The organism is Tumebacillus avium (assembly GCF_002162355.1).
In the GTDB taxonomy this organism is placed as follows: Bacteria; Bacillota; Bacilli; order Tumebacillales; family Tumebacillaceae; genus Tumebacillus_A; species Tumebacillus_A avium.
Window position 1 is genome coordinate 2,532,082 of sequence record NZ_CP021434.1, and the last position, 57,671, is coordinate 2,589,752.

General features: G+C 52.1%; 52 protein-coding genes and 1 pseudogene (2 of these 53 only partly in view). 38 read left to right on the forward strand and 15 right to left on the reverse strand.

Translation table 11 applies throughout. The features are described 5' to 3' along the window. Positions 1 to 628: the 3' portion of an ExeA family protein gene (locus tag CBW65_RS12105; RefSeq protein WP_087455883.1), read on the forward strand. It extends 173 nt beyond the left edge of the window; the window shows 628 of its 801 coding nt (coding positions 174-801); its start codon lies off the left edge, out of view; it ends in the stop codon at positions 626 to 628. 92 nt (positions 629 to 720) lie between these two features. Here the strand turns inward: CBW65_RS12105 and CBW65_RS12110 are convergent. Beyond that, positions 721 to 1,881, reverse strand: a pseudogene (locus CBW65_RS12110) (IS1182 family transposase); the annotation flags it as partial. 480 nt (positions 1,882 to 2,361) lie between these two features. Here CBW65_RS12110 and CBW65_RS12115 point away from each other — a divergent pair. The 3 genes from CBW65_RS12115 to CBW65_RS12120 all read left to right on the forward strand — a co-directional run bounded on the left by CBW65_RS12115 (position 2,362) and on the right by CBW65_RS12120 (position 4,649). Next, entirely contained in the window at positions 2,362 to 3,675 is a 1,314-nt protein-coding gene (locus CBW65_RS12115; protein WP_087457050.1) for a helix-turn-helix transcriptional regulator, read from the forward strand. A gap of 5 nt (positions 3,676 to 3,680) precedes the next feature. After that, entirely contained in the window at positions 3,681 to 3,839 is a 159-nt protein-coding gene (locus CBW65_RS24235) for a hypothetical protein (protein WP_157721911.1), read from the forward strand. A gap of 231 nt (positions 3,840 to 4,070) precedes the next feature. Beyond that, positions 4,071 to 4,649 (forward strand): hypothetical protein, encoded by a 579-nt coding sequence (locus tag CBW65_RS12120; RefSeq protein ID WP_087457051.1) that lies wholly within the window; start codon positions 4,071 to 4,073, stop codon positions 4,647 to 4,649. An 8-nt stretch (positions 4,650 to 4,657) separates the two neighbouring features. Here CBW65_RS12120 and CBW65_RS12125 read toward each other — a convergent pair whose 3' ends face one another. Next, complete coding sequence (locus CBW65_RS12125) at positions 4,658 to 4,936, reverse strand: AtpZ/AtpI family protein (RefSeq protein WP_232463491.1); 279 nt, start codon at positions 4,934 to 4,936, stop codon at positions 4,658 to 4,660. A gap of 210 nt (positions 4,937 to 5,146) precedes the next feature. Between CBW65_RS12125 and CBW65_RS12130 the strand changes: the two genes are divergently transcribed. The 7 genes from CBW65_RS12130 (at position 5,147) to CBW65_RS12160 (ending at position 16,586) form a co-directional block, all read left to right on the forward strand. Then, the gene (locus CBW65_RS12130) at positions 5,147 to 5,590 is read left to right on the forward strand and encodes an SH3 domain-containing protein (protein WP_087457052.1); all 444 of its coding nucleotides are present in this window, start codon (positions 5,147 to 5,149) and stop codon (positions 5,588 to 5,590) included. 1,921 nt (positions 5,591 to 7,511) lie between these two features. Next, the gene (locus CBW65_RS24240; protein ID WP_157721912.1) at positions 7,512 to 8,963 is read left to right on the forward strand and encodes a leucyl aminopeptidase; all 1,452 of its coding nucleotides are present in this window, start codon (positions 7,512 to 7,514) and stop codon (positions 8,961 to 8,963) included. Between the two features lie 34 nt (positions 8,964 to 8,997). Beyond that, positions 8,998 to 9,369, forward strand: a complete 372-nt coding sequence (locus CBW65_RS12140; protein ID WP_087457054.1) for an amphi-Trp domain-containing protein — start codon at positions 8,998 to 9,000, stop codon at positions 9,367 to 9,369. Positions 9,370 to 9,647: 278 nt separating this feature from the next. Then, the gene (locus tag CBW65_RS12145) at positions 9,648 to 10,517 is read left to right on the forward strand and encodes a hypothetical protein (protein WP_087457055.1); all 870 of its coding nucleotides are present in this window, start codon (positions 9,648 to 9,650) and stop codon (positions 10,515 to 10,517) included. A gap of 121 nt (positions 10,518 to 10,638) precedes the next feature. Then, entirely contained in the window at positions 10,639 to 12,162 is a 1,524-nt protein-coding gene (locus CBW65_RS12150) for a class I SAM-dependent DNA methyltransferase (protein ID WP_087457056.1), read from the forward strand. Continuing rightward, entirely contained in the window at positions 12,152 to 13,435 is a 1,284-nt protein-coding gene (locus CBW65_RS12155; RefSeq protein WP_087457057.1) for a restriction endonuclease subunit S, read from the forward strand. Before CBW65_RS12150 ends, CBW65_RS12155 begins: the two co-directional genes overlap by 11 nt. Before the next feature lie 16 nt (positions 13,436 to 13,451). Then, positions 13,452 to 16,586, forward strand: a complete 3,135-nt coding sequence (locus CBW65_RS12160; protein WP_087457058.1) for a type I restriction endonuclease subunit R — start codon at positions 13,452 to 13,454, stop codon at positions 16,584 to 16,586. Positions 16,587 to 16,775: 189 nt separating this feature from the next. Here the strand turns inward: CBW65_RS12160 and CBW65_RS12165 are convergent, their stop codons facing one another. Next, the gene (locus CBW65_RS12165) at positions 16,776 to 17,624 is read right to left on the reverse strand and encodes a tetratricopeptide repeat protein (RefSeq protein ID WP_157721913.1); all 849 of its coding nucleotides are present in this window, start codon (positions 17,622 to 17,624) and stop codon (positions 16,776 to 16,778) included. A 126-nt stretch (positions 17,625 to 17,750) separates the two neighbouring features. Between CBW65_RS12165 and tnpA the strand changes: the two genes are divergently transcribed. Genes tnpA through tnpC form a run of 3 tightly spaced genes read left to right on the forward strand, consistent with a single transcriptional unit; the run spans position 17,751 to position 20,069 of the window. Continuing rightward, positions 17,751 to 18,062 carry an IS66 family insertion sequence element accessory protein TnpA gene (gene tnpA / locus CBW65_RS12170; protein WP_087456258.1) on the forward strand — a complete coding sequence of 104 codons (312 nt, stop codon included), beginning with the start codon at positions 17,751 to 17,753 and terminating at the stop codon, positions 18,060 to 18,062. Then, positions 18,056 to 18,412, forward strand: coding sequence for an IS66 family insertion sequence element accessory protein TnpB (tnpB, locus tag CBW65_RS25365; RefSeq protein ID WP_087456259.1), 357 nt, complete (start codon positions 18,056 to 18,058; stop codon positions 18,410 to 18,412). The genes tnpA and tnpB overlap by 7 nt, the downstream gene beginning before the upstream one ends. A gap of 58 nt (positions 18,413 to 18,470) precedes the next feature. Beyond that, the gene (tnpC, locus tag CBW65_RS12180; RefSeq protein ID WP_087456260.1) at positions 18,471 to 20,069 is read left to right on the forward strand and encodes an IS66 family transposase; all 1,599 of its coding nucleotides are present in this window, start codon (positions 18,471 to 18,473) and stop codon (positions 20,067 to 20,069) included. A 91-nt stretch (positions 20,070 to 20,160) separates the two neighbouring features. Here tnpC and CBW65_RS12185 read toward each other — a convergent pair whose 3' ends face one another. Then, positions 20,161 to 20,601, reverse strand: coding sequence for a helix-turn-helix domain-containing protein (locus CBW65_RS12185; RefSeq protein ID WP_087457060.1), 441 nt, complete (start codon positions 20,599 to 20,601; stop codon positions 20,161 to 20,163). 179 nt (positions 20,602 to 20,780) lie between these two features. On the opposite strand from CBW65_RS12185, the gene CBW65_RS12190 reads away from it, so the two are divergent. The 8 genes from CBW65_RS12190 to CBW65_RS12220 all read left to right on the forward strand — a co-directional run bounded on the left by CBW65_RS12190 (position 20,781) and on the right by CBW65_RS12220 (position 27,560). Further along, the gene (locus CBW65_RS12190) at positions 20,781 to 22,067 is read left to right on the forward strand and encodes a helix-turn-helix domain-containing protein (RefSeq protein WP_087457061.1); all 1,287 of its coding nucleotides are present in this window, start codon (positions 20,781 to 20,783) and stop codon (positions 22,065 to 22,067) included. A 121-nt stretch (positions 22,068 to 22,188) separates the two neighbouring features. Then, positions 22,189 to 22,686, forward strand: a complete 498-nt coding sequence (locus CBW65_RS12195) for an RNA polymerase sigma factor (protein ID WP_157721914.1) — start codon at positions 22,189 to 22,191, stop codon at positions 22,684 to 22,686. Between the two features lie 28 nt (positions 22,687 to 22,714). Then, positions 22,715 to 24,031: a DUF4830 domain-containing protein gene (locus CBW65_RS12200; protein WP_087457063.1), complete on the forward strand. Its 1,317-nt coding sequence runs from the start codon at positions 22,715 to 22,717 to the stop codon at positions 24,029 to 24,031. Between the two features lie 165 nt (positions 24,032 to 24,196). Continuing rightward, positions 24,197 to 25,243, forward strand: coding sequence for a M42 family metallopeptidase (locus CBW65_RS12205; protein WP_087457064.1), 1,047 nt, complete (start codon positions 24,197 to 24,199; stop codon positions 25,241 to 25,243). Positions 25,244 to 25,320: 77 nt separating this feature from the next. Continuing rightward, entirely contained in the window at positions 25,321 to 25,773 is a 453-nt protein-coding gene (locus CBW65_RS25090) for an amino acid permease (protein WP_198299821.1), read from the forward strand. Continuing rightward, complete coding sequence (locus CBW65_RS12210; RefSeq protein WP_198299822.1) at positions 25,749 to 26,570, forward strand: APC family permease; 822 nt, start codon at positions 25,749 to 25,751, stop codon at positions 26,568 to 26,570. The genes CBW65_RS25090 and CBW65_RS12210 overlap by 25 nt, the downstream gene beginning before the upstream one ends. Positions 26,571 to 26,589: 19 nt before the next feature. Beyond that, entirely contained in the window at positions 26,590 to 27,057 is a 468-nt protein-coding gene (locus tag CBW65_RS12215; protein WP_232463492.1) for a CBO0543 family protein, read from the forward strand. 5 nt (positions 27,058 to 27,062) lie between these two features. After that, the gene (locus CBW65_RS12220; protein WP_087457066.1) at positions 27,063 to 27,560 is read left to right on the forward strand and encodes a CBO0543 family protein; all 498 of its coding nucleotides are present in this window, start codon (positions 27,063 to 27,065) and stop codon (positions 27,558 to 27,560) included. Here the strand turns inward: CBW65_RS12220 and CBW65_RS12225 are convergent. Beyond that, entirely contained in the window at positions 27,487 to 29,034 is a 1,548-nt protein-coding gene (locus CBW65_RS12225; RefSeq protein WP_087457067.1) for an oligosaccharide flippase family protein, read from the reverse strand. The genes CBW65_RS12220 and CBW65_RS12225 overlap by 74 nt on opposite strands. Positions 29,035 to 29,126: 92 nt before the next feature. Here CBW65_RS12225 and CBW65_RS12230 point away from each other — a divergent pair, with 92 nt between their 5' ends. Beyond that, the gene (locus tag CBW65_RS12230; RefSeq protein WP_087457068.1) at positions 29,127 to 29,306 is read left to right on the forward strand and encodes a hypothetical protein; all 180 of its coding nucleotides are present in this window, start codon (positions 29,127 to 29,129) and stop codon (positions 29,304 to 29,306) included. Between the two features lie 45 nt (positions 29,307 to 29,351). Continuing rightward, positions 29,352 to 29,621, forward strand: a complete 270-nt coding sequence (locus tag CBW65_RS12235) for a hypothetical protein (protein WP_087457069.1) — start codon at positions 29,352 to 29,354, stop codon at positions 29,619 to 29,621. Positions 29,622 to 29,669: 48 nt separating this feature from the next. On the opposite strand, the gene CBW65_RS12240 is transcribed toward CBW65_RS12235, so the two are convergent. Continuing rightward, positions 29,670 to 30,632 (reverse strand): MBL fold metallo-hydrolase, encoded by a 963-nt coding sequence (locus CBW65_RS12240; protein ID WP_087457070.1) that lies wholly within the window; start codon positions 30,630 to 30,632, stop codon positions 29,670 to 29,672. An 86-nt stretch (positions 30,633 to 30,718) separates the two neighbouring features. Next, positions 30,719 to 31,891 (reverse strand): serine-rich family protein, encoded by a 1,173-nt coding sequence (locus CBW65_RS12245; protein WP_087457071.1) that lies wholly within the window; start codon positions 31,889 to 31,891, stop codon positions 30,719 to 30,721. Between the two features lie 143 nt (positions 31,892 to 32,034). Between CBW65_RS12245 and CBW65_RS12250 the strand changes: the two genes are divergently transcribed. The 3 genes from CBW65_RS12250 to CBW65_RS12260 all read left to right on the forward strand — a co-directional run bounded on the left by CBW65_RS12250 (position 32,035) and on the right by CBW65_RS12260 (position 35,327). Further along, positions 32,035 to 32,967, forward strand: coding sequence for a hypothetical protein (locus CBW65_RS12250; RefSeq protein WP_157721915.1), 933 nt, complete (start codon positions 32,035 to 32,037; stop codon positions 32,965 to 32,967). A 119-nt stretch (positions 32,968 to 33,086) separates the two neighbouring features. After that, positions 33,087 to 33,461: a preQ(1) synthase gene (gene queF, locus CBW65_RS12255; RefSeq protein ID WP_087457073.1), complete on the forward strand. Its 375-nt coding sequence runs from the start codon at positions 33,087 to 33,089 to the stop codon at positions 33,459 to 33,461. A gap of 243 nt (positions 33,462 to 33,704) precedes the next feature. Further along, a complete protein-coding gene (locus tag CBW65_RS12260; RefSeq protein WP_087457074.1) occupies positions 33,705 to 35,327 on the forward strand; it encodes a peptide ABC transporter substrate-binding protein in 1,623 nt (540 codons plus the stop codon). A gap of 458 nt (positions 35,328 to 35,785) precedes the next feature. On the opposite strand, the gene CBW65_RS12265 is transcribed toward CBW65_RS12260, so the two are convergent. The 4 genes from CBW65_RS12265 to CBW65_RS12280 all read right to left on the reverse strand — a co-directional run bounded on the left by CBW65_RS12265 (position 35,786) and on the right by CBW65_RS12280 (position 42,429). After that, on the reverse strand, positions 35,786 to 37,450 hold the full coding sequence (locus CBW65_RS12265) for an S-layer homology domain-containing protein (protein ID WP_087457075.1): 1,665 nt from the start codon (positions 37,448 to 37,450) through the stop codon (positions 35,786 to 35,788). 16 nt (positions 37,451 to 37,466) lie between these two features. Then, positions 37,467 to 41,126: a fibronectin type III domain-containing protein gene (locus CBW65_RS12270; RefSeq protein WP_087457076.1), complete on the reverse strand. Its 3,660-nt coding sequence runs from the start codon at positions 41,124 to 41,126 to the stop codon at positions 37,467 to 37,469. Positions 41,127 to 41,213: 87 nt separating this feature from the next. After that, positions 41,214 to 42,113, reverse strand: a complete 900-nt coding sequence (locus CBW65_RS12275) for an ATP-binding protein (protein ID WP_198299823.1) — start codon at positions 42,111 to 42,113, stop codon at positions 41,214 to 41,216. 124 nt (positions 42,114 to 42,237) lie between these two features. Next, positions 42,238 to 42,429: a hypothetical protein gene (locus tag CBW65_RS12280; protein ID WP_087457078.1), complete on the reverse strand. Its 192-nt coding sequence runs from the start codon at positions 42,427 to 42,429 to the stop codon at positions 42,238 to 42,240. Between the two features lie 145 nt (positions 42,430 to 42,574). Here CBW65_RS12280 and CBW65_RS12285 point away from each other — a divergent pair, with 145 nt between their 5' ends. The 4 genes from CBW65_RS12285 (at position 42,575) to CBW65_RS12300 (ending at position 45,669) form a co-directional block, all read left to right on the forward strand. After that, positions 42,575 to 43,336 (forward strand): ATP-binding cassette domain-containing protein, encoded by a 762-nt coding sequence (locus CBW65_RS12285; protein WP_087457079.1) that lies wholly within the window; start codon positions 42,575 to 42,577, stop codon positions 43,334 to 43,336. Between the two features lie 122 nt (positions 43,337 to 43,458). Continuing rightward, entirely contained in the window at positions 43,459 to 43,893 is a 435-nt protein-coding gene (locus CBW65_RS12290) for a S1 RNA-binding domain-containing protein (protein ID WP_087457080.1), read from the forward strand. Positions 43,894 to 44,114: 221 nt separating this feature from the next. Then, positions 44,115 to 44,846, forward strand: a complete 732-nt coding sequence (locus tag CBW65_RS12295) for a hypothetical protein (RefSeq protein WP_087457081.1) — start codon at positions 44,115 to 44,117, stop codon at positions 44,844 to 44,846. Positions 44,847 to 44,889: 43 nt separating this feature from the next. Further along, on the forward strand, positions 44,890 to 45,669 hold the full coding sequence (locus CBW65_RS12300; RefSeq protein WP_087457082.1) for a PRC-barrel domain-containing protein: 780 nt from the start codon (positions 44,890 to 44,892) through the stop codon (positions 45,667 to 45,669). A 49-nt stretch (positions 45,670 to 45,718) separates the two neighbouring features. On the opposite strand, the gene CBW65_RS12305 is transcribed toward CBW65_RS12300, so the two are convergent. After that, on the reverse strand, positions 45,719 to 45,982 hold the full coding sequence (locus tag CBW65_RS12305) for a hypothetical protein (protein ID WP_087457083.1): 264 nt from the start codon (positions 45,980 to 45,982) through the stop codon (positions 45,719 to 45,721). Positions 45,983 to 46,430: 448 nt separating this feature from the next. On the opposite strand from CBW65_RS12305, the gene speD reads away from it, so the two are divergent. Then, entirely contained in the window at positions 46,431 to 46,808 is a 378-nt protein-coding gene (gene speD, locus CBW65_RS12310) for an adenosylmethionine decarboxylase (RefSeq protein WP_087457084.1), read from the forward strand. A gap of 106 nt (positions 46,809 to 46,914) precedes the next feature. Here speD and CBW65_RS12315 read toward each other — a convergent pair whose 3' ends face one another. Then, entirely contained in the window at positions 46,915 to 47,373 is a 459-nt protein-coding gene (locus CBW65_RS12315; RefSeq protein ID WP_087457085.1) for an acyl-CoA thioesterase, read from the reverse strand. Positions 47,374 to 47,519: 146 nt separating this feature from the next. Between CBW65_RS12315 and CBW65_RS12320 the strand changes: the two genes are divergently transcribed. The 3 genes from CBW65_RS12320 (at position 47,520) to CBW65_RS12330 (ending at position 49,783) form a co-directional block, all read left to right on the forward strand. Continuing rightward, complete coding sequence (locus CBW65_RS12320; RefSeq protein ID WP_087457086.1) at positions 47,520 to 48,008, forward strand: hypothetical protein; 489 nt, start codon at positions 47,520 to 47,522, stop codon at positions 48,006 to 48,008. Positions 48,009 to 48,144: 136 nt separating this feature from the next. Then, positions 48,145 to 49,026, forward strand: coding sequence for a HipA domain-containing protein (locus CBW65_RS12325; protein ID WP_157721916.1), 882 nt, complete (start codon positions 48,145 to 48,147; stop codon positions 49,024 to 49,026). A gap of 4 nt (positions 49,027 to 49,030) precedes the next feature. After that, positions 49,031 to 49,783 (forward strand): HIRAN domain-containing protein, encoded by a 753-nt coding sequence (locus CBW65_RS12330; RefSeq protein ID WP_087457088.1) that lies wholly within the window; start codon positions 49,031 to 49,033, stop codon positions 49,781 to 49,783. 64 nt (positions 49,784 to 49,847) lie between these two features. Here CBW65_RS12330 and CBW65_RS24850 read toward each other — a convergent pair whose 3' ends face one another. Next, on the reverse strand, positions 49,848 to 50,585 hold the full coding sequence (locus CBW65_RS24850; protein ID WP_232463493.1) for a 3D domain-containing protein: 738 nt from the start codon (positions 50,583 to 50,585) through the stop codon (positions 49,848 to 49,850). Between the two features lie 342 nt (positions 50,586 to 50,927). Between CBW65_RS24850 and CBW65_RS12340 the strand changes: the two genes are divergently transcribed. Genes CBW65_RS12340 through CBW65_RS12350 form a run of 3 tightly spaced genes read left to right on the forward strand, consistent with a single transcriptional unit; the run spans position 50,928 to position 56,292 of the window. Further along, complete coding sequence (locus CBW65_RS12340; protein ID WP_087457089.1) at positions 50,928 to 53,267, forward strand: 3-hydroxyacyl-CoA dehydrogenase/enoyl-CoA hydratase family protein; 2,340 nt, start codon at positions 50,928 to 50,930, stop codon at positions 53,265 to 53,267. 35 nt (positions 53,268 to 53,302) lie between these two features. Further along, entirely contained in the window at positions 53,303 to 54,481 is a 1,179-nt protein-coding gene (locus CBW65_RS12345) for an acetyl-CoA C-acyltransferase (RefSeq protein ID WP_087457090.1), read from the forward strand. A gap of 38 nt (positions 54,482 to 54,519) precedes the next feature. Continuing rightward, positions 54,520 to 56,292, forward strand: a complete 1,773-nt coding sequence (locus tag CBW65_RS12350) for an acyl-CoA dehydrogenase family protein (protein WP_087457091.1) — start codon at positions 54,520 to 54,522, stop codon at positions 56,290 to 56,292. A gap of 56 nt (positions 56,293 to 56,348) precedes the next feature. Here the strand turns inward: CBW65_RS12350 and CBW65_RS12355 are convergent, their stop codons facing one another. Then, positions 56,349 to 57,671: the 3' portion of an ATP-binding cassette domain-containing protein gene (locus CBW65_RS12355; protein ID WP_087457092.1), read on the reverse strand. Its footprint extends 549 nt past the window's final position; the window shows 1,323 of its 1,872 coding nt (coding positions 550-1,872); the start codon falls outside the window, past its right edge; the stop codon is at positions 56,349 to 56,351.

The following is a 57,671-nucleotide window of genomic DNA, read 5'->3' on the forward strand; positions in this document are numbered from 1 at the left end:
CATCCGCCGATTCGCGGATGTGCTCGACACATCGAGATTTAAACTGTTGTACCTATCCGATTCAAAGCTAACGCCTCGCCATTTTTACAAGGGATTGCTTGAACAGTTGGGGTGTGAAGCGAAGTTTTATCGAGGGGACAGCAAGAGACAACTGCATCGGGAAATTGAGCTGATGCGGGGGATTCATCGCCTGCAACCAGTCGTGGTGGTCGATGAAGCGCATCTGCTAGACAAAGAAATGTTTGAAGAAGTACGGTTTCTGCTGAACTTCAAAATGGATGCCCAGAGTCCAATGGCTCTGATCCTGGTCGGACAAAATGAACTGTGGGATCGCCTTCAACTCCAGATGTTTACGGCCATTCGGCAAAGGATTGATCTACAGTGCAAACTGGTTCACTACGACCGCGCACAGGTTGGGGCGTACATAGCTCGTCATCTGGAATATGCGGGCGTTAGCCGTGACATTTTCACGGATGGTGCGGTCGATGAGATCTATCGTTATTCAAGTGGTACGATTCGCTTGGTTAATAAGGCTGCCACACATAGTCTGATCTATGGAGCAGCAAATAAGCATCGAATCATTGACGACCACATGGTGAAACGGGTAATCGCGGGAGAATTGACTTGATTCTCCCGTTTTTTCTTTCAGGTTTAACATCGCTCACGCGGTCATCTTTTTCGTCAATTCTTGGACAGCAGAGCCTGTCAATTTACGGACATTATAGGGCAGTAGTAACAGTTTGTGCCCGTCCCCTTTTTTCCCTGTCGGGCCTTACGAGTGCTGAGATGCCCTGCCGGACATTGGACTGCATCTGCGTCTTTAACATAACGAAATCCATCCTCAAGATCTTGAGATGTGTGAACGGTCGGATTGAGTGGTATCGTAGCGGTAATGTCCAATTCGTGCAACAATTTCAAGTTATTACTTCCAGAATAAGCTGTGTCGGCAAGGACCTCCTCTACCTGTACCCCAACTGCCTGACTCGCATGGAGCAAAGTGGGAAGCTGTTTTCCATCATCAAAAGTACCCGGAGTAACTTCCACCGCAGTAATAATCTCTTCTTCTGTCATTGCAAGATGCTCTTTATATCCAAAAAAAGAAACAGTCTTAGACTTCCATCCAAAACGAGCGTCCGGGTCAATGGCCGACCGAATTCCTTTGCGTGCTAACAAGCGCTCATCTTCAACAATTTGCTTGGCGAAGCGAAGCTTTTCAAGAATGGCCCCTTCAGCATCTGGTAAATGAAATTCTACCTGTTCTCCTAAGTCAGCAAGAAAATGAAGCATCGTTTTTTCTTGTTCTTCAATGGCCCCCATTAATTTAGGAAAAGAGGGTAATTTCTTTTGAAGTTTCGGATGTTTCTTCGTAACGGAACGCAACAACCGTTTCGCCGCATCTTTCAGAACATCAAGCGCGGATTGTGTTTTTGTATTCGCGTGCGTATGAGTGGAGTCGAGAATAAGCACTTTTGATTTCAAGAGCTTCTTGTCAACGCACTGTCGCACAAGCGCTTCGAGAACCATTTCCACACGGCTAGCGCCCAGTCGATGATTTCGAAAGCGGGATAACTGGGTCGGATCGGGCAACGAATCTTCCGGATTCAGTCCTACAAACCATTTGTAGGCGAGATTCACCTGAGCATCTTGGATCACTCTCTCGTCTGAAAGCTTGTATAAAAACTGTAGAAAAAGCAGGCGAAACAGGAGCTCTGGTTCATTCGCAGGGCGTCCGTAAAATACGCAGTAGCTGTCTTGTACCAACTCATGTATGAAAGAGAATTCCACTATCTCGTTGATCTTACGTAGGACATGGTCCTCAGGAATGAGCTCATAGAGCTCCGCATGAAAGGATGCTTTGGTTTGCTTCGATGTATACAACATGAAATCGTCCCTCACCTCGTAGTATTAAATCCATTATAAAAGAAACAGCATCCGTGTGGATGCTGTTTCCAAGTTTTATGCTGTGTTTTGCAGTGCTCTCTTGAATAGGGGATTTTTTCATTCCATAATTTTGATTCGAGCTGTATCACCATCTAGTGGTCTCTCAAATTGGTTGGTTTAACAGTTACGTTCATAACGAATCGTTTTAACACCATAATGTTAGCTTTCAGCCAATCAGTATTCGGCTCCCGATTGTGCATAAGTCATCCGTTCGTTTCCTTTTCTAGGATGTGTGAGGTGGTCATTATTTTCGTCATCTGTGAATAGGCAATATCAGCAGGATTTTGTATTGTTCTTCTCGCCTTGGTAGTTTTGAAAAATTCTTGGTGATTTTGAGAGGTCATTTAGATTGTATACCTCGTATTTTTATAGTGTGGTATACTGGGTTTATTGCAAGTGGAGAAACGGAGGTTGCGTACTGTGGAAACCGGGACGGTCGAGACGATTGGTCAAAAGATTAAACGACTGCGCTTGGAAAAGGGCATGACGCAGGGCGAGGTTGCGGACGGGTATGTCACGATCTCGATGATCAGCCAGTTGGAGCGGGATCGGAATACGGCGTCGGTGGAACTTTTGCAGCATTTAGCACGGAAGTTGCAAGTGCCTTTGCATGAGTTGGTGGAAGATGAAGTGGAGCAGATGGAGAAGGCTTGTCTGCAGAAACTGGTAAAAGTGTATTTGGAGACGAACCAGCCGACGGAATCAGAACCGCTGTTGGTGCGGCTGCGGGGGCGGTCAGACCTGTCGCAGGCAGAGACGATTGAGTTGACGGTGGAGATGGGCGAGTGTTTGTACCAGCAAGAAAGGTATGATGAGGCCCTAAGGGAATTGTTACCGCTTGCTGAGGAGTTGGAAGCGGTGAACTATGATGATGCTCATGTATTGGCTTTGGTGCGGTATACGTTGGGGAATGTATACAATCAGATGCAGAACTTTAGCAATGCAAACTATAACTACCGCAAAGCATTTGATTACACCAACCGGTTTCCGACAATTAATGCTTTGGCGGCAAAGATCGCTTACAACGTTGGTTTGACACTGCGCAAGATCGGACTTACTCATCAGGCGATGCCTTATTTGAGAACTTCGCACGACTACTTCAGACAGACCGGGGAGCTTTCCAAACTTGCGATCACGATCTATGAGCAAGGCATCACTTATCGGGAAGCGCATGATTTCCAGCACGCTGTGGAGTGTTTTGATCACGCGAAGATCATTTTTCATAGCCTGAATTTGAAAAACTATTCCTATATCGTGCAAAGGACGATTGCTTCTACAGTCACTGCCTTAGAAGACCCGGAGCTTGCCGTCTCTCAACTTCACGCGTGTATCGAACCGTTTGAGGAAGAGCAAAATTATTCGAATCTCATCCTCGTGTATTCCAGAATCGCGTCGCTTCATCTGAAGACAGGCAACTACCTGGAGTCACATGTTGCGTTGCAGAAGGCTATGGTTTTGGTAGAACAGCACGGTTTCAATACTTCTCCTGAAGCCGCAGACTGCTTGCAGACCTTAGCGAACTGCTATTTAAAACAGGAAAAATTCGATGAGGCAATTTCTTGCTCTTTAAAATCTGCTCATATCTTTGGTACAATTGGATTGATAACTGAACAGATCGATTCACTTGAAATTGCAGTCGATTCGTACCAAAGTCTGGAGAATTACAAGCAAGCACTTGAATTAGAAAGAGAGTGCAATAACTTGTTCAGGCAGTTACATAACAAGGAGCGGTGAAAACGATGAGAAAGAAATTGCTGATTTTGTTCCTCGCCTTTGCCTTCATCGGAGCTGTTTTCGTGTCTGGTCCGAATCAACAAGCGCAATATGAGCCAGGTATCCCCATGGATGTCGTGACGGCAGCGTATGAACCGGGAATCCCTATGAGTATTACGACTTAACCATGAACCACCTAACCCAATGGGGGTAGGTGGTTTTTTATGTCAAAAAGAGTCCTTAATTTTTTCTTCAATAAATATGGGGCATTAGTTACGTGAACCTTTGGACAGGTCTTTTTTTGTGCCCATTTTTCCGAAATTGAAGTTCTAAAATCGGCTCTTGGACATAGGATATGTCAAACCTTTTTCTCTCTAAAAAAGCCTCCGAGCAGCACCGAGGAGGGTGACGCAAACATGGAAAATCAGATTGTGATCTACCGTAACATTTCGGGCGAAACGACCCGTGCACAGGTCGATCTTTGGAAAGCACGCGTAACTCGCACCGGTATCCAACTGGAGGAGAAAGGGAAAGGCAAGACCCTGATTTTTCACCTGTATCTTCGCGATGACGAAGTGATCTTCTACATGTATGAAAACGGGAAGACGCTGCACGTGCTGATCGAATATCTGCGGGTGAAAAAGGGGGATGGTCGAATGGTTAAAGCGGTCGACGCATTGATCAGTGAGTTTAAATTGCGTGGGGAGAAGTACGAAACGCACCGCGGGGATCTGTACCGTACCTTGTACTTAAACGGCCTGATCATGGATGACGGACCGTTTCAAGAGCGCAAATTAGCGGCTGATTTTGATCTGCGATTGACACGGGAGATCATCATGGGACACTTGTACATGACGCTTGAAGAGTACGCCCAAGCCAAAAAACTAGGCGACGCGGACCTCGAAGCAGAAACCTTCGGCCGTCTTCAATCCTTCAGTCAGGAACTGTCCAAGATCGATGAAGTTCTGAAAAGCAACCCGTCCAAAGAAACCTGATCCAGCCTTTACTTCTTCTGTTCCGGATTAAATACGGCGATCAGCTTCGTGATCCCGTAAATCCCGGCGGTGAGGCCCAGCAAGATTCCCAGCAGCAAAAGCCAGGGCGATGTCCCGAGCAACCCGTCCAGCCAATTGCCGAGCACCGTGCCGCCGATCGTGCAGATGGCCAGATCCAGCCCGATGGCAGAAACAAGTCCAAATGCGCGCCATGCTTCACTTTTTTCTTCCTGTATTGGCTCCTGCTTCGCATCCTGTTGCTGATCTTGCTCTTCCTGCTTGTTCACTGCCGTCACCTCCACTCTAAGTGTATGACCAAAATTACAATATAAACACTCTGGGGAGCCTTTTGGCTCTCTTTTTGTTAAATTGGCTGTTGAATGTAGTCAACCTTTTTAGATTCCACTATGTATTATATCCGAACCAAGGGACCAAAGTATAATATTATTGTCACGTCCTTCCTATAGTGACATAATATAATAACTGGAGGGTTGTATATGATCGTTAAAAGAGATGTCCTTAACAAGTTGTTGTTGCTGAAGGTATTGGAGCTGACAAATAAGGTGCCTTCGGGACTTGTTTTGCAAAAAATGGTTTTCGATCTGGAACGAAATTTGCGAATAAAAAAGGGGGTAACCTTTAATTATGAATTTGTAAGGTCTTTGAGTTACCCATATAGCAGGGAGCTTCAATATGATTTAGATTTTTTACTTTCACAGGGACTCGTGATTAAAAGAGGTAGCCTATACTCACTTGGAGAAAAAGGGCGTGCTGCTGTTATTAAAGCCAAGCCAATATACATGCAGCTTGGAATAGACACTTCTTTTGAAAATATGATAAAACAATTTAATAAAATACCGTTTTCGTCAATATATGAAAGTGAAAGTAGCACAATTAAAAGCAAAAATGTAGGTGAAGTAATTGAACCGGAATGGTATTGAAATAATGTCTAAGATAACTCCGAACACTCAAAGGTATTTGGTAGGCGTGTTGGCTTTAGTTTTGTTTCTATTGGAGCTTATTAGTTGGCTAGATACTTTTCCGGCAAACAGTTTTGTAAATGCTTCAGGAAAAGGACTTAGTGAGGTAAGGATATATCTTAATGACTTGTTTTTCAAAGTGGCCCCTTTGTTTATTACTATTACTACGGCTTCTTCAACATTAATAATTAATCGGTACGCAGGAACCTTTTTCAAAATAATTCTTGAAGAGATGCGAAGAATGTTTTTCTATCTTTTTCCTTTTATGATTTTCCATATCGGGGTCGTGTATTTCTCCCCAAAAGGGACGGTCACTTCAGGGGAAGTAACTTATGAAACCCAGCACTATTTGCTCTTTTTATTTGATACAGTTTTCTTCATATATAGTTATTTCGTTGTGTTATTTTTAGGGTTGAAAATATTTAGGTATTCACTTCCGGAAAAAATGACCGAGTATTTCGTAGATAAGATAAATGAAGTCAGCGATGATCTAGTTAATTATATTTACTCTCTGAGCTTTTTAAGGCAGTTTGGTGAACTCGAGATCAAAGATTCCGAGAAATATATAAAAACTATGGACTATATTCTTACGGAAAATCTGGGGTGGTTTACAAATCTGTCATTTAACGCTGTCAAGTCGAAGGACTATACAACAGTTAGTAATAATATTATTCATGTGAAAAAGACCTTAGTGAAACTGTATACACAAGCACAACAAAAGGAAACTGAACTCATAGATGAATTTTCTACTTTTAATTTAACGGGATTTGCTGATGGTATTGAGTATTATCAAAAAGCATCTAACGATTCGTTAGAAGATGCTCGGAAAAAGATTTCTGAAGTTTATGTGGAAACGTATGAAGTGGGGATAATTAATAAGGAGTTTTTTGTTTGCAAGGAGATAATCCAAAGTTTATATAGCATTATTAAAGAGAATGAGATGAACTACACATTGACTAAAGGAGTCTTAGAGGTTTTATCAAAGCTATTCGAAGTTACTGTTAGTTATGGTTATAATAAATACGCGGATGAGTTATGCGATATGATTATTGCCAGATTACTCGACCTTCATAGTGATCGCTTTAATTACGCCACAGACTACTTCTCTTTATATTCCAATATGATTAACACCTCAATCAAGTATAAAGACGAATCATCTCTAGTGAATACACTCGCATTAATTAAGAATGCATTAGTGAAAACTAGCGCTAAGCGAACCTACAATACAGCGATGGTGTTAATTAAAAAAGAAGCGATATTTGCACTTAGAAAAAAAAGTATGGATTGTTTTGCGCAGTTAATTAAGTTTTTGGTTACCGAACGTTTTGATTTGCATATCCTTAACGAAGTGTTTTCTTTAGAATATCTACACCAAGGTATTGAAATCAAGGGTATTGATAATTCGTTACAAGTAGATGAATTAGAGGGATTGATCGAGAGTTTGGAATCTAGTCATTTGTATGACGAGGACCATGACTACTACTTCAGATTAAAATTTTACACAATATGGTACAGTTATTATAGGTTGCAATCGATAATCAGCCCTAATAGAGTAGTTGATCGAGAGGTTAAGCTTATTGGTAGTGTTTCGTATGAGTACTTAAGAACTCTCCTTTTGGACCTAGATACGCATATTACAAATTGGGAGAAGTTATTTGTTCTACAATCAAGGAAGTATCTACTGAATACTGTGCTAGGGTTATTGCAAGAGAAGGATGAACTCGATTTCATTAACGATAATTTAAGACATAATTGGGATGCAAAACTACAGGACTTGGCTATACAAAAATTGAATATGAAGAATAATAGAATTAGAGGGGAGGAAATGGACGAATTACAGTCACAAAATGAAGTTTCAAATAAATATAAAGGGGACCTGATTGTGAACATTACTGTACATAAACATACTGATTTGCATACCGTTGCGGCCGATTCGCTGGTCGTGTTTTACGGGGAGACGAACGAACTGCCGGCCGGATTGGCTGCACTGAATGAAGTGCTGGGCGGCGAATTGCAAGCATTGTTTGCAGACGGGGAAGCGACCGGCAAAGTGAACGATGTCACGCATGTGCGCGCCAACGGCCGTCTGGCCGCGAAACACCTCTATCTGGTCGGGCTCGGCAAAGCAGGCGACCTGAACGCAGAAGTGATCCGCAAGGCGGCAGGCACCGTCGCTCGCAGCGTCCGCGGCGAGAGCGTGGCTGTATCTGCCTACGCGTCCGAATATGCGGGCGCGATCACCGAAGGCATGTTGATGGGCCGCTACGTCTACCACAACCACAAGTCGGAGGCGGAAGCAGACCAGCGCTTTACGACGCTGACCGTTTTGGCGGACGAGGATGTGCAGGCGGCGGTGGAAGCGGCGCGCGTGGACGCAGAAGCGGTCAACCTGGCGCGCGATCTGACCAACATGCCGGCCAACCTGCTCGACCCGGTGATCTTTGCCGACAAATCGGTCGAACTGGGCACCGCTGCCGGTCTCGAAGTGGAAGTGCTGGATGAAGTGAAATTGCAGGAGCTTGGCCTCAACCTGCTCTGGTCGGTCGGCAAAGGCTCGGAGATCCCGCCGCGCCTCGTCGTGCTGCGCTACAACGGCGCGCCCGACTCCAAGGAAGTGCTGGGTCTGGTCGGCAAAGGCGTCACCTTTGACACCGGCGGCTACATCATCAAGCCGGAAAACGGCATGGGCGACATGAAGACCGACATGGGCGGCGCTGCCTGCGTGCTGGGCGCGATGCGTGCGATCGCAGAGCGCGGGCTGAAGCTGAACGCGATCGGCATCCTCGTGCTGGCCGAGAACATGGTGTCGGGCAGCGCGTTTAAGCCGGGCGATGTGGCGGTGGCGTTTAACGGCAAGACGGTCGAGATGATCGACACCGACTGCGAAGGCCGCCTCGTGCTGGCCGACGGCATTGCCTACGTCAAGCATCTCGGCGCGACGAAGATCGTCGATACGGCGACTTTGACCGGCGCGGTGACCGTCGTGCTGGGCAACGAAGCAGCTTCCCTGTATGGCAATGACGATGCTTGGGTAGAAGAAGTGAAGCAGGCCGGCGCAGAAGCGGGCGAGCGCCTGTTCCCGCTGCCGAACTATCCGGAGTACCAGAAGCTGATCGAAAGCTCGATCGCCGACTATATCAACTACTCCTACCGCAACGCAGCATCGATCGCAGGCGGCGTGTTCCTGGCGGCGTTTGCAGACGGTGTGCCGTTTGTGCACATCGACATGGCCAACGTTTCGAAAGCGAAGAAGACCAACGGCTACATCGTCGAAGAAGCGACCGGCTTCTCGACCCGCTCTTTGATCAAAGTGGCGGAGCGTCTGGCGAAGTAAAGATCACCACGACACACTTGCGGAGGGATGTACGATGAGTGGCACGGAAATCAAAATCAAGCGCCGTGACATCATGACTGCACAGAGCGTTGCTGACCTGCTCAGACGCCTGGCCGACAGCATCGAAGAACAGCACAGCTTCAACTTCGACGGTCTGCCGATCATGGTCGCCAACCAAGTACAAGTGCGCCAAGACTACAAAAAAGAAGGCCTGGAGCACAAATACGAGCTGACCCTGTCCTGGGACGAGGAGCTGGTTGACCAGTTCAAAATCGACGGCGACAAGGGCAAGCGAACAACAGACGATGATCAAGATGACCTCCACGACTCTGACGATAACGTCCCGCCGCCTCCGCTCGACCTCCCCGGCGCTGATGACCAGCCGGGCATCCGCAGCCGGGAGTAGCACGAAAAACCACCTGCTAAGTATGCAGGTGGTTTTTCAATGTGCTGGAATTTTGTAGGGATCATTATTACGAAGGATAAGCGATAGGAATCGTACTGAAATTCCGCCTTTTGCATCGATATCTTTAGTTTAAAGTTTATTACCGATCATATCTCAGTGATATAAAAAACATCCAACAAAAAAGGTTGCATTGGAAAAAACCTCGTGTTATGATGATTACATCCAAAAGAGAGCGCCATCTCTTGCGGGTAATAAATCATTACTGGAGGTAGATCACAATGCAACACATGGAGAAATATCTTGAAAGCATCAGCCAATCCCTCGAAAGTCTCGTCCAGATCGAGAAACAAAAAAACCAAATTCTCAAGACCTTGGCTGAAAATCTCACAGGTGTGAATTTGTCTGCTGTTTTGGACACTCCGATCCTGACAGAAGAGCTCACAAAGTTCACCCAGGAGAGTTCTGAAGTTCATTCTCTCACGTATGACCTTTTCATGCAAGTGACAAAGGTGTACATGGAAGAGGAACGTTTGCGCATTGCCAACAACAAAAAGAAAAAGGCAGCCCGCCGTCTCTCGATCAACTTGGGGAACACCCTGGAGGACTTCTTCTTAGATCATCTTGAGGATGAAAGCATCAACGTGGACCGGGCGAAAGACGGGCTGATTATTTTCTCCAGAGATGCTCAACCGGTCGCCACCTTGAAGTTCATGACAGACTTGGGTTTTCACCGGGGGACGGAGTGGTATCGGTATATCAACGCTGTCGTGAGCGACTCGGACGAGAATTATGGGGTGCCAAATGACCGGGTCTACATCATTGTCTGTTCGTTGCTGAACAGCATTGAAAAGCCACACGTTGAAGGACTTTTGGGAAAAAGCATCACGTCCAATTGGGATTTCCTTCATCAGAAGACACTGGTTTCTGAATATCTGGACAAGTACAAAGCTGGGATTGGGATGTTGCGGAACCCTGATCGCCAAGTTTACTTTATGGCGTCTGAACTTCATCCGAACGCAATGGCTGACGAACTTTATCATGCCAAACGTAAGGGGGAAGACTCCAAAGCTTTACTGGAAAAGCTGAATGGCTATCAATGGCTGAGCGATATTGAGAAACTCATTCAGGAAATGAACACAAAACTGTAATAACAGAGCTGACGGGTGATATTTCACCTGTCAGCTTCTATTACGTTCATTAAGAAGCAATATCTAATTATGATACAATGAATGTATAAAAAATCGAACTCGTTGAAGGGGATTATCACATATGGCAACGGCCAATATCGGTTTTGAAGAAAAACTATGGACTCTTGCGGATAAATTACGTGGCAGCATGGATGCTGCAGAATATAAACATGTTGCGCTGGGGCTGCTGTTTTTAAAATACGTCTCAGATGCGTTCGAGGAAAAGTTTGAAGCATTGTCGCATGAATCCTACGCTGATCCCGAAGATCGCGATGAGTATATAGCAGAAAATATTTTCTGGGTGCCGAAAGAAGCACGTTGGAATCACATCAAGGACAACGCAAAGAAACCGGAGATCGGTCAGATCATCGATCATGCAATGATCGCAATCGAGAAAGAAAACCCTTCACTCAAAGGGGTACTGCCGAGGGACTTCTCCCGACCGGCACTTGATAAAACACGGCTGGGTGAAGTCATCGATCTCTTCTCGTTTAAAGTGGGGGATGAAGCCAGCCGATCCAAAGATATACTCGGTCGGGTCTATGAATACTTCCTTAGTAAATTCGCCAGCGCAGAAGGCAAGAACGGTGGAGAGTTCTATACTCCGAACAGCGTTGTAAAATTGTTGGTCGAGATGATCGAGCCATACAAAGGCCGTGTATATGACCCATGCTGCGGTTCTGGCGGCATGTTTGTCCAAAGTGAAAGATTCGTAGAAGAACACCAAGGGAAAATTGGCGACATTGCGGTGTACGGTCAGGAGTCGAATTCGACCACATGGCGTTTGTGCAAGATGAACTTGGCGATCCGTGGTATCGACAGTAACCTTGGGGAGCATCATGCAGATACGTTTCACAACGATTTGCACAAGAACTTGAAGGCAGACTATATACTTGCGAACCCGCCTTTTAACATCAGCGACTGGGGCGGGGAGCGTTTAGCGGAAGATGTACGGTGGAGCTATGGCATACCGCCGGCGAGTAATGCGAACTATGCGTGGATTCAACATATTGTGAACAAGCTTGCTCCGAGTGGGGTGGCTGGTTTTGTTTTGGCCAACGGTTCTATGTCGACCAGTACGACAGCTGAATTCGGTATTCGAAGCAAACTTGTAAACGCAGACTTGGTTGATTGTATCGTCACTCTGCCGGGGCAACTTTTCTATTCCACGCAAATTCCAGTATGTCTCTGGTTTATCGCGAAAAACAAAGCACCCAAAGGTCTCCGAGACCGTAGCCGTGAGATCCTGTTTATCGACGCTAGAAAAATGGGTTTTTTGGTGGATCGGACGCACCGTGAGTTGAGTGCTGAAGACATTCGCAAGATCGCAGATACTTATCATGCTTGGCGTGGTCAGGCAGCAGCGGGTTCTTACGAAGACGAGAAAGGTTTCTGTAAATCCGTAATTCTGGAGGAAGTTCACGATCATGATTACATCCTCACGCCGGGGCGGTATGTAGGGATTGAAGATGTGGAGGAAGACAGTGAACCCTTTGAAGAAAAAATGGCACGGTTGACGACGGAACTGGCCGAGCAATTTGCGAAGTCAAGTCAGTTAGAGAAAGAGATTCGAAAGCGGCTGGGGGGCATCGGTTTTGAGTTTTAGTTTGTTCGACACCACAAGAACAATAACAACATTGGGTAACTTGGTAGAGAGGAAGCAAGCGGATATTCAAACAGGCCCATTTGGCACGATGCTAAAGGCAAGTTCTTATACATTAGAAGGGACTCCAGTGATTGCTGTAAAGGACATTGGAGTAAACCGAATAATTCATGGACAATCACCAAAAGTGGATATTTCCGATGCGAAAAGACTGTCAAAATATATGTTGAAAACAGGTGATATTGTCTTTGGGCGAAAAGGTGCCGTGGAGAGAAGGGCGCTGATAACTGAAAAAGAGGATGGATGGCTTCAAGGAAGTGACTGTATTCGACTTCGCTTTAACACACCAGACATTGACCCGGAATACGTTTCCTACTTTTTTGGTACCAAGTTCTATACGAATTGGATCCTAAGTAATGCTCAAGGAACTACAATGCCGTCGTTAAATCAAGAAATTTTAAAAAGAGTCCCATTACCTTTACCTCCTGTTGAGGAACAAAAAAAGATAGCGAGTGTATTAAAGGGACTCGATGACAAAATCGAATGCAACAATGCAATTAACCGAAATTTAGAGGAACTTGCGAAGTCTCTTTTTATTCATTGGTTCATCGATTTCGAGTTTCCGAATGAAAACGGTGGTCCCTACAAATCAAGTGGCGGCGAGTTTGAAGAGAGCGAGCTAGGGATAAAACCGAAGGGATGGTCAGTAGGAACAATAGAGGATTTGGCCAATAACCGAAAGAAAACAATTAAAGCTTCCGAAATTCCTAAGGGTACTGCCTATGTAGGGTTAGAGCATCTCCCACGTAAAAAGTTGTTTATTGGAAAACTTGGAGTTTCAGAAGGAATAGAAAGTAATAAAACACTTTTTCAAAAAAACGACATTCTGTTTGGGAAGTTAAGACCGTATTTCCATAAAGTTGCTATAGCTCCAACCAGCGGTGTGTGTTCTACAGATATAATTGCTATTTACCCGATTGATCCTAAGCATTACGGGTATTTAACCTTACAATTATTCAGTGAGAAAATGATCGAATTTGTAACAAACTACTCCAACGGTACGAGAATGCCTAGAACAAACTGGAACGATATTTCGAGGTATCCTGTATTGATTCCAAATGATCAGACATCCGCTCTTTTCACAGAAATAATCCACAGGTTAGTTGATTTCACCAATTGTAAGTTGTTTGAGTCAATTAAACTAATCGAAACCCGCGATTCCTTGCTTCCGAAGCTTATGTCGGGTGAAATACGAGTACCAATCAAGGAGGATTAACCAAAGGAGGTGCGCTATGTCCCAGAACACCACCGTACCTTACACCGAGAGCGACCTGGAACAAGCTGCGTTAGAATGGTTTGAAGAACTGAACTATGAAACAGCCTATGGTCCGGCGATTGCTCCCGAGGGGCAGTCTTCGGAACGTGAAGCTTATCATGACGTCATTCTCAAGGATCGCCTGCGTGAAGCCCTGACCCGGATCAACAAGCACCTTCCTCGGGAAGCGATCGAGGAAGCAATTCGTGTCATCGAAGTCCCGCGCAGCCCGAGCTTGCTGCTCAACAATAAAGCCTTCCAGACCATGATCACGGATGGCATCGACGTTCAGTATCGAAACGCTGACGGTGACTACCCGACAGCGAAAGTGTGGTTGTTTGACTTATATCCCGACCGGATTGAAAAAAACAACGACTTTCTCGTGGTCAACCAATTCACGGTCATCGAGAATCGAGTGGACAAGCGCCCTGATCTGGTTGTGTTTGTGAATGGCATGCCAATCGCAGTCATCGAACTCAAGAGTGCATCTAACGAAGAAGTTGGCATCAGCAACGCCTTCAACCAAGTGCAAACTTACAAACGGACAATCCCGTCACTCTTTACCTACAACTCATTTATGGTCATTAGCGACGGTGTCAACGCCAGAGTTGGCACGCTGACGGCGGATGAAGAACGCTTCATGATGTGGCGCACCATTGAGGGGGAGGATGTCGCCCCTTCCTCCCTGCCGCAGTTGGAAGTGTTGATCAAAGGGATGTTTGAAAAAAGTCGGTTACTCGACATCATCAAGCATTTTCTCATGTATCAAACGGACGGCGAGCAACTCTTTAAAATCTTGGCTGGATACCACCAGTACCACGCAACCAACAAGGCCGTCCTCAACACAATTGATGCTACAACACTCGATGGAGATCGGAAAATTGGTGTCATCTGGCATACACAGGGATCAGGCAAAAGTTTCTCTATGGTCTTTTACGCCGGGAAACTCGTTCTGACACTGGACAATCCTACGATTGTCATCGTCACCGACCGCAACGATCTCGACGACCAATTGTATTCTACTTTCAGCAAATCGAAAGACTTGTTACGTCAAACACCGCAGCAGGCAAATGATCGAGCGCATCTTAGAGAACTGTTGGCGGTAGAGTCGGGCGGCATCATCTTTACGACCGTCCATAAATTCACACCAGATGAGAACGAGAACAAATATCCCGTTCTCACTGACCGAAGGAACGTCATCGTCATTGCGGACGAAGCACACCGCAGTCAATACGGCTTTCATGCGGAAGTGGTCGCAGATAAAGAAGAAGCTTCGATTAAATATGGGTACGCCAAATACATGCGTGATGCGCTTCCAAACGCCTCTTTCATTGGGTTTACGGGAACTCCGGTGGAATTGACCGATAAAAATACACCGGCTGTCTTCGGGGATTACATCGATGTGTACGATATGACTCGCGCCGTAGAGGACGGGACCACGGTCAAAATCTACTACGAGAGCCGGATCGCACGTCTTGAACTTGCTCCCCATGAACTTCCTGTTATCGACGAAGAGTATGAAGAGATCACTGAATATCAAGAATACACGCAACAAGAACGTTTGAAGTCCAAATGGGCCCGTTTAGAAGCGCTGGCAGGTGCGGAAAAACGGGTGAAATTAGTTGCCCAGGATATTGTGAATCATTACGAACAGCGGCAAGGAGCTATGTTCGGCAAAGCGATGGTCGTCGTGATGTCGAGACGAATTGCCATCGACTTGTACAAAGCAATCGTCGCATTACGGCCCGATTGGCACAGCGACGATGACAGCGAGGGCAAGATCAAGATCGTCATGACCGGCAGTTCGAGTGATCCCGAGGAATGGCAGCCGTATATTGGCACAAAACGTCGCCGTGAATATTTGGCCAAACGTATGAAAGACGTAAACGATCCTCTTCAAATTGTCATCGTCCGCGATATGTGGCTGACAGGCTTCGATGTTCCAAGCATGAACACGATGTATATCGACAAGCCGATGAAAGGTCACAATCTGATGCAGGCGATCGCACGCGTCAACCGTGTGTTTCGTGATAAGCCAGGCGGCTTGATTGTAGACTACATCGGCATCGCAGACATGTTGAAGTCTGCGCTTCAGCAGTACACAGAGAATGATCGGAAAACTGCTGGCATCGATACGGAACAAGCTGTCGATTTCATGCAGGAGAAATTGCAGCTCATTCGTGAACTTTTGCATGGCCATAACTACGTAAAATTCGCTTCGGAGAAAGCATCCGAACGGATGAAGACAATTGTCGAGACGGTTGATTATGTTCTTGGTCTAGGAGAGCAGGGAAAGCGTAATTTTCTCAATCTTACGACGGAGCTCGCCCGTGCCTATGCATTGTGTTCAACCACACTTGCAGCAGAACAAGCTAATTTAGAAATCGGGTTCTATAAAGCGGTGAAATCCGGGATCATCAAGATCATCACGACGGATAACAAGAAGAAAACTGGCAACGAATTGGATGCGCAATTGAATCAACTGATTTCGAAGTCGATTCTATCGGATCAAGTGGTGGACATCCTTGCAGAGGTAGGTCTACAGAAGCCGAATATCGCGATCTTGTCTGATGAATTTTTGGAGCATGTTCGGGGATTGAAACAAAAGAACCTTGCAGTAGAGTTGCTCAGACGTTTGTTGCAGGGCAAAGTGAAAGCCGTAGCGCGCACGAACGTCGTTCAATCGAAGAAATTCTCCAAAATGCTGGAGGAAGCGGTTCGCAAGTATAACAATCGGACTGTTGAGACCACTCAGGTCATTGAAGAATTGATTCAGTTGGCAAAAGACATGAACGAGGCCGTAAAACGCGGGGAAGACTTAGGGCTTGAAAGAGAGGAAATCGCTTTCTATGACGCGTTAGCTTCCAACGAGTCGGCCAAACAAGTGATGGGCGACGCTGTCCTCAAGCAGATTGCACATGAATTGACATCAGCGATCAAAAGCAATATCAAGGTGGATTGGACGTTAAGAGAGAATGTGCGGGCACAGATGAGGGTTACGGTAAAGCGCTTGCTCAAGAAGTACGGTTATCCGCCAGACCTTGAAAAAATGGCGATTGACCTCATCCTTCAACAGGCGGAATTGATGTGTTCCGAGGTGGTGGAGAGTTAAGCCATTGAAAAACACCACTTCTTTTCGAAGTGGTGTTTTTTGCTATTTACGACTAACCCAGCTTAGAAATAGACGGCGGCAAAGGCGGGTCGTAGACAAGTGAAGTTGGTTCGGGATTGATAGTACCTATGATAAAGCTTACTGCAACTGCCGTTACCAATAGCCCGGTAATGAGTTTTCTCATGGGCGTCACTCCTTAATAACGAGGGTGGTTAACAAGTTGTTTCGTTGACGCTCAAGCAGCAGTGCTTGCTCAAGGTCACCAAGTTGCTGATAGCAATCAACAACGATTTTCATGGCGTCTGCCTGATCTTTTATCAATCCCATTGTATCAAAGGAATTTGCCGCCTTCAAAGCATATTCAATTGAGGCAGTGTATTCTTTACGAAGAAAGAAGTAAATGGCATAAACGCGGAAACACTCGGCGCTCTCAGGAGTTTGTTCGAGTGAAAAGTTCGTCATGATCCTCACCGCATGCTCTAACGAAGAGACCGCAGTTTCAAGGTCTTTCAGTTGCAGATAGATTTCGGCAATTTTGCTGTATTCCAAAATAACGAGAGGGTAGTTCTCTTCTTCTTGAAAACGTTCGATACATGCTTGCAATTGATGGATGGCCGCAACGGGGTTGTTATGTATGGTGACTTGGGACGCAATCATATGCTGAACCAGATTCGCGTAATGCTTTAGGTTCAGCGTGACCATGATGGTACGCGCTTGTTCGAAATACTCAGCAGCCCTTTCGTATTGTTTAAGGGTCTTGGAGATAATGCCGCGTTCATAAAGAACCTTGCTTAGATGCTTCAGGTCGGAGTTTTTATGAAAGAACCCATGAGAACTTTCTAGAAAGGACACACAGTCTTTTGTGTGACCAAGAATCCGATATACAACAGCTAAGTTGAGATGAATTTTAGCCGTGAGCGGGTCTTGCCCGTCGATCCGAAGTGTGTAATCATTGGCCTTCTGATAATTATACAGAGCTGTGCGAAAGTCGCGTTTTTGGAAGTAGGCGTTACCGAGTTGATTCCTGATCCAGGCCAAAAGATATGCATCATGATGGTTGGCCATTTCTAAGGAATGTATGTAAGCGTCTAATACTCCCCACCTCCACACGAAACATAGAGCATGAGATAATCCTCCTCAGACGGAAATGAGGAGGAATTTTTTATGACTCGAAGCGAGCTTCGAGCTGTATGGGAATCTCGAATCTCTGACTGCCGCGCCAGCGGTCAAAGTGTAGCGGCGTGGTGTACAGCTCATCAGATCAATTCTCGCCAGTACTACTATTGGCTGCGCAAGCTCTCCAACACTGAGATGCCTTCACCTCGCTGGTTGGAGGTCTGCGCAGACCAACAGCCAAGTAACGAAACCGACTCCTGCTTGCAGGTCAAAATTGGCTCTGCCGTGATCGAAGTCAAGCCAGGTTTCAATCGAGACCTGTTGGCGGATGTCGTCCTTGCCTTGCAAACGATATGTTAAACGAAACCGACATAACTCGTGTCTACATAGCCAGCGGCCACACGGACCTTCGCAAGTCGATAGACGGTTTGGCCGCCTTGGTTCAGGAGAGTTTCGAACTGGATCCATTCTCCCAATGCCTGTTTGTCTTTTGCAATCGGCAACGAGACAAACTTAAAATCCTGCACTGGGAGCATAACGGCTTTTGGCTCTACTATCGCCGCTTAGAGCGAGGAACCTTCCAATGGCCGCAAAAGAAATCTGGTCCAACGATGCAGATCAGTCGAAGAGAGTTGCGGTGGCTTCTGGATGGCTTGTCGCTTCAGCAACGAAAGGCACACCCGAAACTCACCGCACAGACGGTGATTTAGTATGAAAAAATTCTTGTTCTCACTAGGAGAATGAGAGCTTCAAGGCGAAGAAAAAAGTATGAAACCTACAATAGCCATCCCAACCACCATTGAAGAACTTCAAAAACAGAACATACAACTTGGAATACAAAACGCAGAGTTGAAAGCTAAGCTCAACTGGTTGGAACAACAGTTTCGTCTCAGCCAACAGAAGCGTTTCGGTGCCTCAAGTGAGCGGACAAACGCGGATCAGTTGGAACTGTTCAACGAAGCGGAATCCGAATCCTCCACAGCCGTGCCAGAGCCGACCGCAGAAACGATTCAATACGTCCGCAAGAAGAAACGTGGACAGCGAGAAGAATTGCTTGAAAACCTGCCGGTTGAAACGGTGGAATACCGTCTCTCGGAAGACGAGCAGGTCTGCTCGTGCTGCGGTGGTCCTACCCATGAAATGAGCACGGAGGTTCGCCAAGAGCTGAAAATCATCCCGGCTCAAGTAAAAGTGTTGAAGCATGTTCGCTATGTGTATGCGTGCCGCCGTTGTGAGCGTGAGGAGATCAGCACTCCCGTGCTGACAGCTCCCATGCCGCAACCTGTATATCCTGGCAGTTTGGCTTCCCCATCCGCATTGGCTTTTATCATGAATCAAAAGTACGGGGAAGGCTTGCCCTTGTATCGTCAGGAGCAGCAACTCATGCTTCTCGGAGTAAACCTGTCGCGACAAACGATGGCCAACTGGATGATCTATGCAGCTGACCGCTGGCTGAGCCTGCTGGAGAATCGTATGCGAGAGCACATGCTGAAGCAAGACATTCTGCATGCCGATGAAACGACCCTGCAAGTACTGCGTGAACCGGGTCGGGCAGCCAAGAGCACATCGTATCTCTGGCTTTACCGTACCGGGCGCAACAGTCATCCGATCATCGTGTATGACTACCAGCCGACACGAGCAGGCGAACACCCGCGACAGTTCCTGTCCGAGTTTCACGGCTACCTGCATGTGGACGGATACGCGGGGTATAAGAAGATCCCTAACGTCACCCTGGTCGGGTGTTGGGCACATGCTCGCCGCAAGTTCGACGAGGCTCTGAAAGCATTGCCGGCCTCCAGCCGAACCGCAGCTGTAACCGCGAAAGAAGGGCTCGAGTTCTGCAATCGTCTTTTCGCGATCGAACGCGAGATGAAAGATGCCTCGCCGGAAGAACGATACACGGCCCGTTTGGAGCGTAGTCGGCCCATACTGGAGGAATTTTCGGTATGGCTACAGACTCAAAAATCCCGCGCGTTACCGAAGAGCGCACTGGGGCAGGCCATAAAGTACTGCCAGAACCAATGGGTAGCATTGGGGGCGTTTTTGCTCGATGGGCGTTTGGAGATCGACAACAACCGAAGTGAACGCGCCATCAAACCATTCGTGATTGGACGGAAAAATTGGCTGTTCGCCAATACTCCACGCGGCGCAAAGGCAAGCGCTGTGATCTATAGTCTTGTCGAGACGGCGAAGGCGAACGGGGTAAATCCGCTGGTCTACCTGACCTATCTCTTCGAGACCCTGCCCAACCTTGCGAACCCTCATGATCACCATGAGCTGGATCGCTTGCTCCCGTGGTCGGACACGCTGCCGCTCATCTGCCGAGTATTTAATAAAAAGCACGAATCGCCTTCAGTTCTTGCGTAGCTGAAGGTTATTCGTGTTTTGTTTACGATGAATATCTTTCAAGCAGTCCCCACCTTTCGGCAAACGACACAAGGTGGGGACTGTTTTACGCTTACGAATGTATGAGAGGGCGCAGGATTTCTATTGACTGATCGTAATCCTTTTGTTGATACTTGCATTCCGCCAGATGAATCTGTATGGTCAATCGATCAGAATCGGATAGATCTGGTTGGGGTTCCAATCCAGAAATCATCATTTCTGCTTCCTCTGGTTGCCCGGCTTCCAGTAGCACTTCTACGAGTTTGATTCGACTTTTCAACTCCATGTGGGACTCTTCATTCTGTATGAGTTCGTGTACCGGTATTTTAAATTGTGTCGCGATCTTGCTAAGCAGTTCAGCCGAAGGTATGGCTTTGTCCTGCTCAATCTGACTGATCCAACCAAAGGTAACGCCTACGCGGTCGGCGAGCTGTGATTGGGACATGCTTCGCAGATTACGCAGTCGTCTGATTCCTGTACCGATCGTTTCGCTTGTATTTTGATCCAGATTCAATAATCGCACGCCCCTTCTTACGCGATTGCATAATTATTATATACTAAAGAATTTCGTTAAACAACGTTCTTGATAAATTATAGTAAATGATTTCCGTTTATTAGCTAATATAAGGAATTGCTATAACGGTTCAAAGATTACTACACTTTTCTCAAAAGTCATAAAATGGGGTGGGAAAAGTGAGTTTTTCTATCGGGCAGAAAATCAGAGATCTGCGATTAAAAAAGGGTATGTCGCAAGTTGAACTGGCAAAAGGGCTTTGCACACCTTCGATGGTGTCGCAAATTGAGAGTGATCGGGCGCGGCCATCTTATAAGATCTTGGTGATGATCGCAGACCGGCTCGATGTATCGTTGGAGCATCTGTTGAAAGATGTAAAGTTGGAGCTCGAGCATACGAGCAAATACAAAATGGCGATGGGGTTCGTGCGAGCAAAGGAATATCAGTTGGCAGTCCCATTACTTATGGAACTTTTGCAAAATCCGCAACATAAGATTCCGACAGTTGATCTGCTTCTTGAACTGGCTGCATGCTATTTGGAGATCGGGGAAATTGAGGAAGCAGAGACGCATCTGAGAGAGGTGTATGAATGGGCAGTTTCTAGGCAGGATCATCACGTTCTTGTTACGGTACTCTTACAGATGGGAAAAGCGTCGAAACAGTTAAAAGATCATGCGATTGCTTTGTATCATACGAAACAGGCATGGGAAGAACTGCAGAAGATTCAACACATCGATCCTATGTTGCGGGCCAAAGTAGCAATCCAGTTGGCCGTTCTCAATGAAGAGACCGGCAAGGTTGTGGATGCAGTGAAGAATTATGAAGAAGCGCTTTCGCTGAATCAAGGGAATGAGCAGGAGCGCGGAAGGCTGTTTCTACGATTGGCAGAAGCTTGTCATGGAACCGGAAATTTCCAGAAGGCAGATGAGTACGCTGCCAAGGCGCAACTGCTGTTAGAGGAGCATGAAAACAAGGAACATCGACGAACTTGGGAGCGGCGGTTAATCTTGATGAGAATCGACAAAGTGGAAAATGCTGTTGCAGTTCAGCAACTGATGGAGATTGCGGAACAGTTTGATGCTGATCATAATCAATACCAAGCCGGTGAGACCTATGCTGGGCTTGCTCGTCTATGTTTCGAGATGGGGCAAGTAGATGAGTCTTGGTTGTATGTGAATCAAGCGAAAATGAGACTTCCAGAACTCGATCCGGCAATGGGGAGAGTACATTGTGTGTCGGCAGAATTGTATTTTTCTAAAGATGATCGTGAACAAGCTTGTCAGTACCTTCAGCAGGCGATGGGGATCTATAAGCAATCTGGAAAAATCGCTGAACTTGAAGAGGTGACATTACAAATGTGTCACGAACTGAATAAGAGCGGGGAACATGTTGAGGCATTTAAGCAGTTGGCAGAGTTCCATGTGTTTATGAAGAAGTCGTTACAACTGCGCGGAATCATCCTCTAGCTGCTTGCAGTTCGTACTGGCAGTTAAGCGATCCGCAGAGATTACGGCTTACTTTGAATCCTTTTGCGCTCACCCCGCGTCTTATTGTATAGAAATGCCCTGTTTGGGAGGTGGCTCTGTTTTGGAATTGCAGATTCAGCGCGCGCTGCAGGACGCAGGCGCGATGACCGAATTTTTGAAGGAATTGGAACCGTTTGTCTACCGGGTTTGCTATCATCTGACCGGACATCAGCATGACGCCGAGGATTTGGCGCAGGACTCGCTGATGAAGGTCTGTCGAAATCTCCACACCTATCGGGGCGATTGTGCGATCCAGAGCTGGGTGTACCGGATCATTCTCAACACGCAGCGTGACGCGGTGCGGAAGAAGAAAAACGTCACGATGGTCGAGCTGTCTGAGACGGCTTCAACCAGCGAAGGATTCGAGACCCAGGTCAATATGAAAATGCTGATCCAGAAAATGCTCGGCGAACTGACCGGCGTCGACCGCCAGATCTTTATTTTGCGGTTCGTGCAGGATTTGCCGTTAAAAGAAGTGGCTTCGCTGTTAGAGATGAAGGAAGCAACCGTCAAAACCAGGCTGTTCCGCCTGCGGGACCGGCTGAAAGGACATTTATAAACCGAACAGACTGGAGGTGAACGAGAAGATGATCCATTGCCAAGAAGTACAAGAAGCGATCTGGAGCGCCGACCTCACTCCGGAGATGATCGAGCATGTGCTGTCCTGCCCGAGCTGTCAGCAGGAACAGAAGCTGGTGCAGGGAGTCGGCATGACCCTGGACCTCGAAGAAATCCCAATGCCAAGCCGCTCGCTGCTTCCGTCCAATACGGAGATCGCCAAAGCGGTGAACGCCCACAGGTGGCGCCGGTTCTCCCGCATCGCCACAGCAGGCGTCGCAGCCGCCTGCGTGTTATTCCTCGCCGTGCAGGTGCCAGGCTACCTCAGCCAACCAAGCATGGACAAGGGCATGATGAGCATCGCAGGTGATGCGCCCGCACAACATGAAATGAGCAACGAGAATGACAGATTAAACGACACGTCCGCTTTTGACACCTCAGGGACTCAAAAACTAGATACGGCGAACAGCGCATCTCATGCGCTCAACCCCAAGATCACCGAACTGCTCAGCAAATACAGCTGGACGCCGTCCGGCGAGCCGTCCCATCAGCAGACGGTGACGATCCCGGAGACGTTCCAAGACCAGCCAGGCGTATTCCCGCTCGGTTTATACTGGGCGCAACATAACTTGTATTCCAAAGACATCGGCCACGACCTGACCCGCTATCAGGGTGAGACGGTCGTCGCGCATACGATCCAGCTCAAAGAGATGTGGGATGACGGACTGAAGATGAACACCAATGCGATCGTGCTGGAAAAAGACGGCGAAGTCGTCGGCGCGTGGCTGGAGAAAGGCAGCGAGATGGCCGCATCGCTCCGCAAGCGCGACTTTGTCGACCTCGCAGGCGCTTCCTGGGACGAATGGCTGCAAGCACAGGGCTATGTCTCCTATACGGAAGGCCCGGACGCGGAGATGAAGGACTGGACGCCGCAGCAGGTGATCTTGAAATACTTTGAAGCGATCCAAAACGGCGGGTACGCGACCGCTTACAACCTGTACTCGAAAGCCTACCAGAGCACGTACTGGCACTACGAGACGGGGCAGACCTTGATCGCCAAAGACTGGAGCACCGGCGGCCTGAGCCCGCAGAACATGTCGTTCGCCAAAGTGATCGACCTGCAGGCGGTGAAAACGCCCGACGTCTGGGCGCCGTCCGAGTCATATCGCGGCTCCCGACTGGGACGCCAACTGGTCGGTGAGCAGCAATATCAAGTCACGGTCGATGTGAAATATAAAACGCAGACCGAACAGACGGACGGGATCAACGCCCTGTACATCGGTGTCGTCAAAGAAAGCAAGGAAGCGCCGTGGAAGATCCAATGGATCGACAGCAGCGTCCATTAAGAGCAAGCAACGCAAAAGCCTCTTTTCCTGCGCGGGAAAAGAGGCTTTTTATGCGGTCAGATGATAGCAGAAAACGCTGAGCATCGAAATGTGAATGCGCTCATAGCGCGCCCTTGCTAATTTCTGTATACTAGATTCAGATACTCAAAGGGGGTTCCACATTTCATGAAAATTGATTTGCAATATGTAGTGGATTTCTTGGTCAGCTTGGTCAACATCCCGAGCCCCTCCGGCAATACGGAGCAAGTGATTCAATTCATCGAAGCAGAGTGTGCGCGCCTCGGCGTGGAAAACAAGCGCAACAACAAGGGCGGCCTGATCCTGTCCGTTCCGGGCCAAAACACCGATGTGCACCGCGTTTTGACCGCACACGTGGACACGCTTGGCGCGATGGTCAAAGAGATCAAAGGCAACGGCCGGCTCAAGCTCACCTTGATCGGCGGCTTTGCGTTTAACGCGATCGAAGGCGAATACTGCACCGTGGAAACGGCTGACGGCAAGTTCATCACCGGCACGATCCAGTCGACCCATGCGTCCGTCCACGTCCACAAGGACACCCGCACGCATGAGCGCAACGCCGACACGATGGAAGTCCGCCTTGACGCTGTGGTGAAAAACGCGGACGATGTGCGCGAACTGGGCATCGAAGTCGGCGACTTCGTTTCCTTCAACCCGCGCTGCGAAGTGACCGACACCGGATTTATCAAAACTCGTCACCTCGATGACAAAGCATCGGTGGCCTGCATGTTTGGCGCGCTGAAATCGGTGCTGGAGAGCGGCGAGCAATTGCCGTACACCACTCATTTCCTGATCTCCAACAACGAAGAGATCGGCTACGGCGCGAACTCGAACATCCCGCCGCAAACGGTGGAGTTCCTGGCGATCGACATGGGTGCGATCGGCGACGGCCAGACCACCGACGAATACTGCGTTTCGATCTGCGCGAAAGACTCCTCCGGCCCGTACCACTATGGCATGCGCAAACACCTCGTGGAGCTGGCGAAAGTCAACGGCCTGAACTACGCGGTCGACATCTACCCGTTCTACGGTTCCGATGCGTCGGCAGCGATGAGCGCAGGCGTCGACGTCAAACACGGTCTGATCGGCCCGGGCATCGACGCGTCGCACTCGATGGAGCGCACGCACAAGACTTCTTTTGAAAACTCGGTCAAACTGATCGTTGCCTACCTGCAAAGCGATCTGGTAAAGTAGGAGCGTAAATATTCTGCATTTCACACACGGGAGGTCATCGCCTCCCGTGTTTTTTATCGAGAGGGGTATAGGGAACGATGAATCAGCCGAGCATCACGTACAGTCAAGGCATCGCGTTGTATATGGGGGCGGTGCTGGGCTCCGGCATCCTGATCCTGCCCGGCTACACGGCGGTGGCAGCCGGGCCGGCCGCTTTGATCTCCTGGATTTTTCTGTCCCTGCTGAGCATTCCGCTCGCCTATTCTTTTGCGCGGCTGGCCTTGCGCTACAAGGATGTCGGCGGGATTTTTACGATCGTCAAAAATGCGTTTGGGCATACGGCCGGAGCGCTGGTCGGCTGGTACTTTTTTGTCTGGTCGGCGGTGGGGGAGTCGGTGGTCTGCGTGACCGGGGCGAGCTACATCGGGGCGGCGTTTGGCTGGGAGCGCGATGCGGTCTGGCTGACGGCGTTTCTGTTTTTGTCGGTGACGGTGGGGATCAACCTGTTGGGGAGGGCGTGTCGCTTTTGCTTAGCGGGCTGGTTCTGCTGATGCTGGTGGCGACGGTGATCTTCTCGCTGCCGCATGTGGAAGCGGAGGCGTTTACGCCGTTTGCGCCGCAGGGTTGGACAGCCGTCGGGACGGCGGGCGTCTTGATCTTCTGGGCCTTTTTCGGCTGGGAGTCGATCACGCACCTCGTGCCGGAATTTAAACATCCGGAGCGGGACGTGATGCGCAGCACGTGGATGAGCGTGCTCTTGGTCGGGCTGGTCTACATCTCGCTGGCGTTTGTGACGATCGGCACAGGGATGTACGGCGGAGCGAGCAACGATGCGCCTTTGGCCTTGTTGATGCAGCAAGCGCTGGGAGTCGGGGCGGGGATCGCCACGGCGGTGGTCGCCTGCATCGTCTGTGTTGGCACGATGAACGTGTTTTTTGCCTCTTCATCGCGGATGGGTTATGCGTTGGCGCGCGACGGCGTGCTGCCGTCCTTCCTGCAGGCGACGAGCAAACGCGGGGTGCCGCACCGCTCGCTCTTGCTCCTGTATGGGACGAATGCGGTGACGATGGGCGTGTGTTATCTCTTTGCAGTCTCGATGGACCAAGTGATGCTGGTGCCGGTGACCTTGGGCATTCTCGTCTACATCATCGCCACGCTGGCTTGTGTGAAGCTGCTCTGGGATGACAAGATCGGGCGCTTCAGCTCGATCCTCTCCGCTTTGTTCTGTCTTGCCGTAGCGCCTTTTGCCGAAGGGTTCCTGTTCGTGCCGGTCGTGGTGACGGCGGCGTGCCTGCTGTATTTGCGGCTGAAAAAGGGCAAAGTAAACAAGGAAATCTCAGCCTCCTAAAGAAGAGGGGATTCACTTGTTGGAGAAATGGATTTTGTACGGGTCAGAGATCGGCACCATCCTCGCGCTTTTGTTGTTTGTGCCGAAACGGAGGCTGCGCGAGGCGATAGTGCTGTTTATGTTCCCACAGTTGATCACATGGGCGACCGGGCTGTTCGTCGTCGAGTTGAGACTGATCGAGTATCCGTACCGTTCGCTTCCCAATGTCACGCGCTCCAGTCTCGACTTTGAGTTTTTTGTTTATCCGGCGCTGATCGTCCTGTTCAATCTGTATTACCCGGAGCGAGGCGCCAAGGAAAAACGGTTTTGGCTGTATGCCGGAGTGGCAGGGGCGATCACGTTTTATGAAGTGCTGCTGGAAAAATACACCGACCTGATTGCGTATCACGGATGGGCGTGGTACTGGTCGTTCGTGACCGTGTGGGTCACGTTATACATCAGTCGCCGGTATTTTGTCTGGTTTCGCAAATCATTGGCAGGCGGGTGAGCGGCATGCGAGAAGACACTTGGGTCTTGATTCTTTTTTGGCTGATCATCCCGCTTGTTTTGTATCTGCTGGTTCCAAGCAGGAAAGTAAAGCATGCCCATATCCTGTTTTGGTTTGCGCAGTTCATCATGTGGGACATGGATATTATTGACGTACAGTTTAACTTGATACAGTTCCCGTACCGGATATTTGAATACGCCTCGAAAACGAGCTTTACCTTGCACTATCTGGTCTTTCCGTCGATCTGCGTGATTTTTACGCTGTATCGGCCGGAGCGGCGTTCTTGGGTGGTGCGGGCAGGTTATGACCTGCTCTGGACGGCGGGTATCACTGCATTTTTGTTTGCGCTGGATGCCTTCACCCAATTGATGCATCTCGTCCAGCGCAGCGTCCTGTTTCGCTTGTTTGTCGTGTATCTGTTGCTGGGGCTCACACGCCTTTTTTACGTCTGGTATCGAAAAGGATTCCGATCAGCGGAAGACGGGACAGAGTCTGCGGCGTGATCTCTTGGGCGTACATCAAGATCCACCCGCAGAGCAGCATCGCTCCTGCACCCCAGGCGAGGGGCAGGGCGGTGAAGGAAAAGGGCTTCGGCGCATGCAAAGCGATCAAGAGCAGCGCGGCGGCGGCCAAGGCGGCTTGGACGGAGCGGTACAAGGTGCGCCACGGCACGGTCAGCGTCGTGTACTGCCGGAGCATCCAGAGCAGCGACCCGGTCTGCACCAGCGCAGACGCCGCAAACGCCAAGGCAAAGCCGCTGCGTCCTGCCTGCCAGAGCCCAAACGCGGCACAGATCATCCCCAGCCGCACCGCATCGCCGAGCAGTCCGGCATAGAGCAGCGCCCGGCTCCGGCCTTGCGCCTGCAAGAGCGAGGACAGGGGCGCCTGCAAATACAACGGCAAGGCCGCCGGAGCGAGCAGCAAGAGCATCATCGCCGCTTCGGGAGCGTGAAACCACCCGGCCAGCGTCGGGGCGAGCACCAGCGCCGCTCCGGTCGCCGGGACAGCGATCATCATCACCGCGCCGATGATCCGCCGCAGATGCACGGCAAACGCCCGTCCGCCGCTTGCTGCCCGCTCGGCCGACGCGAGAGGCAGGTGCGCCGTGGCGATGCCGTCGGTCAGCACCATCGGGGCGCAAAGCAGGGGCAAGGCGATCGTCGCGTACTCGGCAATCAGTTGCGAGGCCGCCGCTTCGCCATGCGACCTTGAGAGCAGCTCATGCGCCAAAGGCAGCTCCAGCGCATAGCCGAGGCTGGCCAGCAGCGATTGGCCGGTCGGGGCAAACGACATCCGCAGCACGCTGAACAGGCTGCCCGGCGTTTTGTCGCGCACGACTCCGCGTTTTTTGACTTCGAGCCACAGCACCGTCCCCAGAAACAGCCCGGCCACCGCTTCCCCGGCCGTCAGCGTCAAAATCCCCACTTCAGCCGCCTGCGCATGTTCCACAGATAGATAAGGAAGCAGAAAAATCAGCGCCGCCAGCCGGACGCCCACTTCGACGAGTTGGGCAAAGGCGGGCGAATAGGTGCTGCCAAGCCCCAGCAGCATGCCGCGCAGGCTGCCTGTCACACACATCAAGAGCAAAAGCGGCACGGCCGTTTCCAGCAGCCGCGCAAACTCGCTTTTTTCGATTCCGTCCTGTACAGCCAGCGCTGACAACAGGCCGATCATCAGCAGGGCAAACCCGGCCGCGCACCCCGTTCCCCGCCAGGCGGCGCGAAGCAGCGACCGTGGCACCGGGCGGCCCGCTTCCAGCACGGCCGACGCAAACAGCCGGGTCAGCGCTTGGGGCAGCCCGATCGAGCCGAGGGTCGTCGCCACGCCGATCAAAGGGAGCAGGATGCGAAACTCCGCGCTTTCCGCCAGCCCCAGCTCCGCCACAAAACGTGCCAAAAACAAAAGCCCCAGCAGCCGCGACACCAGCTCTGACAGGCTCAAAATGCTCGATTCCCGCACCGGAAAAGGCTGAACCACAACCTACACCTCCATGTCCTCTTCAGGGTATGAAGGCGGGCGTTTAAACATGTCCTCCATAGCGCACAGTATCTGGTGTGAGGTGAGAGAACATGGTCAAAGTCTACAACAAAGAAACGGGCGCCTTGATCTGGAACGGCGCAGACGATCAGGTGCCGGCGGCCGTCGGGATCGGCGACGAGATCTCTTTTGTGGAAGATACGTACGTCATTGAGGAGATCAAGCCGGACGGCGGCGACATGGCGCTGTTTGTCCGCCATCTGCAGAGTTGATGACCGCCCCCTTTATGGTAAAGTAAAGAAAAAGGGGGAATCGTGATGGGAATCAAATACGAAAATATGCCGCCGGAGATGCTGGAACAGTTTCGCAATGACATGCGGACATTGCCTTATGAACAGTTCCTGGAGTGGTCGGCGACGGAACGCCAGCAGGTGGTAGCGCTGATGATCGCTGATTTTGAATCGTTTATGACGCCCGATGAGCGGATGGACCTGCGCGAGGCGTACTTGTCGACGCTCAAAGATGCTGACCGCCAGCGCGCGATGTACGAGCAGTATCAGGCGGCGCTGACACGGCGTTTGCATTAAAAGAGAGGTCAAGCGGAGGGAATCCGGTTGACCTCTTTTTGTGTTGGGTTATTGCGCTTTCAACTGAGCGAACAGTTTTTGGATATTGCCGGGGAACATGCTGTAGAAATCCCAATCTTCGTAAGCGGACGGGATGTTCAGGTCGGCGAGGCCTGCTTCGGTGCCGTCGTTTTGGATGTGGGTTTCGACGAGCTGATGCAGGTCGAGCAGATATTGTTTGTTGGCGCGGACGTCTTCGATCGTGCCAAGCGGGCCGTGGCCGGGGACGAACCGGTCCGCGTCGAACTGTTCGATCTGTTCGAGGACCTCGATCCACTCGCGCTCGTTGGCGTTCCAGAAGGCGAGATGGGTGCGGACGAACAGCAGGTCGCCCATGAAAATGATCTTGTCCTGCGGCAGGTAGACAAAAATGTCGCTGGGGGAGTGGCCGCCGCCCAAGGTGATCAGCTCCGCGCTGCGGCGGGAACCGTGCAGGGTCATTTTGTTTTCAAAGGTGACGTTTGGCACGGTGATCTTCAATGTGTCAAACGTGGAAGCGATTTCGTGGAACTGGGTGAGCTCGGCGGCGAACGCTTGCTTTTGCGCGTCGTCGGTTGCGTTGTCGAATTGGTCCTGCAGAGCCTGCAGTTGGGCGGGTGCCTGCTCTTTGATCGCGGCGATGCGGGCCGGGAGATGCTCGGCCATGAGATTTTTGGTGATCTCGGTGGCGATGATCGAGACATCAGCGTACACTTGGTTGCCGCGCACGTGGTCGCCGTGCCAGTGGGTGTTGACCATGTGGCGCACGGGGTTGCCGGTGATCGCTTCGGCCAGCGTGCGCAGTTCGAGCGCCGCTTGCGGGGTGAGGAAGGCGTCGATGACGAGCACCGACTCGCCGAGATCGATAAAGCCGCCGTTGGAGAACGCGCCCATATGCTCTTTGACAATGGCCGCGTATACGCCGTCGGCGAGCTGCTGCAAGGTGAAGTGTTTGGCAGCAGGAAGGGTATTGGTTGTGGTCGTTGTGGTCATGAGGAAGGTCACACTCCCGTTTTTCTATAATTGTACAGCAAAAAAAAGACTGGCATGGGAGTGATTGCCAGTCTTTTTGGTGATTTTTATGAATTTTCGCTTTCGGTGCCTTGGTTGCTGTACATCGGGTTGTGCCCCGAGAAGCTCTGGCCGCCGCCCATGCTCATCGTGCCGTGCTGGTTGGTATTCATGGTCAGCCCGGCCGTTGCGGAGTTGTTTTGCGAGCGGTTGGTTTGGTTTTGGGATTGTCTTTGGGCTTGGTTTTGGTGTTGGTTCTGGTTTTGGTTCTGCATGCCGGTGGTGTTCGTGCCTGCGCTGCCGGACATGGTGTTGGTGACCGACGCCCCGTTGTCGGTGGAGATGCCATGGTACATGGAGGCGTTGGACTTGTTGTTGAAGGTGCTGTTGTTCAGGGACGGGCTGTTGCTCATCGAGTTCGCCTCAAAACCGCCAAACACGCTGTTGTTGTTCGTTTGAGAGGCACTGTTGTTTTGGCCGGAGCTGCCCGACATGGAGGTGTTGCCCATGGAGGTGTTGCCCATGGACGTGTTGCCCGTGGAGGTGTTGCTCATGGACGTGTTGTTCATGGTGTTGCCCATGGACGTGTTGCCTGTGGAGGCGTTGCTCATGGATGTGTTGTTCATTGACGTGTTGCCCGTGGACGTGTTGCTCATATTGGAACCGCCCATGGAAGCGGAGCCTTGGGAACCTGTGCCCATGGAAAGCTGGGAGGAGGTTCCGGTGGTGCCGCCGGTGGTCGACTGGCTGTTCAGCATGTTGGAGCCGTCGGTGCTCGACGTGGTGCGGGATTGCTCCCAGCCCGGGGACTGCGTTTTATGGAGATGCGTGGTGTCGGTGGAAATCGGTCCTGCCGACGCCATTTGGTTTTGGTTTTGATTCTGGTTTGGATTTTGGTTCATCGAGAAGGACATCCGCTGGGACTGCACGCCTTGCGAACCTGTCGTCATATTGCCGCCGCCGATCATGCCTTGGTTTTGCAACTGGCTGGAGATCGTGCGAATATGGTTGTTCATCTCAGAACAAACGTTTGCAATCTCATGCAGCAAACGGCCCGCCTGATGTTCCTGGTAAGCCGCTTGGTAGTACGTGCGGTGCGTGTTTTGATCGGCGCTGTTCTGCATTTGCTGGTATTGATTCATGTTCTGTTGCGCCAACTGCTGGGCCAATTGCGACAGTTGGCTGACTTCCTGCTGCAGATCCTGCACTTGGCCGGCCATGCGTTCGATACTTTGTTGCATTTCTCTTCCTCCTTCGTGCTGGAACAACCTCTTCTGTGTCTATCTTGCACCTCGGCAAGGAAGAAATATGCACAGATTTATAAAAAAGGGCAGAAAAGGACATTGTAATGAGGGAATGAACATTTGCAGGAGGAGATTCCATCATGCCACATAACAGACGTCACATGCAGCAACTGGAAACTGAGATCACGCGCGTGCAGATCGAACTGCGCCAAGTCCGTCAAATGATCGGTTCGCTGATCCGCACCGAAGAGCAAACGATGCAAATGCTTTCGCACCAGCCCGGCATGCAAAGCCAAGGCCAGAGCCAGCAGCACCAAGCTCAAGGCCAAGGCATGCAAAGCGGCGGCCAGAACCAGTACTACAGCAACCAAGGCTCCACCTACGGCGGCGCCCTCGACCCGAGCAGCTTCAATAACAGCCAAGGCGGCGGCTACAGCAGCGGCCAAGGCCAGTACGGCACCAGCCACGGCCACTACGGCGGCACCAACCAAAGCCAAAGCTCGTACGGCATGAACCAAGCGTCCCAACAAGGCCAGTACAACAGCACTGGGCAAGGAGCTCAAGGCTCAAACAAGCAAGGCATGTACAACAGCACCAGCACCCAAGGGACTCAAGGCTCTAACCAGCAAGGTCATTACAACAGCAGCACCAGCCAAGGTGCTCAAGGCTCCACCCAGCAAGGCATGTACAGCTCGAACCAAGGCAGCACCTATGGCGGCGCCCTCGACCCGAGCACGTTTAGCAGCGCTGGTCAAAGCTCGCAGCGCTCCGGTCAAATGGGCATGTCCAACCGCACCGGCCAAGGCATGCAAGGCTCCGGCCAGCAGGGCATGTACAGCAGCCAGCAAGGTCAAGGCATGCAGCAGTCCAACATGCCGGTTCCGCCGCAGCTCATGAATGAAGAGCGCCGTGCGATGGAGCAGTACAACGAGATGCAGAGCCTTGCCGATCGCATGAACCAACAAGTGCAGGGCATCGCACAGGCGTACAACATGGACAGCTACAATCCGAACAACCAAAGCGCCCGGCAGATGAACCCTCCGTACAACGACCCGATGCAGCGCCAGCAGTAGGCGCCGCACACCATCAGCCTGCGGACCTCATTCGCAGGCTTTTTATGGCTTATAGTTGAAAAGTCGGACACGGTGGGATATAGTAAATTTTAGATTTTACACCTTTGGAGGGTATACATATGTCTACAAAACCGACAAAAACGCTCGATCCGGTGCCGAACCCGCACCCGGAGCGTGAATATGAAGTCGAAATCCGCTGCCCGGAATTCACTGCGCTCTGCCCGAAGACCGGCCAGCCGGATTTCGCGACCATCACCGTCCGCTATGTCCCGGGTCCGCACATCATCGAGCTGAAATCGCTCAAGCTGTACCTTTGGGCGTTCCGCGACGAAGGCCACTTCCACGAAGACGTGACCAACATCATCTTGAACGACCTCGTCGCATCGCTTCAACCGCGCTGGATGCAAGTCGAAGGCGAATTTAACGTTCGCGGCGGCATCTACACCAACGTGAAAGTCGAGCACAACCCGGAATACAAGCGCAGCCGCGCCTAAACGTAAACAGCAAAAGAAGCCGTGGAATCTTTACATTCCCGGCTTCTTTTTTATTTTCCGCTGCCCCAATTCCAAAACTTATGAGTAATGGAAGTATTGAAAGTCTTCATAAGGTTGAGACTATTAGTCAATATATTGACTTTGTTGCTTCATCTCCTTTATCATTACCAGTATGGCAACTCGGAATACCTTCGAAGCGATCTGAGATGATTTTTTTAACTATAGAGACTGGGGGAACACAATATGCAAAAGAAGTGGTTTGGCATTGGTATGGCTGCTGTCATGATGGGCTCCGTGCTCGTAGGCTGCGGCGATGACGCTGCGACCGGCAAAGGCGCGGACGAGCAAGTATTGAACCTGTACATCGGCGATGACCTCCCGAACATGGACGTTTCCAAAGCGACCGACACCTACTCCTTCCTGATGATGGCGAACACCATGGAAGGCCTGGTGCGCCTCGACGAAACCGGCACCGCACAGCCGGGCCTGGCAGAATCCTGGGAGATCTCCCCGGACAGCAAGACCTACACCTTCAAGCTGCGTGACGCGAAATGGGCAAACGGCGATGCGGTAACCGCAACCGACTTCGTTTACTCCTGGAAGCGCACCTTGAACCCGGACACCGGTTCTCAGTACTCCTTCATGCTGTACTGGGTAAAAGGCGCAACCGAATACAACCAGGGCAAAGGCTCCGAAGCAGAAGTTGGCGTGAAAGCGCTCGACGACAAGACCCTGCAAGTGACCTTGAACAACCCGACTCCGTTCTTCCTGAACCAGATGTCCTTCCCGATCTTCTTCGCGCAAAACCAGAAGTTTGTCGAAGAAAAAGGCGACAAATACGGCACCTCCTTCGACACCATCTTGTCGAACGGTCCGTTCAAGATGACCGCTTGGGAGCATGACACTTCCGTCACGCTCGAAAAGAACGCTGACTACTGGGATGCGACCAACGTTGCGCTCGACAGCGTCAACTACCAGGTGATCAAGGATTCCACCGCAGCTGTAAACATGTACGAAGCAGGCCAGATCGACCGCGTCGGCCTCGTGCGTGACCATGTAGACCGTTACAAGGACACTCCGGAATACTCCCTGAAGCCGGAACTGACCAACGGCTACATCATCTTCAACCCGGCGATCAAAGGCCTCGACAACGCGAAGATCCGCACCGCGATGACTTGGGCGATCGACCGCGATATGTACGCTGACATCGTGTACCACAACGGTACCGTTGGCGCGACCGGTTTCGTTCCGAACGGCACGTCCGACTCGGCAGGCGGCGACTTCCGCAAAGCGGCTGGCGACACCTTGTCCAAGAAGACCGATGCAGAAGTGAAGGCGATGATGGAAGAAGGCTTGAAAGAAGCCGGCATCCAGGCAGCCGACCTGAAACTCAAACTGCTCGTTGACGACTCCGACGTTGCGAAAAAATCGTCCGAGCTGCTCCAAGAGCAATGGCGTTCCAAGCTTGGCATCACCGTAGACGTTGAATCGGTGCCGTTCAAGCTGCGTCTGGACAAAGAAAAGAACATGCAATACCAGATCGGCCTCTCCCTGTGGGGCGCTGACTACAACGACCCGATGACCTTCCTTGACCTGTTCCTCGCTGACGGCGAGTTCAACAAAGTCAAGTACAACAACCCGAAGTATGACGAGCTGATCAACAAGGCAAAAGCTGAAGCGGACACCAAGAAACGCGCTCAGTACCTCGTCGAAGCTGAGAAGCAACTGATGAAGGACATGCCGATCGGTCCGGTCTTCTTCCGCGGCAAAGCGTTCGCAACCAAAGAATACGTGAAAGGTCTCGTCACCCTGCCGTACGGCATCGACTACGACCTGAAGAACGTCAAGATCGAAGGCAAGAACTAATCATCACCACTCGACAGGAGCCGGCGCCGGCTCCTGTTTTTTTGTAGAAATCGTGCGAATGAAGGCGAATGAGAGTGCAAGAGTTGCCTAATCGGGCATAATCGCGGGAAATAACTTGTCTATGTATTTCAAATAATCAGATAATTGGTTTACAATAAGTTCAACAACAACCCGCTCCCAAACACAAGCGGGTCGAGGAAAGGGGGATTCACCGAAACGAACGAGAGATTCCGAGCAAGCGTTCTGCACGTAAACCACGACCCGAAAGGAGCGCGATACAGGAAGATGACAACCATAGGGGCTCAGGTGATCTTTTCGTAAAGGAGCGTGACAGCGAAGAGGCATTCTTCTATCGGATTAACGTTCAGTTTTGGTTCAACCACATGGAACATCCACATTAAAAGGCACCAACCGTCCGCAAGAGGAGGTTGGTGCCTTTTTGTCGTTCCGTAGATCAGTTAGATCATCTTGAGGTAGGTGAGCAGGTTGTAGAGCATCTCAGCGCTCTCTGCACGGGTCGCAGAGCGGCGCGGCTCGACGTAGTTGGTGTTCTTGTCGAGGATGCCGGTGGAGATCGCCAGCGCGACGTCTTCACGGGCCCAGGAGGAGATGCTGCTGCGGTCTTCCACCTGACCTAAGATGCGGGTCGTATCGACAAACGGCCGCTGTTCCACATAGCTTAAGCAGCGCACCATCAGCGACGCGATCTCCTCGCGGGTGATCGGGTCGTGCGGCGCGAACGTCCGCGCGTCATGGCCGCTGATCAGACCTAAGGTCGAGAAGATCGCCACCGGCCGCGTATACCATTCGTTGGCCGGCACGTCGCGGAAGGTGTTGGTGCCGGACTTGTCGGCGAAACCGAGCGACAACATCATCAGCGTGGCAAACTCGGCGCGCGTGATGTTGCCTTGCGGGGCGAACGAGGTCTCCGTCCGCCCGTTGATGATATGGCGGTTGGAGAGCTCCTCGACTTTCTCTCTTTGCGAAGTGAACTGCAGGTCGGAGAACGAGCGCGCGTCTTGAATCGGCACAAACTTGCCGGTCCCGGTGCGCTTGATCACCAGTTTGCCGTGTCCGACCGAGTCGCGAAACAGCTTGGAGGGCACCGGCGTCAGGTTCTCCAGCTGCGCGTGGTGCAGCAGCGCCGAAGCCGTTTGGCCGCCTGCCAGCCTGGCGCCGGTCAGGTCGATCGACATCTGCGCAAAGCGGTTGCCGAAATCGAGCAGTTGAATGGAGGAGTTGTCCAAAACGGCACGGGCGATAAACGTGACCGGCGTCACCAGCGGGTCGGGCATCTTTTGTTTGCGCAGCTGTGTCCGGATGATCCCGAGATCAGGCTCTTGGAACCCGGCGATCATAAAAGAGAGCCCGCCGCGCTGGCTGTCCAGCACTTGTTTCATCAGAACAGGGTTGACCGCATCCAAAGGCAGGTCGTAACTGCCTTTTTCGGCTGCGATCAGCAGGTGTGCATCGCTGCCCATTCTCTCGATCAGCGCAGCGATGACCGAACGGGGCACGGTCACTTCTGCCACCGTCTCATCTGTCGGCACGGAGATCGTCAGGTAGTTGGTGCCCGACTCGGCATTGCGCACCGCAGACAGCGCTTTGCTTTCATTCAATTTGACGGAGACCGAGCCGCTGATGCGAGTCATTTCCAGCCCGGTGGCGGTGTCGTAGATCACCGCTTGCTTCTGTCCGCCGTTCAGCTCGCCGGTAAAGCGGTACGGCCCCATGTCGATCGGCGAGATCACGCCGTCTCCGGTGTACTTGGAGTAGTTGAACGTGGAGCTTTTCTGCTCGCCTTGGACGCTGATGGTCGCGCGCAGCATGCCGCTGTCGAGGTCCTGCGGCAGGGTCAGGTCAAATCGGTATGTGCCGTGCTCATCGGTCGTCGTCTGGTCGTAATACAAGGTGTCGCCGTTAAATGACTCCACCGTCAGCAGCACCGGAGTGCCGCTAAGCGTCACCCCTTGGCTGAGATACAACCCTTCCACCGTCAGGCCGGAGCCGTACGTCTTGACGGCGATCGTCGTATCGGCCGATGCGGTCGGGGTCAGCGGAAGCGGGCCAAGCAGGAGGCCCGCTGCCAAACAGCCGGTCAGGGCTAAACGTTTCCAGTTCATCGCGAGTCCTCCTTGATTAGAGATTGAGCGTTCGGTAAAGTGTAATCGGTTCGGCAAGCGGCGTATAGGTGTACGGATCGACCACAAACGCCTGGATCGACAGCGAGGTCATCGGACCTTCTGCATAGACGGAGTTCACGCCGCCCAGGTCGAGCTTGAAGGTCACCGTCTCATACGCGCTGAACGTGTCTTCCAGCTCGCGGATCTCGACTAATCTGCCGTTTTTACGAATCTGGATGAGCACTTTGCCGGGGCGCACGTTGCCGTCGTGGTTCTTGATCTGCACTTCCGCTTTGTGCAGGCCGGTGCGGGTGGTGGACGGTGTGTAGACCACTTTGCCGCTGAACGGATGCACGGTGAAGCCGATCGGCAGCGATGTTCCGTCGCTCGTCTTCACCACCACTTTGTGTACGCCGGGCATCAGGCCGCTTGGCATCGTAAAGCTCAGCTGTTCCGAGGAGATCGAGAACGGCGTTACTTCGCGGGTGCCGTCGATGATGACTTGGGCGCCCGTTTTGAAACCGGTGCCGGTCACTTTGACGGTAAATGCGCTGTAGCCGTAGGAGGCAGCTCCCTGATCGAGCGCAACCGCCTGCACGGACGGTGCGCTGCCGGACGTCACTCTGATCCACGAGAGGAATTCACCGTCGTCCTTGGTCGTGACGGCCAGCTTGTACAGGCCGGGCTGCAGGGAACGGCGCAGCGTCACATCGTAGCGGGTCGACGAGTAGGTGTCCTGATCGGTGATCGCTTCGGAGATGTCGGTGCCGCCTGAAGTGTACAGCTTGGCATGGATCTCAGTGTCGGTGTACGGCAACCGCGTGTTCACGCCGGTCAGGGTGATGCGCTGGGTGCCCGTTGCGCTGTACGAGATCTGCGACGGGTTGGCGGTCAGCTGCGAACGGTTGGGACGATACCCGACGCTGCCGTTGTCGAGCAGAAGAGGTGCGGAAGCGACCCCTTCGAGCAGCGTGGTCAGGCGGACTTTATATGATTCGGTGTCGCTCAGGCCGGAGAACACGGCGCGCTCTGTGCCTGGCTGCACGATCAGCGGATCGCTCCACACGCTTGTGCCGCGCGCCTGGACTTCGACTTGTATACCGGACGGCGTCATGCCGGTCGGGTCCACCCAGGTGACGATCAGCTGGCCGTCGCGCTCGGTGACATTGCCGTTGGTCACTTTCGTCACCGGCTGCAGGCCGATGCCGGTCGTGCCGCCGAGGTAGAGGCCGGCCGACTCTTTGTTGGCGCTGTTCACCGTCACGATGCGCACCTGATAAAACGAGTTGGCATCGAGACCGTCAAACGTCACTTCATTGGTGCCTTTCGAGGCCGTCCTGCTGGTCGTATAGCTGGAACTGCTGCTTTTCTTCAGCGAGATCACCGCACGGCTGTAATCGGCAGCCAGCGGGTCCTGGAAGCGAACGGTCAGCTTGTTGGTCTCCGGGATCAACAGCGCGTTGTTCACTTCGTTTTGGCCGGAGCCGGTCGAGGTCGGGATGGTGTAGCCCGGACCGTTGTTGTTTAAGTTGACCCCTTGTGACTCGTTGCCGTAGATGTCGACGGTGGTGATGCGCAGCGTGTATGTCGCACCGGGCAGCAGGTCGCGGATCGTCGTGCCGCTTGCGCCGCGCGACACGTCAAAGCGTTTCACATCGGATGTTCCGGAGCGTTGTGCATAGATCGTCACTTTGTCCAAATCGGCGTCGGCCGGCTCGAAGTAGGTGATGCTGATCCCGCCGCCGATGACGCTGGCGCCGGCATTGGTCACTTCGCGCGGCGGATAGCGGTCACCGCCGGACAGGTTGTAGCCGTAACCGGAGTTGTCGTAGATCACCCCGTAGGTTTGGGTGTTTTTGACCGTATCGACGACCACCAGCTTGAAAAAGTAGTCCTTGTCTTCCGAGAGGTTCAGCACTTCATAGCGCTGTGTGCGCTTGTCCACCCGGCCGGCCAGACGCCAGGACGGGGAGATGGAGCGCTCCGCCGTATAGATCTCCACATGCGTGCCGTCGGTGGAAGCGGGGTTCCACGTAATCTGCATGCTCTTCGTGCTGTACGGCTGAATCCGCACATCGCCGAGCTCGACCGGGAAGTTGCCGCCCGATTTGCCGGCTGCAAAATAGCCGTAGCCGTTATTGGTCATCAGGTGGAAATCTTTCTCCACGCCGTGGCTGTCGAAGAGGCGGAACTGCAGGTCAAACGTGCCGCGCGGCAAGTCGCGCAGCAGGGCGGAACGGGTGCCCTTGTTGCTCAGCGCCGTCTCGCGGAAATCGGTCGTCCCGGTCGGCGCGTAATAGATTTTGAACAGATTGAAGTTGATCGCATCGCCGTTTTCCGGCCATTGCAGCTTCAGTCCGCCTTCCGGTTCCTGGGAGACGGTCACATTCCGCAGGTCGGACAGCGAATACGTATCAGTAGTGCGAGTTGTGATCGCACCGCCCGATTCATTGCCGAAGCTGTCGACCGAAACGACTTTGAACGTATAGTCGATATTGCCGACCAGCCCGTTTAGTCGCAGCTGCCCGACGCCTTTTTCCACGCGCCCGACGGAGATCCAGTCGGTGAGCGAGGATTTGAGATAGACATTCACATGATGAAAATCGGTATTGGCTGCATCGAGCGGGTCCTGCCAGGTAAGCAAAGCTTCCGTCTTGGACTGCACCGACGCATTCAGCCCGGTGACGTTGGACGGCGCGGTGGTGTCAAACGTGTACCCGTAGCCGTTGTTGGTCGCCGTCTGTTGCGAGAAGTTGCCGAGGATGTCCGATTTCGTAAAGCGGAAATCATAGCGCTTCGATGTGTTCATTTGGTTCAACTGGCCATGCTCGACCCCTTTGGCGACGACAAAGCCGTCCGTCCAGCGGGTGGTGCCGTGTTCCGCATATTCTACGGTGATCAGGCTCAAGTCGGCATCGAGCGGGTCGCTCCAGCTCAAGTCAAACCCGTTGGGAATCGAGCGGACGACCAGGCCGGTCAGCTCGCCGGGCGGCGTGCTGTCGGTGGCCAGATAACCGGCGCCGCCGTTGGTGAACTCTGTGCCTGGCGTGGACGAGCCGTCCACTTTGCGGCCAAACAGCTTGATGCGGTATTTCTTGTTATGTTCCAAGTCCCGCAGCGTGTAGGTCTGCTGGGTGCGCGGGACGACGATCGTCCTTTGGTAGGAGGTCGAATTGATCAGCCCGTATTGGATGACGATCTCGCGCAGGTCGATCGCGCCCGGATCTTTCCAGTCGATGCGGATGTCGCGGTCGGTGCCTGGCGTGATCTGCACGTTGGCCGGGTCGTAATTGCTCATCACTTGAATCTCGGCGATTGCCGTCTCATAAGACTTGACGAGCATTTGATAGCGCCCTTGCGGCAGGCCGGCCATCAACTCTATCGAGATGTGCCGATCATCTACATAGGAAAGCGCTCTCAGCTTGTTCACCAGTTGTCCGCTCGCATCATAGAGCATGATCTGCGTTTTGTCGTGCAACGGAAACAGGCTGCCCCCGGTGATGTAGATCCGCGTGTTGGTGTAGCCGGCGGGGAAGATGGAGTTAGATAAGGTGATGTCTCCGTCTGCCACGGCCGGCTGGGCCGGCAGGATCGGGATCAAAGTCGCGAGTAACAAAAGAACGGTGAGCAGCGCAAACGGGGCCCGCAAGATCGCGGACCGGCGGTGCTGTTGCATCGAATTCCCCTTTAACAGATGTCATGTTGGTTATGTAATTACTTCGCTTTAGCAGCTGGGAATCCTGTTAAAAGATAGCAAGGATGGTCATTTTTCGACAGAGCGTCGAAAGGCGTCGCGTGGCGAAAAGGGGTGTTTCGGGAGGTGGAGGAAAAAGGTGGTGCCTCTGCCTTCTTCAGTCTGCACGGTCATCGTGCCGCCGCCTTCTTCGATGATGCGCTTGGAGATGGCGAGGCCAAGGCCGGTGCCGGTCGCTTTGGTGGTGTAGAACGGGTTAAAGATGCGCGGCAGGTCGCGCGCGGAAATGCCGGGCCCGGTGTCTGTGATTTTCAGGCAGACGGAATCGCCTTTGTCTTCGAGCGAGAGGGTGACGGTGCCGCTGTTTTCGCCGATCGCTTCCATCGCGTTGCGGGCGAGGTTGATCAGCACCTGCTTGAGGCCGTTAGGTTCGACCGTTATGGACAGGCTGTCCGGCGGCAGATCGAGGGTGAGGGCGATGCCGCGCAGATTCGCTTCGCTCTGCAGCAAGGCGCAGGTGTTGTGCAGAAGCGGGCCAAGCTCGACTTCTTCCAGCATCCCGCCTGTGATGCGGGAGACGTTCAGATATTCGGTGATGATCGTCGAGATGCGCTTGAGGTCTTCCTCCATCACTTTCAAATACATCGCATGCGCGTGCTCCGGTTGAATCTCCCGGCTCATCAGCTGCAAGAATCCCTGCACGCTGGTCATCGGGTTGCGCACTTCATGCGCGACCGAGGCCGCCATCTGCGAGACGGTCTCCAACTGCTCTGTGCGGCGCATCGAGGCTTGGAGCGCTCGCTGCACGGCGCGCTGGGCTTTGTCGCTCAGGATGCGCAGCATCAACAGCACGAGCAGCAGAAACAGGCAGACATAAGAAAGGCCGGGGATGGCATAGAACATTTGAGTAACGGACGTGAACAGCAATACGATTAACAGAATGTAAGACAGCTTTGAAAAGCGCAGCATCACAACACCCCCTTTCATTTACATAGTTTCTATGTTTTTATTATAAAATACTTTTGTTGGATGAGGAATTATTTTTTATTAAAATGGAGAAGACGCGGCCCGAGGGACCGCGTCTTTTTATCGATCAGCGTTTGCTGAGTTCCGTCTTTACTTTTGCCCGGTCCGCCGTAATGTCCGCCAAATCGCGGCGAAGTTGATCCATTTTGACTTGCAGGCTTTTCTCCCTGTTTTGCAGATGGAATTCCAGGTCTTCAAGTTCTTCCAGTTTTAATTGGGAGATGTCCCGTTTGTTCGAAAACGCGCTGGTCAAATTCATCGTCCATCCTCCTTTCTATAAAGTTCGAGGACAAGCCGTTAAATAGGGGGGCAAAAAATTTTTTGCAAAAAGTTGTCGGATTGTGAAACCAAATAACTGACTCCTTCGACTAATAGTGTAGAGCGTTAAACGGGAGGGATCGACCATGAAGATTCAAGTAGATGGTTTGCAATTTGGCACAGGCTATAACGGGGTGTTAGGACCGCGCGGGGCAGGGAAGACCCGGCTGTTGAAAAAGATGGCCCAGACAGAAGAGGGTACCAACGGCCAGATGTCTTATTATGTATCGCGGGAGATGGAGTCTTTCCATGAATTGACGGTCAAAGAATACCTTTGCTACATGGCCGGCACCAAGGCGATCCCAAGAGAATGCGTAACACGCAAAGTGAATGACAGCATTGAGATGATGTATTTGAATCGCTATGCCAACCAAATGATCGGCGAATTGTCGAACGTGATGAAAAGCAAGGCGCTGGTGGCGAAAGCGCTGCTCGGCGACGCGCAAGTGCTGCTGTTGGATGAAGTGCTGTCCGGCTTGAGCGAGCAGGAGCGGATGATGATCGGCTACGCGATGGGCGAAGCGGCAAAAGAGCGCGTGGTGGTGCTGGCGAGCAACGTCAGCGATTCGCTGGAAGGCCTGCTCGACACCGTCTGCATGCTGCACCCGGAGAAGGAGACGGTGCATGTCAGCGCGAACACCGCGTACTCCTGGGTGGAAGGAAAAGTATGGGAATACGTAGCGCAGAAGATGCCGGCTGCCGAAGAAGGCCGGATCGTAACGGCTGTGAAAATGTTGGAAGACGGCGTGTATGTGCGCGAGATCGCCGATTTTGTTCCGGTGGAAGAAGTTAGTCAAGTCACGCCGACGCTTACGGACGCCTATCTTTGGTGGGCCGGCCAGCGTTAAAAAAAGGGCTCCTCGCGCCGCGGGGGGCTTTTTTGGGGGAAAGTAATTTTTTAGTGGTGATTTTGCAGGAAAAACGGTATAATAGTATCTATCTTTTGTGTTGATAAAAGGAGCGTTGTAATTTGTCTATTGAAGTTGGTTCCGTCGTCGAAGGCAAAGTCACAGGTATTAAATCGTTTGGTGCGTTTGTAGAGCTGGCAGAGGGCAAGACCGGTCTTGTCCACATCTCCCAAGTTTCTCATACCTTTATCAATGATATCAACGATGTTTTGAACGTCGGGGATGTTGTTCAAGTTAAGGTACTGAATGTGGAAGATAACGGCAAGATCTCCTTGTCGATCAAGGAAACCCAACCGAAGCCGGAAGGTTCCGACCGTCCGCGCCGCGGTGGTGGCAACGGCGGTGGCCGTTCCAACAATGCGAAGGGTGGCAACAAGGGCGGCCCTCGTAAAGCTGGCGGCCCGGCTACTACGATCGCTCATTCGGATCCGTCCGAACCGTTCAACACCATGGCTGATCAACTCAAAGAGTGGGCGAAAAAAGCAGGCATGCAGTAATTCTTGCTTGCTCCTCTTGAGTCAAAAAGAAAGCACTCTGATCCTTCAGAGTGCTTTTTTTCGTGCCAAAACGGGACTTCTGGCATGTAGGAGTTGTCAGAATTTATGTCTTTTGTCTTAGGCGGAAAACTTGCTGTTGGAAATATAATAGAGGTTATAAGCAATGATTACATTCATCTGAAATTCAGTTTGCATTTTTCGCGAGCGAAGGAGGCACCGGTATGTTTATCACGTACGCCTTGTCGATCGGCTGTGCGGTGGCGCTGCTCGGGTTATTTTTGGAGTGGGCAGGTCAGCGCAAATGGCCGACGCGCAGAAAAATGTGGGGGAGTCTCATCCTGACGATCGGTGCGCTAGGGATCGCCCCGATCATATCCAACCATGCGGGACCGCTCCCGGTCGCTGCAGCCTGTTCCTGCCTGACCCTGGCCCTCAGCCTCCGCGGCAGCCACCAAGAGGTCACTACGGACATCCAACCCGAGTACCACCTGCCACCGGCAGCAGAAGAGATCCTGGCAGAAGAAGCACCCGTTCATGCAGAAGCCATTGTTGTTCTTGCAGAAGAGGTCGTTTTTGCAGAAGAAGTCGTTCTTGAAGAAGAAGTTGTTCTTGAAGAAGAAGTTGTTCTTGAAGAAGAAACTGTTCTTGAAGAAGAAACTGTTCTTGAAGAAGCTGTTCTTGAAGAAGAAGCCGTACTTGAAGAAGAGGTCTTTGTTGAACCGGCGCCAGCCGCAGTATTGACTGAGGAGATGGCCGAGTGGCTGAACATTCGCATTTCCGAGGGGTATGAGGCGAAAGGCAACGCTCTGTGGGCCGAAGCTGCAACCGCATTTGAGGCGGCAGTGGCGGTGTGCGCGGACATGGAACTGAAAGGAATGCTGGAAGAGGAACTGCAAGACTGCCTCGCACAACTTCCGGCACCTGAACAAACGAACGTACTGCAAGCATCCTAATAAATACTTATTTCTTATGTACATATCAAGGGGCGTATCCACTATGAAAAAAAGCATCGACATTCAAGGCCTTCCGATCTTCAGCCTCATCGACGGCGCACACATCGGAACGGTCAGACAGCTGATTCTTCAGCCTGAGACCGGGAAAGTCCAACTTTTCCTCGTCGAAAATGACCAGATCGCCATCACCATCTACGCATTGCCTTACTCCAACGTCATCGGCGTCGGAGATTTTGCCGTGACCGTCGAATCGCCAGCCTCGATCCAAGAGCTCTCTCAGGTCGAAGGCGCCAGCGAACTCGTCCTCCGCGGTTACGGGGTCATCGGCACCCGCGTCATGTCCCGCAAAGGGCAACTGCTCGGTACCGTAGAGGAATATTATGTAGACACAGAGACCGGCGACATCACCGCCTGTTCCTTTGTCGAGCATAACCACCCGTCTGAAGTGAAATACTTCCGCCGTCCAAACATCATGACCTTTGGCCGCGACATCATCGTCATCCACGACGAAGCGCAGATCACCTCTTCGCTCGAAGAGCCGGCAGCAGAACCGACCGCAGACCAATCCGCAACTCCAGCCGCGCTCACCCTCGTCGCCGATGCGGAAGCGCAAACGGCTGCCACTGCAGAACCGACCGCACCGACCGCATCCGCCCAAGGCTATCTCGCAGGCAAAGTGCTCAGCGCCGACCTGTTCACCGACGCCGGGGAACTGCTCGCAGCTCAAGGCACCGAGATCACCGATGAGCTGATCGAAACGGTCAAAGCGGCCGGTCCAACCCTGTTCATGAAACTGAACCGCCTCGCGGTGACCAGCAACTAACCCATCAATCAAAAAGCAGGCAGCCTCCTCAGCGGAGACTGCCTCTTTTTTATGAAGTATGCGGTTTGAAGCCCAGCGTATCGGAACGCAGATTGTTCGTCATAAAGAACTCTTCCATGTCAAACTCTTCGTCGTTCGCTTCAAAAAACAGCCCGTCTTCATCCGCTTTGGCCAAGATGCCGGTGCCAACATTGTTGAGGGTCACTTCACAGGGCAAAATGCCCGGGTTGTCCTCGTAATGATCCCAGATGTATTGGCAAAACGCATCTACCGATTGCTCAATATCCCCGCTGTTCGGAGTCACATGTTCCACTCAAAGCCCCTCCTTTGTCGTCGTGTGGCTCATTTTCCTCCGTATTATCTCCCCATCGGCCTGTTGCATATCCCAATGGTAAAAATTTCGTAACAATTAGCCTGATGCATAGTCAAAACAAGCCTTTTGCACATATGATAGCGGTGATATCAAAGAGTAATCCTTTCAACAGAATGTATAATTATTCGTCAAAAACCGACAAACCACCATAAACATACAGCCTGGTTAAAAAATAGATTCTGCCCCGTCAAAAAACTTTGGCGAATCCTATTGAAGTTCCTCGCGAAACATGATATTCTCTTTGCTGTTGAGTCAAGTAACAATAGGAACCAGGATTCACTTGAAAGGGTTGGGACCTCATCGGACTAACCTCCCCCAGTAGTGAATGACGCAGGTCCTAGCGAACAATGACCGAACTATTGTTTGATAGGGAAGGGGGACGAAGTAGATGGAAGAATACTCTACTTTCGGCAGACACGTTGCAGTTGACACATGGGGTGTAGATTTCGACATCCTCAACGATGGTGAATACTTGAAGAATCGTATGATTGAAGCGGCTGAGAAGAGCGGCGCGACCGTTCTTTCGGTTCAGTACCAACAGTTTGACCCGCAAGGAGCGACTGTGCTCGTATTGTTGTCCGAATCTCACCTGTCGATTCATACTTATCCGGAAAAAGGCTTCGCTGCGTTGGATTGCTACACCTGTGGTGACACTGTGGATCCTCAAGTTGCGATCGACTACCTGTTGGAGATTTTCAAGCCGCAACGCATTTTTGATAAAATGCTGAAGCGCGGTATGGAAGGTCCGATCGAAGTACTTAAGTAAGACAAAACGGTTGGGTTTGATCCCAAAATGGGAGGTGGTCCCTTTCGCGAACGATGCCGAAAGGGGCTTTTTCTTTTCCTATCTAAAATAGAAAAACCGACCCCGCTTACAGCGAGATCGGTGGGAACGAAGCATCCAGTTGTTCGACGCGAGCTTGCAGGTCGCTCGGCAGCGGGATGCTTTTTTGTGCGCGGGCATCAAAATGCACCACGGTGCTGGTGGCAACGGCGACCACAGCGCGGGTGGCGCGGTTGATCAGCACATAGTCGACATCGAGCGACGAGTTGCCGTAGCGCGAGACGCGCGCGTAGGTGTCGACCGTATCATTAAAATAAGCTTGCGACTTGTAGTCGACCGCCTGGCGGGCCAGCACAAACGTTTTGCCAACGCGTGCCATCTCTTCCGGATTGAACAGACCAAGCGCCGTCAGGTAGTCGGTGCGCGCCTGTTCCATATAGATCACCACCGACACGTGGTTCATATGCCCGTTGGCATCCGTTTCGGCAAAGCGGACTTTAGCCGGAGATACAAAACGAAACTTCGACAAGACTTCCAGGTCAAACATGCGACAACCTCCTTCTGTCTTTCCATCTTATTCTCGAACGACCGGTCGGTCAAGTTTGGGCGACTGGCAAGATTTTTGCACGGAAAAGAAGCGTGATTCGTGTCATAATGGAGCAGTGCATTGGGAATAGAGAGAGGTGAACGCACTTGATCCGTGACATGAAACGCCGGGCAGTCGAATGGCAAGCGAAACGCGACCGTGTCAAACGTGTTGTGTTCGGGTCGGGGTTTGTCGTTCTGGCTGTCGCAGCCACGATGATTTGGAATCTTGCAACTGGCACCGATATGAACTGGCTGGCCGCAGCAGTGATCGCCATCGCGGGCTTGGGCACTTTTTTCTTTGGGCTCTCCGCGTATGCGAACACGATGCTGGTCGCTATGTACTATAACGCATGTTCTCACTTTTTGGAAAAATCGGAGGAGATGGAATTGATCACCGGCACGATCGAAGAGGTGCGCCATGTGCGCCTTCCGTACATCGGCCAACTTTATCACGTGACGATCAACGTAGCCGGGCAATCGACCCGCTACTATTTTCCGGGCAAGCTCCTCGAAGGCCTGCATCCGAACGACCGCATCCGCGTCCTGACCCACGACCTGTTCGCGGTGCGCGTCGAGTCGACACCATCTACCTAAATATTTCCTAGGAAATTGTCGAAAGCCCTGATTTGATTCAGGGTTTTTCTTACATATACTCTTGCAAAATACACAACGGTAGCCGAAAATAATGGGGATGAGCACTAGGTCGGGAAGCAGAGGAGGGGCAAAGGAGATGTATGAGGTCTTCGATGTAACAACGTGGGAAGTATCGCGATTTGTTGTGTCCGGTTCTAAGGAAAAAGAGTGGCGGATTTGTCCTGACACAAAAAGGTTTGGGCTGCTGAAATTTCCTGTTTCTGTATTAGCCGATGACTGGGAGGAAGGTCAAGGATACACCGGAGAGGCTTGGTCTGAAAAAATTGCATCAGAAATCGGGAAAATGATCGATGTACCGACACATGATGTTGAAATCGCATACTATAAACAAACCCATAGTTCTTTATGCTGGAGATTCCTTGACCCCGATGTTGAAAATCTTGAGGAAGGCGCAGACCTGATTAATCCATTCGACCCAACATACGACCGGAACTCACTAATTGGCCAGAAAGTAAAATATAATCTTGAACTTCTTTATCAAGTGTTTGAATCGAATGAGATTTTGCCTCATTTATTTGATATGATTGTTTTTGATGCATTAATTGGTAATACGGATCGTCATCAAGATAATTTCGGAATTATTACTACGAATGAAACGAAACGATTTGCTCCGCTGTACGATAATGCCTCCTGTTTGGGGAGGGAATTGAAGCTGGATGGGATCCATGAAAAAATGTCAAACCCACACAGCTTTGAAAACTATATCAAGAGATGCACCTCTCTGATACGGCTCGGAAATTCGAAAAAGCGAACCAAGCATTTTCAACTCCTTGAGGCAGTATTGGATTCATATAAGGAATCAGCCCGACAGTCGTTTCAAAAAGTGGAGTCCTTGGATAATAACAAGATCGATAAGATTCTGCACGCAGTGCCAACGCAGGTCATGCATGAAGACACAAAATCATTCGTGAACAAGGTGCTTACAACCAGAAGAGACATCATCTTAGGAATGAGGTGAAAAAATGAAGTTTACGACACCCCGCTTGATCTTGATGTGGAGCAATCCAGAGACGAAAGAAAACTGTACAATCGGTGTGCTAACCCGCAATGATCACGGATACTCGTTTCGCTATATTCAAAACGAAGTAAAGCGGGCATTTTCATTTGGCTTTACTTTGCTATCTGGATTTCCCTTATTAGAAAAAATGTATTTTTCGAATAAACTGTTTCCTGTATTTGAACGCCGAATTCCCAGCAAAGGACGACGTGATTACAAAGAAGTGATTCAGACGTTTAGCCTATCCTTATTCGATGATTTAGACTGGGAATATTTAAGGGTCACCAAAGGGGAATTGGCAACGGACCGTTTTTATTTTATTGAACCAATTCGCTTGGAAGACAGATATTTTAAAATTGATTTTAAAATTGCCGCCTGGAAGTTTGTAGATGAACAGGTTCGTTTACATCCAGGACAAGAGCTGAATTTTGTGTTGGAGCCAGGTAATTTATATGACACTCAAGCGATTCAAGTGTTTACAAATGAATCGCACCCGAGAATGGTTGGATATGTTCCCAAACCTTATAATGGACCAATCTATAGTTGGATGAATAAACAGTGCGAAATCAAGGCGGTTGTCAGAATGGTGTTAGAAAAGCAAAACTATTGTCCAGTGCTTTTGGTCGCAGGAAGCCTCCCGCAAGATACTGATCAGGTGAAAGCCACTTCAGAATTTAAAGAGCTAGTGCTGAAGGTAGATCGTACGACAGAATCCTAATATATTTATCTATATTCGCCAAAGAGGCGGAGGGATGCGCGCGTGTCCCTTCGCCTTTTGTGCATTATGCGGATGCTGCTTTGCTGTCTTCGAGGATGTAGACTTTGATGTTGCGTTTCACGCCAAACTGGATGGCAGCAGACAGGTCGTTCATGTAGACGTCGATGCGGTTGCCGATGATCGCGCCGCCGGTGTCTTCAGCGGTGCGGATGCCGATTCCTTCAATGTAGACTTTCGTGCCGAGCGGGATGACAGACGGATCGGTGGCGATGGTGTGCTGGTCTTTCACATACTTGCCGCTGGCGGTGATGCCATACGCCGGATGTCCCGGCGCTTTGCCAGTCGATTCCGGTCCGGCCGTATAAGCGGTCAGGTCGGCGTTGAGCACTTGCTTGATCGTAAAGTCGGTTGCGATCTCTTCATTCGCAACGTTTGGCACTTGCAGTTCTTGTCCAACGGACAGAAGATTCGGATTTTGGATGCCGTTCAAACTGCTCAGCTCTTTGGTCGAAGTGCCGAAGACCTGGGCGATCTCATACAGCGAATCCCCTGACTTGACCGTGTAGGCCAGCGTTTTTGGGGTGAGGGTGAGCACGTCTTTCAGCATCTTCGAGCCGGAGCGGGACGCCAGCGGCGGGAGTTTGGGGATCGGCGGTCCGTAGACCAGGGTCTGGCCTTCCTTATCGGTCGCCACTGCAAGGAGCGGCGGGTCGTAATCGGCTGCTACCGGGCTGATCATCATTGTAAAGTAGAAAATGAGACTCATGACCATGGCGATCATTGTTTTGTTCATGTTCATCATGATTGTGACCTCCGTTCAACATTCGAAATTTTGATTTCCTGTCACTAGATTTGCCAGCATTGGAAGACTATAAACCTAGCACTGCAAAAACTTTCGGAATTAGCGAAAATTTCCCGCCGGAAAATCGCGTTTAGGGGTAGAAGGATTTCGCAAGATGGAATAGAATAAGAACAAGAGAGTTTTGACTGAACAGTCAATTTTGCTCGGATCAAATTTTTTTGTCTCGGTTCGACCGACCGTTTGGTCGGGGATGAGGAAACGCTCAGCGAACAGAGATAATTGCAGCGTCCGATCCATACATTTCTATAAGAAGCAACGGACGAGACGAAGGAGGCATGGGAGATGGAACGTAAGATTCGCAAGGTGGCCGTGATCGGCTCCGGCGTCATGGGCGCAGGGATCGCAGCACATCTGGCCAACGTAGGGGTGCCGAGCCTGCTCCTCGACATCGTGCCCAATGGGGCAGAAGACCGTAATGTACTCGCAAAACGCGGCCGCGACGGCTTGTTAAAGCAAAAGCCGGCTGCACTCTATAGCCCGCATAACCTCGCACTTATTGAGGTGGGCAACCTCGAAGACGACCTGACCCGCTTGGCGGACGTCGACTGGATCATCGAAGTCGTCGTTGAAAATCTGGCGATCAAACAAAGTTTGTTCGAAAAGCTGGAAACTGTGATTCGCCCAGGCACAATCGTGTCCTCGAACACCTCCGGCCTCTCGATCGCCGCGATGGTCGAAGGCAGAAGCCAGGAGTTCCGCGAGAACTTCCTCGGCACGCACTTCTTCAACCCGCCGCGCTACATGAAGCTGCTCGAGATCATCCCGGGTCCGGACACGTTGCAAGACACGCTCGACTTCATGGCGGCGTATGCGGAGAAGAAGCTGGGCAAAGGCGTTGTGTTTGCGAAAGACACCGTCAACTTCATCGCCAACCGCATCGGCACGTACGGCCTGATGGTCACCGTGCAGGAGATGATCAAACGGGACTTAGGCGTTGATGAAGTCGACGCCCTGACCGGTCCGGTGATCGGCCGTCCGAAATCGGCAACGTTCCGCACCCTCGACGTCGTTGGCCTCGACACCTTTGTACACGTTGCGAACAACTGCCACGACTCGGTGACAGACGAAGCGGAACAAGCGACGTTTGTCATCCCGGACTTTATGAAGCAGATGGTCGAACGCGGCATGCTCGGCCAAAAAGCAAAGCAAGGCTTCTTTAAAAAAGTTGGCAAAGACATCCTCGCGCTCGATTACGAGACGCTCGAATACCGCCCGCGCCAGAAGCTGAAATCGGCATCGCTGGAAGCGGCGAAACTGCAAAAGACCCTGAAAGACAAAGTCCGCGCCCTCGTTTATGGCAAAGACGCGGCATCGGAGTTCCTCTGGAGCGTCCTCAAGCGCACCTTGCTCTACACCGCAGAGCGCGCTGAAGAGATTGCCGACGACATCGTCAACATCGACAAAGCGCTGAAATGGGGCTTCAACTGGGAAACCGGCCCGTTTGAGACGTGGGACCTGATCGGTGTGGCGAAGTCGGTCGAGCGCATGGAAGCGGAAGGCGACACCGTCCCGGCGTGGGTGAAAAACCTGCTCGCATCCGGCAAGAAGTCCTTCTATGAAGAAGAGGCGGGCCACAAGTCGTTCTACACCTTGAGCGGCGACTTCAAAGGGCTGGAAGAGAAGAAAGAAATCATCTCGCTGGCTGCTCTGAAAGAGCAAAACAAGGTGATCAAGAAAAACACCGGCGCATCGCTGATCGACCTCGGCGACGGCGTGGCAGCGCTGGAGTTCCACTCCCTGAACCAGGCGATTGGCGCAGACATCATCCAGATGATGTTCTACGCGGCGGAAGAAGTTTCGAAGAACTACAAGGGCCTTGTCATCGGCAACCAGGCGAAGAACTTCTGTGTCGGCGCCAACCTGATGATGATCCTGATGGAAGCGCAAGACGACAACTGGGAAGAGATCGACCTGATCGTGCGCCAGTTCCAAAACGCGACGATGGCGCTGAAATACCTCGACAAGCCGGTCGTGGCTGCACCGTTCTCGATGACCTTGGGCGGCGGCGCGGAAGTGTGCTTCCCGGCCGACAAGATTCAAGGCGCTGCCGAATCCTATTTTGGCCTCGTCGAAGTCGGTGTCGGCTTGATCCCGGGCGGCGGCGGCAACAAAGAGCTGCTCCTGCGCAACATCGAACATGCAGCGCCGGGCGCTGACCTGCAGCCGATGGTCAACCGCGCGTTTGAAACGATTGCGATGGCGAAAGTCTCCACGTCGTTCCGCGAAGGGCAAGATCTTGGCTACTTCCGCAAGACGGATGAGATGACGGTCAACAGCGACTACCTGCTCTACGATGCAAAACAATCGGTGCTGGCGATGGCAGACAACTACCGCGCGCCGGTGCAAAAGAAGATCAAAGTTGTCGGCGAAGCGGGCTTCTCCGTGATGAAGCTTGGCGCACGCCAGCTCCAGCTCAGCGGCTACGCGTCGGCACATGACGTGAAGATCGCCGAGAAGATCGCGACCGTGCTCTCCGGCGGACGCATCGCAGCGGGCACCGAAGTGACAGAACAATACCTGCTCGACCTCGAGCGTGAAGCGTTCCTGTCCCTGTGCGGCGAACCGCTCTCGCAACAACGCATGCAGCACATGCTGACCAAAGGCAAACCGCTCCGCAACTAGTCGCGGGGATGATTGGATAGAGGAGGGAACCCACAATGCGTGAAGCAGTGATCGTATCGGGAGTCAGAACGGCTGTAGGCCGCTCACATAAAGGGTCGCTAAAAAACACGCGCCCGGAAGACCTTGGCGGTCTGGTCGTGCAAGAAGCGATCAACCGGGTCGGCGGGCTCGACCCGAAAGAGATTGAAGACGTCATCATCGGGTGTGCAATCCCGGAAGGCGAACAAGGGATGAACCTCGGCCGCATCGTCGCGATGCGCGCCGGGCTCCCGACCAACGTATCAGGCATGACGGTCAACCGTTTCTGCTCGTCCGGTCTGCAGACGATCGCCCTCGGCGCACAGAGCATCATGTTCGGCTCGGCCGAGGTCGTGGTCGCAGGCGGCGTGGAAAGCATGTCGATGGTGCCGATGGTTGGCTACAAGTTGGCTCCGAACCCGTGGCTGGTCGACAACATGCCGGAAGTGTACATGAGCATGGGTCATACCGCCGAGCAAGTTGCGCAGCGTTTTGGCATCACCCGTGAGCAGCAGGACGAATTTGCGGTCCGCTCGCACCAGCGTGCAGCAGCAGCGATTGCAGCCGGCAAATTCAAAGACGAAATTCTTCCGGTCACCGTGCGCAACGTGACGGTCGACGCGAACAACAAGCAGAAAGTGTCGGAGTTCATTTTTGACACCGACGAAGGCGTGCGTCCGGACACCACGCTGGAAGTGCTCGGCAAACTCCGCCCGGCCTTCCACGTGCAAGGCTCCGTCACCGCCGGCAACTCGTCGCAAACGTCTGACGGCGCAGCGGCGACCGTGCTGATGTCTGCTGAAAAAGCAGCTTCGCTCGGCGCGCAACCGTTGGCCGTCTTCCGCTCCTTCGCAGTGGGCGGCGTCGACCCGGACATCATGGGCGTCGGCCCGGTCGTAGCGATTCCGAAGGCGCTGAAGCAAGCGGGCCTGTCGATCGACGACATCGACCTGTTTGAAATCAACGAAGCGTTTGCCTCGCAAGCGTTTTATGTGACCCAGCAGTTGGGTCTCAACCCGGAGAAAGTCAACGTGAACGGCGGCGCGATCGCGCTGGGCCATCCGCTGGGCTGCACCGGCACCAAGCTGACCGTTTCGATCATCAATGAACTGCGCCGCCGCGGCGGGCGCTACGGAGTCGTGTCGATGTGCATCGGCGGCGGCATGGGCGCAGCAGGCGTGTTTGAACTGGTATAAGCGTTCCTATAAAAAAACCCCTTGAGGAGGCAATCACGATGAGCGATTTGAAAGACATTGTGCGCGGCGGTTCCTTTGTCATCAGCCAGACGGACGCACAGGACGTATTCACCCCGGAAGACTTCACCGATGAGCAGAAGATGATCGCGAAGACCACAGCCGACTTTATCGCAGGCGAAGTGGTTCCGCACCGCGAGCACCTCGAAAAGCTCGACATCGAACTGACCGTCAAACTGCTCAAGCAAGCGGGCGACCTCGGCCTGCTGGCAGCCGACATCCCGGAAGCGAACGAAGGTCTGGAACTCGACAAGATCTCGTCCACGCTGATCACCGAATACATCACCCGCGGCGGCTCCTTCGCGCTGTCCCACGGCGCGCACGTCGGCATCGGCACCTTGCCGATCGTCTTCTTCGGCAACGAAGAGCAAAAGGCGAAGTACCTGCCGGACCTGGCGAGCGGCGCGAAATTTGCGGCGTACTGCCTGACCGAGCCGGGTTCCGGTTCGGACGCGCTGGGCGCAAAAGCGACCGCTGTGCTGAACGCGGAAGGCACCCACTACATCCTGAACGGCACCAAGCAGTTCATCACCAACGCAGGTTTTGCTGATGTGTTTGTGGTCTACGCGAAAGTGGACGGCGACAAGTTCTCCGCCTTCATCGTGGAAAAAGAATACCCGGGCGTATCGACCGGTCCGGAAGAGAAGAAGATGGGCATCAAGGCATCTTCCACTCGCCCGCTGATCCTCGAAGATGTGGCAGTTCCGGTGGAAAACCTGCTCGGCGAAGTGGGCCGCGGCCACGTGATCGCGTTCAACATCCTGAACATCGGCCGTTACAAGCTGGCTGCAGGCTGCATCGGCTCCTCGAAGTATGCGATCGAGCTCTCCTCGAAGTATGCAAACGAGCGCAAGCAGTTCGGCCAACCGATCGCGAACTTCCCGCTGATCCGTGAAAAGCTGGCAGAGATGAACATCCGCACCTACGCGACCGAGTCGATGGTCTACCGCATCGGCGGCCTGATCGAAACCGCACTGTCCGGCGAGCAAAAATCGGGCAAGGCTGTGGCTGACGCGATTGCTGAATATGCGATCGAGTGCTCGATCTCGAAAGTGTTCGCTTCCGAAGCGTTTGACTTTGTTGTCGACGAAGGCGTGCAGATCCACGGCGGCTATGGTTTCATCAACGAATACCCGATCGAGACGATGTACCGTGACTCCCGCATCAACCGCATCTTCGAAGGCACCAACGAAGTCAACCGTTTGCTGATCCCGGGCACGCTCGTCAAGAACGCGATGAAGGGCAAACTGCCGCTCTTGCAAGCTGCACAGGCGCTGCAAGGCGAACTGATGATGATGATGCCGTCTGTGATCGACGAAAGCGAAACCCTCGCGGTTGAAGCGGACCTGATCGAAAAGGCGAAGAAGATCTTCCTGATGGTCGGCGGCTACGGCGTGCAGAAGTACATGACGACGCTGGAGCAGCAGCAGGAAGTGCTGCACAACATGGCAGACATCATGATCGAGATCTACGCGATGGAATCCTGCCTGCTCCGCGCGCAGAAGCAGATCGCCAAAGACGGCGAAGACAAAGCGAAGCACAAGATCAACATGACCAAGGTGTATGTCAACGACACCTTTGGCAAGATCGAACTGCTCGCTCGCGAAACCCTCGCGGCGATGGAAGAAGGCGACATGCTCCGCACCCAGCTGTCCGTTCTGAAAAAGCTGACCCGTTACACTCCGCAAAACACCATCGCGATCAAGCGCGAACTGGCAAACATCATCGTGGATCAAGAAGGCTACGTGTGCTAATTGCCTGAGATAGAGAAAGAGCCGTTCCTCGCTATGAGGAACGGCTCTTTTTGCGGTTAGAGATAGCGACTGGCCAGCAGGATGGCGAACAGCAGGCCGCCGATGAGCAGAATCAGATGATCGTGGCGCACAAGGCGCAGTCTCACCGCCGAAGTGCGCCGGTTGCCAAACTTGGCATAGCCGCGCGCTTCCATGGCGACGGAGAGGTCTTCGCCGAGGCGCAGGACGGACAGGAGCAGGGGAACGACAACAGCGCTGGTGTCGCGCAGGCGGAAGTTGCCTTTAGTTGATTTGCCCCTTGCTTTGGTGATCCGGGAGAAGCGGCGCAACTCCTGCAGGATGACCGGCACAAAGCGCAGCATCAAAGACGTGGCGAGGGCAAACGCCTCCACAGGCAGCTTGAATTTCTTGAGCGGGGCAAGTGCGGTCTCTAAGCCCTGTTTCATCATCAGCTGGCTCGTCGTCGCCGACAGCCACATCCCAAGCAGCATCAGCAGCAAAAACTTATACAGCTGCCCCAGCGTCCGTTCCGCCGCCGCCCAGTCAAAGGTCACCCCTTCGTCAAAACGCAGCCCGGACAGAGCCATCGAAAACAGGATGAAGAACAGAAACGGTTTCATCATCCGCCACACGTCCCGTTTCCACATCCCCGCCGCCCACATGCAGCCGATCGTCACCGCCGTCGCCAACGCCAGCCCCGCCCAGCTCTCCTGCACCAGCACCCCCAGCGACACCAGCAAGTAAAACGCCCACTTCGCGCGAGGGTCAAGCCTGCGGATCATAGCTCCCAGCCCACCCGCTAAAGCCCCGGTCGGGGGAGCCTGCTCCCGATCTGCAGATTCAACCTGAACGGCTACGGCAGATTGTTGTACCGTTTCAACGCTGTCAAATCTAGTGTCGCTCTCATTGCACCTGGAGTGATTCGAATCCGTTTCTGAAGAGCTATCAATCCCAGCGTGATTCGCAATTACAGAAGAGCTCGTACCGGAGTCAAAGTGATTCGCAATTACAGAAGAGCTCGTATCAGTGTCAGCGTGATTCGTTCTTACAGTAGAGTATACGTTGAAGCTGGGGTCACTCGTATCAGATACAGAGTTTGCATAAGCTGACCCCGACAATTGCTTCAAGATCTCATCCGCCATCTGATCTGGTGCCAACGGGAGTGGCGTTAGCCCAAATCCCTGAGTGGCGAAAGCCTCAGACAACGCTGTGCTGCTTGGCAACCCGACTCTTGCCTGCCGCAGCAGGTGCGGGTTGTCACACAGCTCTTGCGGGGTCGTGTAGGCGGCCAGACGGCCGTGGTCGAGGAGCAGGACGCGGTCGGCGATGGGGAAGAAGGCATCGAGATCATGGGTGGCGATGACGATGCCGCCTAGGGT

Excerpts from the sequence above, each read along its gene's own strand:
- CBW65_RS24235 (WP_157721911.1), top strand. The coding sequence starts at position 3,681 with ATGAGAAAGAAATTGCTGATTTTGTTCCTCGCCTTTGCCTTCATCGGA.
- CBW65_RS12120 (WP_087457051.1), top strand. The coding sequence starts at position 4,071 with ATGGAAAATCAGATTGTGATCTACCGTAACATTTCGGGCGAAACGACC.
- CBW65_RS12130 (WP_087457052.1), top strand. The coding sequence starts at position 5,147 with ATGATCGTTAAAAGAGATGTCCTTAACAAGTTGTTGTTGCTGAAGGTA.
- CBW65_RS12140 (WP_087457054.1), top strand. The coding sequence starts at position 8,998 with ATGAGTGGCACGGAAATCAAAATCAAGCGCCGTGACATCATGACTGCA.
- CBW65_RS12145 (WP_087457055.1), top strand. The coding sequence starts at position 9,648 with ATGCAACACATGGAGAAATATCTTGAAAGCATCAGCCAATCCCTCGAA.
- CBW65_RS12150 (WP_087457056.1), top strand. The coding sequence starts at position 10,639 with ATGGCAACGGCCAATATCGGTTTTGAAGAAAAACTATGGACTCTTGCG.
- CBW65_RS12160 (WP_087457058.1), top strand. The coding sequence starts at position 13,452 with ATGTCCCAGAACACCACCGTACCTTACACCGAGAGCGACCTGGAACAA.
- tnpA (WP_087456258.1), top strand. The coding sequence starts at position 17,751 with ATGACTCGAAGCGAGCTTCGAGCTGTATGGGAATCTCGAATCTCTGAC.
- tnpB (WP_087456259.1), top strand. The coding sequence starts at position 18,056 with ATGTTAAACGAAACCGACATAACTCGTGTCTACATAGCCAGCGGCCAC.
- tnpC (WP_087456260.1), top strand. The coding sequence starts at position 18,471 with ATGAAACCTACAATAGCCATCCCAACCACCATTGAAGAACTTCAAAAA.
- CBW65_RS12200 (WP_087457063.1), top strand. The coding sequence starts at position 22,715 with ATGATCCATTGCCAAGAAGTACAAGAAGCGATCTGGAGCGCCGACCTC.
- CBW65_RS12205 (WP_087457064.1), top strand. The coding sequence starts at position 24,197 with ATGAAAATTGATTTGCAATATGTAGTGGATTTCTTGGTCAGCTTGGTC.
- CBW65_RS25090 (WP_198299821.1), top strand. The coding sequence starts at position 25,321 with ATGAATCAGCCGAGCATCACGTACAGTCAAGGCATCGCGTTGTATATG.
- CBW65_RS12220 (WP_087457066.1), top strand. The coding sequence starts at position 27,063 with ATGCGAGAAGACACTTGGGTCTTGATTCTTTTTTGGCTGATCATCCCG.
- CBW65_RS12230 (WP_087457068.1), top strand. The coding sequence starts at position 29,127 with ATGGTCAAAGTCTACAACAAAGAAACGGGCGCCTTGATCTGGAACGGC.
- CBW65_RS12235 (WP_087457069.1), top strand. The coding sequence starts at position 29,352 with ATGGGAATCAAATACGAAAATATGCCGCCGGAGATGCTGGAACAGTTT.
- CBW65_RS12240 (WP_087457070.1), bottom strand. The coding sequence starts at position 30,632 with ATGACCACAACGACCACAACCAATACCCTTCCTGCTGCCAAACACTTC.
- CBW65_RS12245 (WP_087457071.1), bottom strand. The coding sequence starts at position 31,891 with ATGCAACAAAGTATCGAACGCATGGCCGGCCAAGTGCAGGATCTGCAG.
- CBW65_RS12250 (WP_157721915.1), top strand. The coding sequence starts at position 32,035 with ATGCCACATAACAGACGTCACATGCAGCAACTGGAAACTGAGATCACG.
- queF (WP_087457073.1), top strand. The coding sequence starts at position 33,087 with ATGTCTACAAAACCGACAAAAACGCTCGATCCGGTGCCGAACCCGCAC.
- CBW65_RS12260 (WP_087457074.1), top strand. The coding sequence starts at position 33,705 with ATGCAAAAGAAGTGGTTTGGCATTGGTATGGCTGCTGTCATGATGGGC.
- CBW65_RS12265 (WP_087457075.1), bottom strand. The coding sequence starts at position 37,450 with ATGAACTGGAAACGTTTAGCCCTGACCGGCTGTTTGGCAGCGGGCCTC.
- CBW65_RS12270 (WP_087457076.1), bottom strand. The coding sequence starts at position 41,126 with ATGCAACAGCACCGCCGGTCCGCGATCTTGCGGGCCCCGTTTGCGCTG.
- CBW65_RS12275 (WP_198299823.1), bottom strand. The coding sequence starts at position 42,113 with ATGCTGCGCTTTTCAAAGCTGTCTTACATTCTGTTAATCGTATTGCTG.
- CBW65_RS12280 (WP_087457078.1), bottom strand. The coding sequence starts at position 42,429 with ATGAATTTGACCAGCGCGTTTTCGAACAAACGGGACATCTCCCAATTA.
- CBW65_RS12285 (WP_087457079.1), top strand. The coding sequence starts at position 42,575 with ATGAAGATTCAAGTAGATGGTTTGCAATTTGGCACAGGCTATAACGGG.
- CBW65_RS12295 (WP_087457081.1), top strand. The coding sequence starts at position 44,115 with ATGTTTATCACGTACGCCTTGTCGATCGGCTGTGCGGTGGCGCTGCTC.
- CBW65_RS12300 (WP_087457082.1), top strand. The coding sequence starts at position 44,890 with ATGAAAAAAAGCATCGACATTCAAGGCCTTCCGATCTTCAGCCTCATC.
- speD (WP_087457084.1), top strand. The coding sequence starts at position 46,431 with ATGGAAGAATACTCTACTTTCGGCAGACACGTTGCAGTTGACACATGG.
- CBW65_RS12315 (WP_087457085.1), bottom strand. The coding sequence starts at position 47,373 with ATGTTTGACCTGGAAGTCTTGTCGAAGTTTCGTTTTGTATCTCCGGCT.
- CBW65_RS12325 (WP_157721916.1), top strand. The coding sequence starts at position 48,145 with ATGTATGAGGTCTTCGATGTAACAACGTGGGAAGTATCGCGATTTGTT.
- CBW65_RS12330 (WP_087457088.1), top strand. The coding sequence starts at position 49,031 with ATGAAGTTTACGACACCCCGCTTGATCTTGATGTGGAGCAATCCAGAG.
- CBW65_RS24850 (WP_232463493.1), bottom strand. The coding sequence starts at position 50,585 with ATGATGAACATGAACAAAACAATGATCGCCATGGTCATGAGTCTCATT.
- CBW65_RS12340 (WP_087457089.1), top strand. The coding sequence starts at position 50,928 with ATGGAACGTAAGATTCGCAAGGTGGCCGTGATCGGCTCCGGCGTCATG.
- CBW65_RS12345 (WP_087457090.1), top strand. The coding sequence starts at position 53,303 with ATGCGTGAAGCAGTGATCGTATCGGGAGTCAGAACGGCTGTAGGCCGC.
- CBW65_RS12350 (WP_087457091.1), top strand. The coding sequence starts at position 54,520 with ATGAGCGATTTGAAAGACATTGTGCGCGGCGGTTCCTTTGTCATCAGC.